The 56,278-nt window shown below is 69.0% G+C and carries 52 protein-coding genes and 1 tRNA gene (1 of these 53 running past the window's edge); 29 read left to right on the top strand and 24 right to left on the bottom strand.

The annotated features are described in order from the left end of the window. Nucleotides 1-175: 175 nt before the first annotated feature. Complete coding sequence (locus tag ASF18_RS10225; RefSeq protein ID WP_056351233.1) at nucleotides 176-1,357, bottom strand: hypothetical protein; 1,182 nt, start codon at nucleotides 1,355-1,357, stop codon at nucleotides 176-178. A gap of 209 nt (nucleotides 1,358-1,566) precedes the next feature. On the opposite strand from ASF18_RS10225, the gene ASF18_RS10220 reads away from it, so the two are divergent. From ASF18_RS10220 to hpnK, 5 genes are all read left to right on the top strand, one after another. Beyond that, complete coding sequence (locus tag ASF18_RS10220) at nucleotides 1,567-2,655, top strand: flippase-like domain-containing protein (protein ID WP_056222921.1); 1,089 nt, start codon at nucleotides 1,567-1,569, stop codon at nucleotides 2,653-2,655. Then, nucleotides 2,652-3,257, top strand: coding sequence for an ABC transporter substrate-binding protein (locus tag ASF18_RS10215; protein WP_348271394.1), 606 nt, complete (start codon nucleotides 2,652-2,654; stop codon nucleotides 3,255-3,257). The genes ASF18_RS10220 and ASF18_RS10215 overlap by 4 nt, the downstream gene beginning before the upstream one ends. Nucleotides 3,258-3,363: 106 nt before the next feature. Next, nucleotides 3,364-4,542 (top strand): bacteriohopanetetrol glucosamine biosynthesis glycosyltransferase HpnI, encoded by a 1,179-nt coding sequence (gene hpnI / locus ASF18_RS10210; RefSeq protein WP_056351263.1) that lies wholly within the window; start codon nucleotides 3,364-3,366, stop codon nucleotides 4,540-4,542. A gap of 57 nt (nucleotides 4,543-4,599) precedes the next feature. Continuing rightward, on the top strand, nucleotides 4,600-6,030 hold the full coding sequence (gene hpnJ, locus ASF18_RS10205; protein ID WP_055951775.1) for a hopanoid biosynthesis associated radical SAM protein HpnJ: 1,431 nt from the start codon (nucleotides 4,600-4,602) through the stop codon (nucleotides 6,028-6,030). 115 nt (nucleotides 6,031-6,145) lie between these two features. Beyond that, nucleotides 6,146-6,982, top strand: coding sequence for a hopanoid biosynthesis-associated protein HpnK (gene hpnK / locus ASF18_RS10200; protein WP_056351229.1), 837 nt, complete (start codon nucleotides 6,146-6,148; stop codon nucleotides 6,980-6,982). A 97-nt stretch (nucleotides 6,983-7,079) separates the two neighbouring features. Here hpnK and ASF18_RS10195 read toward each other — a convergent pair whose 3' ends face one another. After that, complete coding sequence (locus ASF18_RS10195) at nucleotides 7,080-9,752, bottom strand: MMPL family transporter (RefSeq protein WP_056351227.1); 2,673 nt, start codon at nucleotides 9,750-9,752, stop codon at nucleotides 7,080-7,082. Nucleotides 9,753-10,363: 611 nt separating this feature from the next. On the opposite strand from ASF18_RS10195, the gene hpnH reads away from it, so the two are divergent. Then, on the top strand, nucleotides 10,364-11,527 hold the full coding sequence (gene hpnH / locus ASF18_RS10190) for an adenosyl-hopene transferase HpnH (RefSeq protein WP_055951783.1): 1,164 nt from the start codon (nucleotides 10,364-10,366) through the stop codon (nucleotides 11,525-11,527). Nucleotides 11,528-11,642: 115 nt separating this feature from the next. On the opposite strand, the gene ASF18_RS10185 is transcribed toward hpnH, so the two are convergent. Further along, entirely contained in the window at nucleotides 11,643-12,062 is a 420-nt protein-coding gene (locus ASF18_RS10185; RefSeq protein WP_244472651.1) for a PilZ domain-containing protein, read from the bottom strand. A gap of 373 nt (nucleotides 12,063-12,435) precedes the next feature. On the opposite strand from ASF18_RS10185, the gene ykgO reads away from it, so the two are divergent. The 3 genes from ykgO to ASF18_RS10170 all read left to right on the top strand — a co-directional run bounded on the left by ykgO (nucleotide 12,436) and on the right by ASF18_RS10170 (nucleotide 14,231). Beyond that, on the top strand, nucleotides 12,436-12,561 hold the full coding sequence (gene ykgO, locus ASF18_RS10180; RefSeq protein ID WP_056222898.1) for a type B 50S ribosomal protein L36: 126 nt from the start codon (nucleotides 12,436-12,438) through the stop codon (nucleotides 12,559-12,561). Nucleotides 12,562-12,638: 77 nt separating this feature from the next. Beyond that, nucleotides 12,639-13,244: a tetratricopeptide repeat protein gene (locus ASF18_RS10175; RefSeq protein WP_056351223.1), complete on the top strand. Its 606-nt coding sequence runs from the start codon at nucleotides 12,639-12,641 to the stop codon at nucleotides 13,242-13,244. Between the two features lie 6 nt (nucleotides 13,245-13,250). Then, a complete protein-coding gene (locus ASF18_RS10170; protein ID WP_056351220.1) occupies nucleotides 13,251-14,231 on the top strand; it encodes an alpha/beta hydrolase in 981 nt (326 codons plus the stop codon). 39 nt (nucleotides 14,232-14,270) lie between these two features. On the opposite strand, the gene pyk is transcribed toward ASF18_RS10170, so the two are convergent. After that, nucleotides 14,271-15,707, bottom strand: a complete 1,437-nt coding sequence (gene pyk, locus ASF18_RS10165; RefSeq protein WP_056351261.1) for a pyruvate kinase — start codon at nucleotides 15,705-15,707, stop codon at nucleotides 14,271-14,273. 1,272 nt (nucleotides 15,708-16,979) lie between these two features. On the opposite strand from pyk, the gene ASF18_RS10160 reads away from it, so the two are divergent. After that, nucleotides 16,980-18,671 carry a methyl-accepting chemotaxis protein gene (locus tag ASF18_RS10160; RefSeq protein ID WP_056351217.1) on the top strand — a complete coding sequence of 564 codons (1,692 nt, stop codon included), beginning with the start codon at nucleotides 16,980-16,982 and terminating at the stop codon, nucleotides 18,669-18,671. 101 nt (nucleotides 18,672-18,772) lie between these two features. Here ASF18_RS10160 and ASF18_RS10155 read toward each other — a convergent pair whose 3' ends face one another. Both ASF18_RS10155 and ASF18_RS10150 read right to left on the bottom strand, forming a co-directional pair. Beyond that, nucleotides 18,773-19,228, bottom strand: coding sequence for a DUF1036 domain-containing protein (locus ASF18_RS10155; protein WP_056351214.1), 456 nt, complete (start codon nucleotides 19,226-19,228; stop codon nucleotides 18,773-18,775). 286 nt (nucleotides 19,229-19,514) lie between these two features. Continuing rightward, nucleotides 19,515-20,831: a glycerate kinase gene (locus ASF18_RS10150; RefSeq protein WP_056351213.1), complete on the bottom strand. Its 1,317-nt coding sequence runs from the start codon at nucleotides 20,829-20,831 to the stop codon at nucleotides 19,515-19,517. 242 nt (nucleotides 20,832-21,073) lie between these two features. Between ASF18_RS10150 and ASF18_RS10145 the strand changes: the two genes are divergently transcribed. From ASF18_RS10145 to ASF18_RS10110, 8 genes are all read left to right on the top strand, one after another. Continuing rightward, nucleotides 21,074-21,820 (top strand): N-formylglutamate amidohydrolase, encoded by a 747-nt coding sequence (locus ASF18_RS10145; RefSeq protein WP_056351211.1) that lies wholly within the window; start codon nucleotides 21,074-21,076, stop codon nucleotides 21,818-21,820. A 48-nt stretch (nucleotides 21,821-21,868) separates the two neighbouring features. Continuing rightward, nucleotides 21,869-22,177: a DUF1244 domain-containing protein gene (locus ASF18_RS10140; RefSeq protein ID WP_056351209.1), complete on the top strand. Its 309-nt coding sequence runs from the start codon at nucleotides 21,869-21,871 to the stop codon at nucleotides 22,175-22,177. Between the two features lie 103 nt (nucleotides 22,178-22,280). Further along, on the top strand, nucleotides 22,281-22,547 hold the full coding sequence (locus ASF18_RS10135) for a DUF2312 domain-containing protein (RefSeq protein WP_055951813.1): 267 nt from the start codon (nucleotides 22,281-22,283) through the stop codon (nucleotides 22,545-22,547). A 154-nt stretch (nucleotides 22,548-22,701) separates the two neighbouring features. After that, nucleotides 22,702-23,952: a glutamate carboxypeptidase gene (locus tag ASF18_RS10130; RefSeq protein ID WP_056351207.1), complete on the top strand. Its 1,251-nt coding sequence runs from the start codon at nucleotides 22,702-22,704 to the stop codon at nucleotides 23,950-23,952. Nucleotides 23,953-24,140: 188 nt separating this feature from the next. Then, nucleotides 24,141-24,539: a response regulator gene (locus tag ASF18_RS10125; protein ID WP_056351206.1), complete on the top strand. Its 399-nt coding sequence runs from the start codon at nucleotides 24,141-24,143 to the stop codon at nucleotides 24,537-24,539. A gap of 84 nt (nucleotides 24,540-24,623) precedes the next feature. Then, on the top strand, nucleotides 24,624-25,274 hold the full coding sequence (locus ASF18_RS24695) for a hypothetical protein (protein ID WP_056351203.1): 651 nt from the start codon (nucleotides 24,624-24,626) through the stop codon (nucleotides 25,272-25,274). A 430-nt stretch (nucleotides 25,275-25,704) separates the two neighbouring features. Next, complete coding sequence (locus tag ASF18_RS10115) at nucleotides 25,705-26,109, top strand: hypothetical protein (protein ID WP_056351201.1); 405 nt, start codon at nucleotides 25,705-25,707, stop codon at nucleotides 26,107-26,109. 57 nt (nucleotides 26,110-26,166) lie between these two features. Further along, nucleotides 26,167-27,759: an EAL domain-containing protein gene (locus ASF18_RS10110; protein ID WP_056351199.1), complete on the top strand. Its 1,593-nt coding sequence runs from the start codon at nucleotides 26,167-26,169 to the stop codon at nucleotides 27,757-27,759. Between the two features lie 22 nt (nucleotides 27,760-27,781). Here ASF18_RS10110 and ASF18_RS10105 read toward each other — a convergent pair whose 3' ends face one another. Next, nucleotides 27,782-28,867 (bottom strand): PAS domain-containing protein, encoded by a 1,086-nt coding sequence (locus ASF18_RS10105; RefSeq protein ID WP_156649758.1) that lies wholly within the window; start codon nucleotides 28,865-28,867, stop codon nucleotides 27,782-27,784. Between the two features lie 209 nt (nucleotides 28,868-29,076). On the opposite strand from ASF18_RS10105, the gene ASF18_RS10100 reads away from it, so the two are divergent. Together ASF18_RS10100 and ASF18_RS10095 are read left to right on the top strand one after the other, a co-directional pair. Next, on the top strand, nucleotides 29,077-30,195 hold the full coding sequence (locus tag ASF18_RS10100) for an HD domain-containing phosphohydrolase (protein WP_056351197.1): 1,119 nt from the start codon (nucleotides 29,077-29,079) through the stop codon (nucleotides 30,193-30,195). A gap of 100 nt (nucleotides 30,196-30,295) precedes the next feature. Then, nucleotides 30,296-31,039, top strand: coding sequence for a Crp/Fnr family transcriptional regulator (locus ASF18_RS10095; protein WP_056351195.1), 744 nt, complete (start codon nucleotides 30,296-30,298; stop codon nucleotides 31,037-31,039). 94 nt (nucleotides 31,040-31,133) lie between these two features. Here the strand turns inward: ASF18_RS10095 and ASF18_RS10090 are convergent, their stop codons facing one another. From ASF18_RS10090 to ASF18_RS10060, 5 genes are all read right to left on the bottom strand, one after another. Next, a complete protein-coding gene (locus ASF18_RS10090; RefSeq protein ID WP_056351193.1) occupies nucleotides 31,134-31,952 on the bottom strand; it encodes a universal stress protein in 819 nt (272 codons plus the stop codon). A gap of 159 nt (nucleotides 31,953-32,111) precedes the next feature. After that, nucleotides 32,112-32,444 carry a cytochrome c gene (locus ASF18_RS10085; RefSeq protein WP_056351191.1) on the bottom strand — a complete coding sequence of 111 codons (333 nt, stop codon included), beginning with the start codon at nucleotides 32,442-32,444 and terminating at the stop codon, nucleotides 32,112-32,114. Next, the gene (locus tag ASF18_RS10080) at nucleotides 32,444-33,259 is read right to left on the bottom strand and encodes a universal stress protein (RefSeq protein ID WP_056351189.1); all 816 of its coding nucleotides are present in this window, start codon (nucleotides 33,257-33,259) and stop codon (nucleotides 32,444-32,446) included. Before ASF18_RS10080 ends, ASF18_RS10085 begins: the two co-directional genes overlap by 1 nt. Nucleotides 33,260-34,200: 941 nt before the next feature. Then, the gene (locus ASF18_RS10065) at nucleotides 34,201-34,512 is read right to left on the bottom strand and encodes a hypothetical protein (protein ID WP_056222827.1); all 312 of its coding nucleotides are present in this window, start codon (nucleotides 34,510-34,512) and stop codon (nucleotides 34,201-34,203) included. A 203-nt stretch (nucleotides 34,513-34,715) separates the two neighbouring features. Then, entirely contained in the window at nucleotides 34,716-36,050 is a 1,335-nt protein-coding gene (locus tag ASF18_RS10060; protein WP_056351184.1) for an MFS transporter, read from the bottom strand. Nucleotides 36,051-36,394: 344 nt separating this feature from the next. On the opposite strand from ASF18_RS10060, the gene cyoA reads away from it, so the two are divergent. The 5 genes from cyoA to ASF18_RS10035 are packed head-to-tail and all read left to right on the top strand — an operon-like array spanning nucleotide 36,395 to nucleotide 41,463. Further along, nucleotides 36,395-37,591 carry a ubiquinol oxidase subunit II gene (gene cyoA / locus ASF18_RS10055; RefSeq protein WP_056274819.1) on the top strand — a complete coding sequence of 399 codons (1,197 nt, stop codon included), beginning with the start codon at nucleotides 36,395-36,397 and terminating at the stop codon, nucleotides 37,589-37,591. 60 nt (nucleotides 37,592-37,651) lie between these two features. After that, nucleotides 37,652-39,655, top strand: coding sequence for a cytochrome o ubiquinol oxidase subunit I (gene cyoB / locus ASF18_RS10050; protein WP_056222817.1), 2,004 nt, complete (start codon nucleotides 37,652-37,654; stop codon nucleotides 39,653-39,655). Nucleotides 39,656-39,683: 28 nt separating this feature from the next. Further along, nucleotides 39,684-40,328: a cytochrome o ubiquinol oxidase subunit III gene (gene cyoC, locus ASF18_RS10045; RefSeq protein WP_156389669.1), complete on the top strand. Its 645-nt coding sequence runs from the start codon at nucleotides 39,684-39,686 to the stop codon at nucleotides 40,326-40,328. Continuing rightward, nucleotides 40,325-40,708, top strand: a complete 384-nt coding sequence (gene cyoD, locus ASF18_RS10040; RefSeq protein ID WP_056351182.1) for a cytochrome o ubiquinol oxidase subunit IV — start codon at nucleotides 40,325-40,327, stop codon at nucleotides 40,706-40,708. The genes cyoC and cyoD overlap by 4 nt, the downstream gene beginning before the upstream one ends. After that, nucleotides 40,708-41,463, top strand: a complete 756-nt coding sequence (locus ASF18_RS10035) for an SURF1 family protein (protein ID WP_056351180.1) — start codon at nucleotides 40,708-40,710, stop codon at nucleotides 41,461-41,463. Before cyoD ends, ASF18_RS10035 begins: the two co-directional genes overlap by 1 nt. A 2-nt stretch (nucleotides 41,464-41,465) precedes the next feature. Here ASF18_RS10035 and ASF18_RS10030 read toward each other — a convergent pair whose 3' ends face one another. Next, complete coding sequence (locus tag ASF18_RS10030; protein ID WP_056274815.1) at nucleotides 41,466-42,104, bottom strand: alpha/beta hydrolase; 639 nt, start codon at nucleotides 42,102-42,104, stop codon at nucleotides 41,466-41,468. A 73-nt stretch (nucleotides 42,105-42,177) separates the two neighbouring features. Beyond that, nucleotides 42,178-43,107: a ring-cleaving dioxygenase gene (locus ASF18_RS10025; protein ID WP_056351178.1), complete on the bottom strand. Its 930-nt coding sequence runs from the start codon at nucleotides 43,105-43,107 to the stop codon at nucleotides 42,178-42,180. Nucleotides 43,108-43,231: 124 nt separating this feature from the next. Between ASF18_RS10025 and ASF18_RS10020 the strand changes: the two genes are divergently transcribed. Continuing rightward, on the top strand, nucleotides 43,232-44,161 hold the full coding sequence (locus tag ASF18_RS10020) for a LysR family transcriptional regulator (RefSeq protein WP_056351176.1): 930 nt from the start codon (nucleotides 43,232-43,234) through the stop codon (nucleotides 44,159-44,161). Between the two features lie 9 nt (nucleotides 44,162-44,170). Here ASF18_RS10020 and ASF18_RS10015 read toward each other — a convergent pair whose 3' ends face one another. Then, the gene (locus ASF18_RS10015) at nucleotides 44,171-44,398 is read right to left on the bottom strand and encodes a hypothetical protein (RefSeq protein ID WP_056274809.1); all 228 of its coding nucleotides are present in this window, start codon (nucleotides 44,396-44,398) and stop codon (nucleotides 44,171-44,173) included. Nucleotides 44,399-44,581: 183 nt separating this feature from the next. On the opposite strand from ASF18_RS10015, the gene ASF18_RS10010 reads away from it, so the two are divergent. Beyond that, on the top strand, nucleotides 44,582-45,109 hold the full coding sequence (locus ASF18_RS10010) for a DUF4142 domain-containing protein (protein WP_056351175.1): 528 nt from the start codon (nucleotides 44,582-44,584) through the stop codon (nucleotides 45,107-45,109). 55 nt (nucleotides 45,110-45,164) lie between these two features. On the opposite strand, the gene ASF18_RS10005 is transcribed toward ASF18_RS10010, so the two are convergent. From ASF18_RS10005 to ASF18_RS09985, 5 genes are all read right to left on the bottom strand, one after another. Next, entirely contained in the window at nucleotides 45,165-45,971 is an 807-nt protein-coding gene (locus ASF18_RS10005; RefSeq protein WP_056351172.1) for a transglutaminase family protein, read from the bottom strand. A gap of 73 nt (nucleotides 45,972-46,044) precedes the next feature. Beyond that, on the bottom strand, nucleotides 46,045-46,965 hold the full coding sequence (locus ASF18_RS10000; protein ID WP_056223026.1) for a transglutaminase family protein: 921 nt from the start codon (nucleotides 46,963-46,965) through the stop codon (nucleotides 46,045-46,047). Nucleotides 46,966-47,100: 135 nt separating this feature from the next. Continuing rightward, nucleotides 47,101-47,622, bottom strand: coding sequence for a response regulator (locus ASF18_RS09995; protein ID WP_056274808.1), 522 nt, complete (start codon nucleotides 47,620-47,622; stop codon nucleotides 47,101-47,103). A 200-nt stretch (nucleotides 47,623-47,822) separates the two neighbouring features. Beyond that, entirely contained in the window at nucleotides 47,823-49,016 is a 1,194-nt protein-coding gene (locus ASF18_RS09990) for a transglycosylase SLT domain-containing protein (RefSeq protein ID WP_056274806.1), read from the bottom strand. 210 nt (nucleotides 49,017-49,226) lie between these two features. Further along, nucleotides 49,227-49,303: transfer RNA gene (locus tag ASF18_RS09985), tRNA-His, on the bottom strand. A 212-nt stretch (nucleotides 49,304-49,515) separates the two neighbouring features. On the opposite strand from ASF18_RS09985, the gene ASF18_RS09980 reads away from it, so the two are divergent. Continuing rightward, entirely contained in the window at nucleotides 49,516-51,360 is a 1,845-nt protein-coding gene (locus ASF18_RS09980) for a chloride channel protein (RefSeq protein ID WP_056351170.1), read from the top strand. A gap of 31 nt (nucleotides 51,361-51,391) precedes the next feature. On the opposite strand, the gene ASF18_RS09975 is transcribed toward ASF18_RS09980, so the two are convergent. The 3 genes from ASF18_RS09975 to ASF18_RS09965 form a co-directional block, all read right to left on the bottom strand. Beyond that, nucleotides 51,392-51,592: a hypothetical protein gene (locus ASF18_RS09975; RefSeq protein WP_056351168.1), complete on the bottom strand. Its 201-nt coding sequence runs from the start codon at nucleotides 51,590-51,592 to the stop codon at nucleotides 51,392-51,394. 185 nt (nucleotides 51,593-51,777) lie between these two features. Beyond that, nucleotides 51,778-52,563: a YfdX family protein gene (locus tag ASF18_RS09970; protein ID WP_056351166.1), complete on the bottom strand. Its 786-nt coding sequence runs from the start codon at nucleotides 52,561-52,563 to the stop codon at nucleotides 51,778-51,780. A 265-nt stretch (nucleotides 52,564-52,828) separates the two neighbouring features. Continuing rightward, complete coding sequence (locus ASF18_RS09965) at nucleotides 52,829-54,196, bottom strand: MFS family transporter (RefSeq protein WP_277996208.1); 1,368 nt, start codon at nucleotides 54,194-54,196, stop codon at nucleotides 52,829-52,831. Nucleotides 54,197-54,484: 288 nt separating this feature from the next. Here ASF18_RS09965 and ASF18_RS09960 point away from each other — a divergent pair, with 288 nt between their 5' ends. Then, on the top strand, nucleotides 54,485-55,414 hold the full coding sequence (locus tag ASF18_RS09960; protein WP_056351163.1) for a DUF1236 domain-containing protein: 930 nt from the start codon (nucleotides 54,485-54,487) through the stop codon (nucleotides 55,412-55,414). A gap of 62 nt (nucleotides 55,415-55,476) precedes the next feature. Here ASF18_RS09960 and hrcA read toward each other — a convergent pair whose 3' ends face one another. Beyond that, nucleotides 55,477-56,278: the 3' portion of a heat-inducible transcriptional repressor HrcA gene (hrcA, locus tag ASF18_RS09955; protein ID WP_200917560.1), read on the bottom strand. It continues 254 nt past the right edge of the window; only the last 802 of its 1,056 coding nucleotides appear in the window; its start codon lies off the right edge, out of view — the gene reads right to left on this strand; it ends in the stop codon at nucleotides 55,477-55,479.

Here is a 56,278-nt window from a genome sequence, read left to right as displayed (position 1 = left end):
CGACCTCGTCTACGTCTCCAACGCCCCCTTCACCGAGGTCCAGAAGGTCCTCTCCGTCTTCTCAACCGTCACCGCACCGGTCTCGGCGGCGGCATCGGTCTACAGCGTCTCGCGCTGACACGAAAAAGGGGACGCTCGCTGCGCCCCCTCCCTTCGTTCGCCGACGTACCCGATCCTAGAAGTAGGACTTCAGCGTGCCGCGGCGGCGGACGTCCAGCGTGGCGCAGTGGAACGAACCACCGAACGGGCCGTAGGACAAGAACGGCGCCGGGATCGGATCGAACCCCCAATCCTTGAGCGCCTTGATCAGTGTCGGCTGGCTCGCGTCGACGACGATCTTCTTCTCGTCGAGCGCCAGGACGTTGATCGACGTCCAGGGCGAGCACATCGAGATCTTGCTCATGAAGCCCTCGACGGGGTCGGGCCGGGGCGCGATCAGCACGTCCCACTTCTTCAGGACGGCGGGCAGCTTCTCGACGTCGATGTAGTCCGGGTTGACCAGCACCTTGCCGGGCGCCAGCGGCATGAACGACGAGTCGATGTGCATCGGCTGCGGGCAGCGGCTCTCGATCTCATGGACCCGGAAGCCGGAGCCGAGGTGGCGGCGCAGCCACTCGATGCCCATCAGGTTGGTCACGTTGGAGCGCGTCACGAAGATGTCGCGGCCGCAGCGCACGAAATCGGCGGCGTCGAAGACCGGCTCGAACTCATTGACGGTGAACTGCATCGGTTCGCCGGCCTTCAGGTTCGGCACCCGGTAGTCGTAGTTGTAGAGTTCGTCCGTGAGCTGCGGCCGGGGCGCCGAGGTCCAGCGCGCGCCGTTCCGGAAGTACTCCTTGAACAGCGAGCGGTAGGCATCACCCTCGAAGTAGCGCGAGCGCCAGCACATCGGGCTCTCGATGATCTCGTCGCCGATCACGAGGTACGGATCGCGCGGGCAGGCGACGCAGAAGCCGCGGGAGGACCAGCGCGGCGCCTTGTACTTCCGCGAGAAGTCGAGCGAGTCGGGACGGCGGATCTTCACGCCCTCGCCGGCCAGGATCGAGATGAAGTTGTCGAGCTCCTTCTGCGCGAGCGTCTTCATGAACTTCGGGTACCGGAACCCGGACGCGAAGCGATAGAACGGCTGGGCCGCTCGCGGAAGGTTGAAGATGACCGTCAGGTGGTGTGTCGGAATGGTCGCACCGTCGAGACTTCCGACGATGACCTCCTCCAGCGGGTCCCACTCGTTCCAGGCCATGACCGGAGAGCTCGGCGCGGGATCGCGGGTCGCCCCGTAGGCGCTTCCGGCGTAGCGCTCCACCTGCGCGTCGTCGTGCACGACCTCACCGGTCGTGATGTGTGATTCGCGGTCCATCGAATTCCGTTCCCCTGTCCGCCCCGACGGCTGATTCTCGGGCCTTCCGCCCTGTGCCGCTTTGGTTCTGACTGTGTCTCCGGGGTGATAGACAACGGTTCCCAAAGCTGCAACTTCCGGAGACGTTCACCGTTTCCGACGGTTTTTTCCGGTCGGAAACACGGCGGATCTAAGCTGCGATTCGCTGTGCTGCTGGCCGAAAGGGGCCCATGAAACGTCTCACGACATTGGCCCTGATCGCCGGTCTCTGCACGGTCGTCGGCCTGTTCCTGTCCTCGGGACTGGAAGACGTCGCGGCTGCTGTGGTCAGCGCCGGTTGGGGTGCCCTGATCGTGGTCGTCGCACGCGCCGTCGCGGTGGCCTGGGCCGGCCTCGGCTGGTTCGTGATCTTTCCGGCAGCGGCGCGCCCGACGCTCTGGGACTGCATGACCCTGCGCTTCGTGCGTGAGGGCATCAACACGCTCCTCCCCGTGGCCCAGGTCGGCGGCGATTTCGTCGGTGCCCGGCTCCTGACCAAGCGCGGTGTGCCCGGCGGAATCGCGGGCGCCAGCATGTTCGTCGACCTGATGACCCAGGCGGTCACCCAGTTCCTGTTCACCGTCGCGGGCGTCCTGCTCCTGGTCTGGATCGCCGGCGATGGTCCGATCGTCCGGACGGTGGCGGGCGGTCTCGCCCTTGCGGCGCCCGCCCTCGGAGCTTTCTACCTGATCCAGCGCCGGAGCGGCCATCAGGTCATCCAGGCCCTGGTCAGCCGCTTCGCCGGCTCGCGCGAATGGCGGGCCCTCGGCGCCATCGACGTACTCTACGACAGCCTGAAGCGTCTCTACGGCAACCGCGGCCGCGTCGCCGGTGGCCTTGGCATCCATCTGATCGGCTGGTTCATCGGCACGGTCGAGGTCTATGTCGCCCTGCATTTCATGGGCTATCCGGTCAGCATCGTCGAGGCGGTGGTGATCGAGAGCCTCGCCCAGGCGGTTCGCGGCGCGGCCTTCGCGGTCCCGGGCGCCCTCGGCGCCCAGGAGGGCGGCCTCATCGCGCTCTGCGCCATCTTCGGCATCCCCGCTGAGGCGGCCCTAGCGCTGTCCCTGGTCAAGCGTCTCGCCGACCTTCTGGTGGGTGTTCCCGGCCTCTTCGCCTGGCATGCGCTGGAGGGCACCCAGGCCGTCGAGCCGGTGGCGGCGGAGGCGCGGGCCGAACCCGCCCTGCGGCACGACCTTCTCGTCCCGGTGCTCGCCAATGACTTCGGCAGCCGCGCTCGCGCCGAGGCCGATCTGGGAGATCTCAAGAAGTGCGCCTGAATCGCGTCGTTCTCGCAGCCCTCCTCTTCGGCCTGCTGCACCTGAGCCCGACCGCGCGCGCGGCGGACGATGCCGCGGTGGAGTCGATCAGCAAGATCTATACGACCTTCGAAGCGGCCCTGAAGGAGGCTCCGAAGGATGTCGGGGCGCGTGCGGCCAGCATTGGTCCCACCCTGAGCGAGACCTTCGATTTCCCGGCCATGATCCGCCTGGCCGCCGGTCCGAAGTGGAAGACCTTCACGCCGGAGCAGCAGGGCGCGCTGACCGAGGCCTTCGGCCGATACTTCACCGCGACCTATGCCACACGACTCGCGCAGGCGGCCGGCGGCAAGTTCACGGTGAAACCGCAGAGCGAAGCGCGGGGTGCCAACCGCGTCGTCCAGACCGAAGTCGCCAACAAGGACGGCGACACCTCCCAGGTCGATTTCCTGGTCGGTTCCGGCAACCGGGTGCAGGACGTTTATCTCAACGGGAACGTCAGCGAAGTGGCGAGCCTGCGCGGCAGTTTCGCCGAGCCGCTGAAGACCGGCGGTGCGGACGGCCTCCTCACATTCATGCGCGATCGCACCACGGGAATGCTCGCCGTCAAACCAGCGCCTTAGAGTCGGGTGAAACACGCCGGACTTTGTTCCTCTCCCCGCCTTCGACGATTCGCGCCGCTCGCTACCGCGGCACTCTCACGAGACCCGTGACCGAGCGATGCCCTTCATGGACCTGACCTGGCTCTCGCACTTTCTGCCGCTGATCGCCCTGGTCGGCTGCTTCTACGGCCTGACGGCGGCTGCCCTGGCCACGCGGTTCGCGCGGAAGCCCGAGCCGAAGCTCGGATCCACGGTCCCGACGGTCACGATCCTCAAGCCCCTCTGCGGGATCGAGCCGAACCTCTACGAGAATCTCGAGACGTTCTGCCAACAGGCCTATCCGGCGCCGGTCCAGATCGTGTTCGGTGTCCAGAACGCCGCCGATCCGGCGATCCCGGTGGTCCGCCGGTTGCAGGCCACCTATCCGGCGGCTCGCCTGGATCTTGTGATCGACGCCCGCCAACACGGTTCGAACCGCAAGGTCTCGAATCTGATCAACATGTCGGCCCGCATCGCCCATGACGTCGTCGTCCTCGCCGACAGCGACATGGTTGTGAAGCCGGATTACCTCGCCCGCATCGTCGCTGCGCTGGGCCAGCCGGGCGTCAACGGCGTCACCTGCCTCTATCACGGTGTACCGGCGCATCGGGGCATCTGGGCCCACCTCTCTGCGCTCGCCATCGATGTCCAGTTCCTGCCCAACGTGGTGATGGGGACGTCCCTCGGCCTTGCCAACCCGTGCTTCGGCTCGACCATCGCCTTCAGCACGAAGGCGCTGGCGGCGATCGGCGGCTTCGAGGCGTTTCGGGACGATCTCGCGGACGATTATGCCATCGGCGAGGCCCTGCGCGCGCAGGGCGGCCTCGTGGCGATCCCGAGCTTCAGCATCGGGCACACCTGCGTCGATACCGACCTGGCGAGCCTGTGGAGCCACGAACTGCGTTGGAACCGCACCATCCGAAACGTCGATCCGGCCGGATACGCCGGTTCGTTCGTCACGCACGCCTTTCCGCTGGCCCTGATCGGCGCGCTGATTCCCGGGGCTGGCACCACTGCCCTCGCGGTCGCCGCCTTCGCGCTCGCCTGCCGCATCGTCCTCTGCGTCCGGCTGGAACGTGCCTTCGGCCTCGCCGCGCACCCCTACTGGCTGTTGCCGATACGTGACATCCTCTCCTTCATGAACTTCACCTGGAGCTTCGTCTCAGGTGCGGTGACATGGAAGGGCCACGATTATCGCGTGGTTGCAGACGGTACCTTGATCCCGGAGACGACGCTCGGCCGCGATGCTGGTGCATCGTCGCTCTGACCTTCGCCTCGACCCTCGTTTCATCTTTCCCCTGATCTCGCTGAGGCCTTGAACCCCATGCGCACCCTCTTCCTGCAGGCCCCCACCTTCGACGGCTTCGATGGCGGCGCCGGCTCCCGCTACCAGGCCAAGCGCGAGATCAAGTCGTTCTGGTATCCGACCTGGCTCGCTCAGCCGGCCGCTCTGGTGCCGAACTCGAAGCTGATCGACGCCCCGCCGCACAACATCAAACTCGACGAAATCGTCGCGCAGGCGCACGATTTCGATCTCGTGGTGCTTCACACCTCGGTTCCGTCGTTCAAGTCGGATGTGAAGACCGTCGAGGCGCTGAAGGCCGCCAACCCGAAGCTCATCGCCGGCCTGATCGGCGCGAAGGTGGCGGTGGACGCCGCCGGCTCCATGGCGCAGGCCCCCTGCATCGATTTCTGTGCCCGCAACGAGTTCGACTTCACCGTCAAGGAAGTCGCCGACGGCACCCCGATGTCCGAGATCAAGGGCTTGTCCTATCGTGATGCCAATGGCGTCGTGGTCCATAACGAGGACCGCGAGATCATGACGGACATGGATCAGCTGCCGTTCGTGACGTCGGTCTACAAGCGCGACCTCGAGATGGAGAAGTACTTCATCGGTTACCTGAAGCACCCCTACATTTCGTTCTATTCGGGCCGTGGCTGCAAGTCGCGCTGCACCTTCTGCCTCTGGCCGCAGACGGTCGGCGGCCACACCTATCGGACCCGCTCGGTCGCGCACGTGATCGAAGAGATCAAGTACTGCCTGAAGGAATTCCCGCAGACGAAGGAGTTCTTTTTCGACGACGACACCTTCACGGACAACCTGCCCCGCGCCGAGGAGATCGCTCGCGAGCTCGGCAAGCTCGGCGTGACCTGGTCGTGCAACGCCAAGGCGAACGTGCCCCGCGAGACCCTGAAGGTCCTGAAGGATAACGGCCTGCGCCTGCTGCTGGTCGGCTACGAGTCCGGCAACCAGAAAATCCTGAACAACATCAAGAAGGGCATGCGCGTCGAGGTGGCCGAGAAGTTCACGAAGGACTGCCACGAACTCGGTATCGCCATCCACGGCACCTTCATCGTCGGCCTCCCGGGCGAGACGAAGGAGACGATCCAGGAGACGATTGCCTTCGCCAAGCGCATCAACCCGCACACGATCCAGGTCTCGCTGGCCGCGCCCTATCCCGGTACGTTCCTCTACAAGCAGGCCGTCGAGAACGGCTGGCTCGACGTCGAGAATGCTGAACTGGTGGATGAGAACGGCGTTCAGATCGCGCCGCTTCACTATCCGCACCTGTCGCATACGGAAATCTTCGCGGCCGTCGAGGAATTCTACAAGAAGTTCTACTTCCGTGCGCCGAAGATCGCCTCGATCGTCTCCGAGATGGTTCGGTCCCCCGACATGATGAAGCGTCGCCTGCGCGAGGGCGTGGAGTTCTACCGCTTCCTCAAGGAGCGTCAGACCAGCGCCGCCGCCTGAGCGCGACGCCAGTTCGATGTGAGACGGCCGGGCTGGAAAGCCCGGCCGTTTCGCGTTTCGGGGTTCAGGTCCCCAGCCGCGGACGGGGATCTCGTCCGCCAACCGGAGCCGCTGTATGAAGCGATTGGTTGTCACGGCCGATGACTTCGGCCTCAGCCTTCAGGTCAATGAGGCGGTGGAGCAGGCCCACCGTAACGGTATCCTCACTGCCGCGAGTCTGATGGTCTCGGCGCCGGCCGCCGCTGATGCAGTGGAACGGGCCAAGCGCCTGCCGTCCCTGCGGGTCGGTCTGCATCTCGTGATGGTGGAGGCTTGGCCGACCTTGCCGCCGGCCGAACTGCCGGATCTCGTCGGGCCGGACGGGCAGATTCGCAGCGATATGGGCCGGCTGGGTCTGGATCTCGCGCTGAAGGCATCGGCGCGCCGACAGCTCGCTGCCGAGATCGAGGCGCAGTTCCGCGCCTATGCGGCGACGGGCCTGTCCCTCGACCACGTGAACGCCCACAAGCACTTCCACGTGCACCCGCTGATCGCCGGGCTCGTCCTGGCGGCCGGCGCTCGGCACGGCATGCGGGCGATCCGCGTCCCGCGGGAGACCCGGTCGGTCCTGCGGGCGGCCGAGCCGGGGACGCAGGCGAAGGCGGCCCTGGACACGGCACCCTGGGCCGCGCTCCTCGCGGTCCGCGCACGCCAGGCCGGCCTCCTGATCCCCGATCGGACGCTTGGTCTCGCTTGGTCGGGAGCAATGACGCCGGCCCGCGTGGCGGGCCTTCTGACACATCTGCCGGACGGTCTTACCGAACTTTATACCCACCCGGCGACCGGGGGCGGGTTCCCGGGCGAGGCTCCGGGTTATGCCTACGCGGCCGAGCGCGACGCGCTCATCGCTCCGGAAAGTTCGGCGGCCGTCGCCGGGATCCCGCGTGGCGGGTTCTCGGACTTTCTGACCTGAGGGTTCGAACGGCCCGTCGCCGATCGCGCTTCCGGATCGGAAAACGGGCGCGGATTCGATCCGCGCCCGTTTTTCGTTTTGCTTTGAGAGTAGCGGCCTACTTCGCGGGTACGGCTTCCGCCGTCTGAGCCCGTACGGTCGGCGGCAGGGCTGCGTCGCCTTCGGGGCGCTTCGGATCGGGGTGCTTGGGCGGTGGGCCAAGGAAGGCCGGAACCACGAAGAACGCGGCTACCAGGGTGAAGAACAGCGACAGGGCAAGGAGCTTGCCCATGCTGGCCGTGCCCGGATGGCTGGAAAGCACCAGCGAGCCGAAGGCGGTGCCGGTGGTCAGGGCCGAGAAGAAGATCGCCCGCGTCAGGCTGGAGGCCAGCATGTCGGTGACGCCGGCCCGCCAGGCGATGACGTAGTAGATGTGGAAGGCCACGCCGACGGCGAGCATCAACGGCATCGCAATGATGTTGGCGAAGTTCAGCGGCATTCCGACGATGTGCAGCGCCATCAGCGTCCACAGGGTCGCCAGCACCAGGGGCCCGAGGGTCATCGCCACGTCCCACGGCTTCCGGAGCGCCACCGACAGGATGATGAAGATCAGAACCAGGGCGGTGATCGCGGCCTGCAGGAACGCGCCGAGGATGGTGTAGCTCGACGAGGTCGTCGCGACGGGAGCCCCGGTCGCGTGCGGCGCGACGCTCTGGACCTCCTTGGCGAAGTTCCGCAGGACGCGGTTGTCGTTGGCGTCACCGCTCGGATGGACCTCGATCCGCGAGCGTCCGTCGGCGGCGACCCACTCGGCCTTGAGCTTCGGCGGCAGGTTGTCCAGCGTAACTTTCTCGGGGTTCAGGAGTCCGGAGAGGCGGGTCAGCAGCGTCTTCAGGTCGGTGGTGAGCGCGACGCTGGCGGCCTCGCGGGTGCCGACCGGTGCGGCGGCGAGCTTGTCGAGGTCGGTGGCGAGGTCGCCCGCCGCCTTCGCGCCTGGTGCATCGGAACCTGACGCGATGCCCCGCAGGGCCGTGACCGCCTCCTTGATCGCCTTGACGTTGTCCGCATCCGTGGGCGGCGGCGGCTTGCGGCCCGGATTCAGCACGGGACCAAGGAGCTGCGCCGTCTCGGCGATGGTCGCGAGCTTCTGGTCCTGATCCGGCGGCACGAAGGTGTTGATGTCGATCACCTTGGCCACCGACTTCAGCTTCGTGAGCTTGTCGGCCAGGGCCGGGACAGCCTCAACGGAGGGCGCCATCACGTCGATGATGTTCGGGCTGGTCGCCGGATCCTTGATCAGGTCGAGATAGGTCGAGATCGACTCCACCTTCGGGCTGCGCAGGTGCATCGGGTTGGAGTCGAAAGGCAGCTTGAAGAGAAGCGGAGTGCCCGCCAGCGTGATCACGCCGACGCCGATCAGGATCGGCTTGCGGTTGCGGATGATCCACGGGTCGACGCCGGCGAGCCAGGTGGTCTCGACGGCCTCGCGCTCGCCCTTCGGCTTGAACACCGCGATGAGCGCGGGCAGCAGCGTGAGGGCGAACAGATAGGCCACGATCATGCCGACACCGGCGATGAGGCCGAGCTCGGAGACACCGCGGAACGCGGTGGGCAGGAACGCGAAGAAGCCGGCGATCAGGGAGATCGCCGCCAGGGTCAGCGACCAGCCGACTCCGTGCGCCGCGGCCCGCATGGCCGAGAGGAGGTCGGGCTGCTCGAAGCGGTCGGCACGGTAGCGGACCGCGAACTGGATGCCGAAATCGATGCCGAGGCCGACGAAGAGCGCCGCGAACGCCACCGAGATCGGGTTCAATTCGCCCACCATCAGCAGGCCGAGGCCGGCGGTGACGATGAGGCCCGCAAAGGTGGTGATCAGCACGGCGCCGATCAGTGGCGCGGAGCGCAGGGCGAGCCAGAGGAACAGGACGATCGCCCCGACCGTGACGCTATAGTTCAGGAGCGCATCTTCGGAGAGGGTGGCGAATTCGTCATCCGCCACCGCCACGGGCCCGGTCAGCCGCATGCGCGGCGCACCGGCGAATTCAGGACCACCCAGGGTGTTGATCTTGAGATCGGAAGCGACCTTGCGCACCACCTCGGTGGCGTTCGCGCCGGGCTGCAGAGCGTTGTAGTCCAGCACCGGCTGGATCATCACGAACTTGCGCAGATCGGTGCTCTGCGTCTGCCCGTTCGACAGGAGCATCTGCCAGGACATCCGCGCCGGCTCGCCGGCCAGCACCTTGCGCACGGTCGCATCGATCTGCGTCATCGGCCGCTCGAGATCCTCGAGCTTGGCATCGCCGCTCTTGATACCGCGTGCGCCGAGACCCAGCACCCGCATGATACCGCGCAGGGACGGATCGGCGGCCAGCGGACCCAGCAGACCCTGCTGCTGCACGAGCTGCTCGGTGGTCTTGGTCAGCTCCTCCTGCGACATCAGGAGGAAGCCGTTCTTCTCGTAAAAGGCACCGCCGTCCGGACGGTAGACCGACTCGATCATGTCCTTGTGGCTGACGAGGGCCGCCGAGAACTCGGCCGCCGCTTCCTCCGCCTCCTCGGGCGTCTTGCCGTCGATGACCGCGACGAGGGTGCCCGTGCGTTGCGGAAAGGCCTTCTCGTAGTTGATCTCGTCCTGTCGCCAAGGCACATCCTTGTCGATCAACCGCTCGACGTCGGTATTGATCTTGAAGAGGTGAGCCGCCACACCGGCACTTGCCACGGTGACGAGTGCGACGAGAGCTATGACCAACCAGCGACGCTGGACGGAAAACGCGACGAGCCGTTCGATCACGAGTATCCTACCTGCCTGAGCGATCCGATTGCCGCCCGGCCGCGCCACATGCGGGCGCCGAGGCCAGTACGGCCACGGGACGGGAATCGATCTGTCTTGTGACGCCGGTTATCACCTGTTGGTGCAAAACCCGAATCCGGCGCGCGATCGGCCGGAGAGCGACGGTCCTCGGATCATCGAACGAATCGCATTGCTCACACGAATTTGCTTCACCGTGGCGCTCACCTAGCGAGCAAATGTCTGTAATGCAACGCGAACGGATCGATCAGTCTCCGGTTCGTCCAGGCGTGCGCTTTCGCACCGCACTTCTCCACGACCCAAGCTTTGTTGGATCGGAGAAGCGGTGACGAACAGCCAAGCTGCGGCCCAGGCATGCAGCCAAGGACTAGGAATAAGCGCTTCCGGCGGAGCTATATGCCGCCGGAGCGTTCCGGCTGACCGAAGGATCCGGGTCACCGTCTGTGGCCGGATTGTTGCAGCACCCGGAGAACTTGCGCGAACGGCATCCATTTGGAGCCTTTCGGATTGGTTCCAGTCTAGCTCGCTGGAATTTGGCCTTTTTTCACGCTAAGCAGCCCGATACATCGGGGCCAACAACAAGGAGCCGCGTCTTGGGCATCCCTATCCGGTACGTCGCGAAGATTGGCGGCTACATCCTGAAGCAGCACCTCACCGGTCGCAAGCGCTACCCGCTCGTGATGATGATGGAGCCGCTGTTCCGCTGCAATCTTGCCTGCGCCGGCTGCGGGAAGATCGATTACCCCGACGAAATCCTGAACAAGCGGCTGCCGGTCGCCGACGCGCTGGAATCCGTGCGCGAGTGCGGTGCACCCGTGGTGGTGATCGCCGGCGGCGAGCCGCTGCTGCACAAGGATCTGCCCCAGATCGTCGAGGGCATCATCGCGCAGAAGAAGTTCGCCATCGTCTGCACGAACGCGCTTCTGCTCGAGAAGAAGATCAAGGAGTACAAGCCCAGCCCGTACTTTACTTGGTCGATCCATCTCGATGGCGACAAGGAGATGCACGACCAGTCGGTGTGTCAGCGCGGCGTCTACGACAAGGCGGTGGCTGCGATCGCGAAGGCCAAGGAGATGGGCTTCCGCGTCACCATCAACTGCACCTTCTTCAACAACTCGTCCGCCGACAAGATCGCCGATTTCTTCGACAGCGTGACGAAAATGGGCATCGACGGCATCACCGTCTCGCCGGGCTATGCTTACGAGCGGGCGCCCGATCAGAAGCACTTCCTGAACCGCAAGGCGACGAAGGAGCTCTTCCGCGGCGTGTTCCGGCACGGCAAGGAGAAGGGTCGCGAGAAGTGGACCTTCCAGCAGTCGGGCCTGTTCCTGGACTTCCTGGCCGGCAACCAGACCTACCACTGCACGCCCTGGGGCAACCCGACCCGCACCGTGTTCGGCTGGCAGAAGCCCTGCTACCTCCTCGGCGAGGGCTACGCGGCGACCTTCAAGGAGCTGATGGAGGAGACCGACTGGGACTCCTACGGCACTGGCAACTACGAGAAGTGCGCCGACTGCATGGTCCATTCGGGCTATGAGGCCTCTTCGGTCGTCGACTCCGTGAAGAAGCCCTGGAAGCCCCTGGTGCACGCCCTCCGCGGCATCAAGACCGAGGGCGAGATGGCCCCCGAGGTCAGCCTGGAGAACCAGCGTCCGGCCGAGTTCGTGTTCTCGCGCAACGTCGCCCAGAAGCTGTCCGAGATCAAAGCCTCGGGTGTCGACACCAAGCGCGAAGCCCGCAACCGCAGCGCCGCCTGACCCAGGTTCGGCGCGGTCATCCGCGGACAGCGAAAGCCCCGCTCTGCTTCGGCAGGGCGGGGTTTTTCGTTGTTGCCCGGGTGCTGGCTGCGCGGGGAATCTCGCGTCAAGTGCCTTAAAAGGCCGAGATGCCGCGCTTCCGGGACGGGACGCCGATTCCGCCGCTGGCGATCTCCTCCGGGGTGGGGATGTCTGTCTGTGCCGCCGGCACAGGCACGGCCGCTGTCGTGACGGATGTGGGTTGCGGCAGCTTGCCCACGCGCTCGATGCGCACGCCGACATAGTCGCCGCGCCGCCAGGCGATCCGGACGAGGCAGAGGAAGTCGCGCCCGATGATCCGGAGCATGAAGACGGGCGGGAGCGCCTGGCTCGCACCGACGCAGATTCGCGCGCCCGATTTCGAGACGTCCTTCACGCTGCACGGAATCTCGGTGCCGTCCCGAAACCGGATCGTCGCGATCCAATTCGTCGGGCTTCGCTCCTCGCGCCGCGGGATCGGCGCCGCTGATTCGGGTTGCTCCATGCGGGTCGTCACGGGGTTCCGTCTTTGCGCACCGTGCGCGTCGGCGCATGCTAGCAGCGGAAGTCTTTACAGACGGATATCGCCTCCGCACGCTCCGCTTGGCGATGAGTCGGCGGCGCGTCGAAGGCGGTCACGGCGGGGGAGGGCGGCGACGGTGCGCGGAGCGCAACCCGACCATGATCAAGCCTCCACTCGGCCTGAACGGCCCATTCCCGCAAAGCTTCGATCCGAATAGGGCGGGACGCCTTGCCTTGCCGGCGCGAATCCTGATAAGGCAACCGCCTTTCCGCGATGCATCGACACATCGCCGAGGCCGCCGTCAGGTGCCTCGTTCCCGAGACCCTATGGACAGGCGGCGGGCTCGTTCCCGACCGACGTGAGACCGATGAAGATTCGCAACTCCCTCAAGTCCCTCCGTGGCCGTCACCGCGACAACCAGATCGTGCGTCGTAAGGGCCGCGTCTACGTCATCAACAAGACCCAGAAGCGCTTCAAGGCCCGCCAGGGCTGAGGCCACGGGGTGCTTGGCCGCCAGACGCGGCAAGCGCGCACGTTGACGTCGCGATCCGGGGCGAGGAAGCTCCGACCATGTCGCGACCCTCTCCGCATCGATCCTGCCTGAAAGCCGCGCTCGTCGCGGCTTTCTGCGTTTTCCTCGCTGCCCCCGCCGGAGCCCGGCCGACGCCGGAGGCGCCGCCGCCGAAGAAGGCGCAGCCGCTGACCCTCGACGACCTCTACGCACGCCTGAAGGCGGCGGGCGACGAGGCCGAGGCGAAGGGCATCGCGCGGCTGATCGAGCAGCGCCTGGGCCGATCCGGCAGCGCCACGGCCGACCTACTCACCGAGCGGGCGCGGCAGGCGATGTCCAGTCAGGATCTCCCCCTGGCGATCGAGCTGATGGACCGGGCGACGACCCTGGAGCCCGGATGGTCGGAGGGCTGGAACCGGCGCGCGACGGTGTTCTGGATGCTGTCGGACCCCTCCGCGGCGATCGCGGACCTGCAGCGCACCCTCGTGCTGGAGCCGCGTCACTACGAAGCCTGGGCGGCCCTGGGGCGGATCTACCAGACCCTCGACGACAAGCGCCGCGCCCTGGAGGCCTTCCGCCGGGCGGCGGCGCTGTATCCCCGGATGGACCGGCTGCAACAGGCCATCGACCGGCTGTCGCCGGACGTCGACGGCCGCGACCTGTAGCCGATCATGCTCCTGCTCAAGCTGATCGCCGGCCTCCTGGCTGGCGGCGTCGTCCTCGCGCTCGTCGCCGCGGGCGTCACCCTGCTGATCGCGGCGCGGATCGACGCGCGCTATCCGCCGGCCGGACCGTTCGCCTCGGTGACCGGCGGGCGCATTGGCACGATCCAGGCCGGTCCGAACCCGTCCGCCCGGGGTACGGTCGTCCTGCTGCACGGGGCCTCGGCCAACGCGGCCGACCCGATGGCGGATCTCGGCCGCCGCCTCGCCGCGGAGGGATTCCGCGTCGTCGCCCTCGACCGGCCGGGCTTCGGCTGGAGCGACCGCCTGACCGGCGGCGCCATGGCGACGCCGAAGGCCCAGGCCGCGGCGATCGCCGAGGCCCTGGCGAACCTCGGTGTCGGGCCCTCCCTCATCGTCGGCCATTCCTGGGCCGGTGCCCTGGCGACCGCGCTCGCCCTGGATCATCCCGATCGGGTCGCGGGCCTCGTCCTCCTCGCGCCGGCGGTGATGCCGCTGCCCGCGCTCGGACCGATCCCCTGGTATTACCGGCTGGCCCTGGTCCCGCCGGTGACCTGGCTCCTCAGCCGGACGGTGGCGACGCCGATCGGGCTCTACTACCTGGCGCCGGCGGGCCGGTCGGTGTTCCGGCCCCAGGAGGCGCCAGCCGGCTACCTGGAAGCGAGCCGGGCCGCGCTGGTCCTGCGTCCGGCCACGATGCTCGCCAACGTCCAGGACCTGATGGCGCTGCCGGAGGCCCTGACGCGCCAGAGCGCCGCCTACGACCGGATCACCGCGCCGACCGTCATCATCACGGGCGACCGCGACGGCATCGTCCCGGCGGACCGGCACGCCAGGCCGCTGGCGCACCTGATCCCGGTCGCCCGGCTCGTGGTCCTGCCCGGCATCGGCCACATGGTCCACGTCGTCGCCACGCAGGCCGTGGTCGACGAGGTCGTGCGCCTCGCCGAATCGGCGCCCGCTCCCTAAGGCGCATCGGGCCCGGAGCCCGGCGCGCCCCCGGCCGGGTCAGGCCTTCGCCGCGTGCTCGCGGGTGACGAAGGCGATGCGCACGAGGTTCGTCGCGCCGGGCGTCCCGAACGGCACGCCGGCCACCACGATGATCCGGCCGCCGATCTCGGCGAAGTTTTCGCGCACGGCGAACTTCGCCGCCCGGAACGCCATGTCGTCCACGTCGCTCGCATCCTTGGTGACGATGGGGTGCGTGCCCCAGCACAGGGCGAGGCGGCGCGCCGTCTCACGCTTGGGCGTCAGCGCGATGATGGTCGCGTTGGGCCGGGAGCGGGCGAGGCGCAGGGCGGTGGAGCCGGAATGCGTCCAGGCCATGATGGCCGTGAGGTTCAGGGCGTCGACCATCTGGTGCGCCGCCGCCGCGATGGCGTCGGAGGCGGTGGCGTCGGGCTCGGAGCGCTGGGCCGTGAGGATGGTCCAGTAGAGGGCATCCCGCTCCACCTGCTCGGCGATCCGGCTCATCATCGAGATGGCCTCGATCGGGAAGGCGCCGGAGGCGCTCTCGGCCGAGAGCATCACCGCATCCGCGCCCTCATAGACGGCGGTGGCGACGTCGGAGACCTCGGCGCGGGTCGGCACCGGGGCGGTGATCATCGATTCGAGCATCTGGGTCGCGACCACGACCGGCTTGCCCATGCGGCGCGAGGCGCGGGTGATGCGCTTCTGCACGCCGGGCACCTGCTCGAGCGGCATCTCGACGCCGAGATCGCCGCGGGCCACCATCAGGCCGTCGGAGATCTCGATGATCTCCTCCAGGCGGGTCAGGGCCTGCGGCTTCTCGATCTTGGCCATCACCAGCGCCCGGCCGGCCGCGACCTTCTTCACCTCGGCCACGTCCTCGGGACGCTGCACGAAGGAGACGGCGATCCAGTCGGCGCCTGCCGCGAGGCCGGCTTCGAGGTCGCCCCGGTCCTTCTCGGTCATGGCGGCGACGGGAATCACCGTGTCGGGCAGGGAGACGCCCTTGCGATTCGAGATGCGGCCGCCGATCTCGACGCGGGTCACGGCACGGCCCTCGGACACCTCGGTCACGGTCAGCCGCAGCTTGCCGTCATCGATGATGACGACGTGGCCGGGCTCCAGGGCCGAGAGGATCTCCGGATGGGGCAGGTAGACCCGCGAGACGTCGCCGGGCGTCGGGTCGCTGTCGAGCACGAAGGTGGCGCCGTTCTGCAGGATGGCGGCGCCCTCGGCGAAGGCGGCCACGCGCAGCTTCGGCCCCTGGAGGTCGACGAGGATCGCGATCGGATGCTTGAGCTCGCGCTCGATCGTGCGGATGACCTCGATCTTCTCGGGCAGCTTCTCGCGGGGCAGGTGGCTCATGTTCAGACGGAAGACGTCCGCGCCGGCGCGAAACAGCTTCTCGATCATCTCCGGCGTGTCGGAGGCCGGGCCCAGGGTCGCGATGATCTTCGTGCGGCGTGAACGTTTCACTGTGGTCTCCATCCCCAATACCAGCCTCGCCGGTTTCGGACGACCGGCGTTGAGCGAAGGGCCACAAGCACCGATGGGGCCGGCGCGTCAAGAACGCCGGACCGTGCCGGCGCCCGACGGACGCCGTCGCACTGCGCTGCCTGCATGTGCGCGCGGCCCCGCCGCCGGTTCCGGCGCGGGGGATCCATGGCGGGAGACGCGGGACGCCGCGAAACCACGGGAACAGAACGAAAGCCGGTTCCCCGGCGTCCCTAGGCCCGGCCCCGGAGGCCCGAACCCGTCACGTCACGGCGTCTGTCTACGGCGCTGGCGACTCGGCTTGTGGCGGCCCCCCTCCGGTGCCCCGATCCCTTGCGGGATCGACGGCCCCGGCGGCCGGCTGATCATGGCCCAAGGCCCCGGACCCGCCTCGTAGTGGGCGGGCCGTCCGTTGTCTGGGGATGCCCCAGACGCCGGGCCGCCGAAACGGCCCTCCATCCGGAACACCTTGCGTCGCGCGGTGCCGCCCGGGGCGATGGCGAAACCGGGCCATCGACGCGGGCGCCGTCTCCTCCTCCCAAACCCGCCGACCCGGTCCGCCAGCGGGCCTCCCATCGGGGGAGGCGAGTGCGGTCAAGAGAACATGAAATAGGAATATTGTCAACAAAATTCCCAATCGCCGCGCGGTGCCGAACCCGGCCTGACCCGCCGTGGTCTGCGGGCGGGGGTCCGGCGGGTCGTCGTCCTGTCCGACTGGGCCAGGATCATCCAAGCCTCGATTCGCCGGCGGTCGGGACGCCCCAGCAAGGGACGTCTCCGGTCTCGCCGAGATTGGCGCATCCATCGCGTCTGGAATTCCGCGTGTCCCACTCGCGGCGCGATACCGTCCTGGGCCAATGCCTCGCCGTCGTTCGATGGGAATTTCCCGTCTCCCCGAAATCCGCCTGACGATCAGGGAATCGCCGGCGAGCGTATCGAGATCGACGATGGGCATCCGGCTGGAGTGACCGGCTCGGCCGATCCCGCTGGATCGCAGAACGGAGGCTGGCGCGCACGGACCTCGTGTGGCGACGCGCGATCCGTTTCAAGCGAGATACCGATCTCGATTTGGGTTCTACCCTTTAGGCCTGCGTCGTTACCGATCGATATCCGGCCGAGCTCCTCTTGTTTGCATCCAAGTGGCTCGGAGTTATTTAAGTCTCACAAATAACCGGTGCGCCGCCGTGGTATCAGAAGATTTTAAGAACTAACGGTGTAACGAATTAAGGAATGAACTGCTTGCGAGACTGTGTGATGCTCCAATTATCGAACGTCAAGATCCTGCCGAAGTTCATGACGGCGATCGCGCTCATTGGCTTTATCGTGGGTGGATGCGTCTGGTACGCACAATCGCGCATGAGCCAGATCGACGATGCCTACAGCCTGTTCCTCGTTCGGGAGGCCCGCGCCAGCGCAACGGTTCGACGGGTGAACCGTTCGGCCTTCGAGCTGAACTACTGGATCTACCGCATCATCGCCGAGACCGAGCCCGGCCAACTCAAGACCGCCAATGAGGGCTTCGAATCGTCACGCCGTGACATCAAGGCCGCCGTGGTGATGTTGCACGAACAAGCCCCCACGTTTGCCAGACGGATCGATGCCCTGACCGCACGCATCGATGACTTCACGAACCGGGTCACCGACGTGCGGCGTCTGGCGACGGCCGGACAGAAGGCTCAGGCGATCGCCCTCGTCCACGCGGACATCGATCCGAGCTTCACGGGCATGGTGGCGGGAAACATGACGCTCGCCGACGACATCCAGGCCTATGTGGAAAAAGGGTCGGATGATCTCACCGTCCAGACCAATGCAACCCGCTACAATCTGATCGGACTCAGCGCCCTGGGAATGCTGGTGGGGCTCGCCGCCGCGATCCTCATCTCCGTCTTCGCCATCACGCAGCCTCTCCAGCGCCTAGTTGCCGTGTTGCAGCGCATGGCCAGGGGTGACATCGACGCCGAGATCCGGGAAGCCGCGCGCCGCGACGAGATCGGCGCCGTGGGGAAAGCCGTGGAGGGCATCAAGGCGATGGTCACCCGCAAGGCCGCCGAGGAGGCCGACTTGAAGCGGCTTGCCGACGAAGCTGCCGCCGCCGAGCGCAAGCGCACCATGATCGAACTCGCCGACGCCTTCGAGCGCGCCGTTGGCGGCATCGTCGGCCTGGTCTCCAGCTCGGCCACCGAGTTGCAGGTCACCGCCCGGCAGATGACCGCCACCGCACAGGAGACCGCTTCGCAGTCCACCACCGTGGCTGCCGCCGCCGAGGAGGCCGCCGCCAACGTCAGCACCGTGGCGTCAGCCGCCGAGGAACTCGGCTCGTCGGTGCTGGAAATCGGCCGGCAGGTCTCGGGCTCGGCGCAGCTCGCCCAGTCGGCGGTGGGTGAGGCCGACCAGACCGTGCACCTCGTCCAGGCCCTCAGCCAGACCGCCACCCGGATCGGCGACATGATCGGGATGATCTCCGGGATCGCCGGGCAGACCAACCTGCTGGCGCTCAACGCCACCATCGAGGCGGCGCGGGCCGGCGAGGCGGGGCGGGGCTTCGCGGTGGTGGCCTCCGAGGTCAAGGCGTTGGCCGAGCAGACCGCCAAGGCGACCGAGGAGATCGCCCGCCAGATCAGCGAGGTCCAGGGCGTGACCGCTCAGACCGTGACGGCCATCGGCGGCATCACCGGCCGCATTCGCGAGATCGACAGCGTCGCCACCTCGATCGCCGCGGCGGTGGAGCAGCAAGGGGCGGCGACGCAGGAGATCGTCCGCAACGTCGCCCAGGCCTCGGTCGGCACCAGCGAGGTGACGGGCAACATCGCGGGCATGGCGCAGGCGTCGGAGGAGACCGGAGCTGCGGCCAGCCAGGTGCTGATGGCCGCCTCGGAACTGTCGCGCCAGTCCGAGCATCTCAACGCCGAAGTCGTCCGGTTCCTCGTCACCGTGCGCGCGGCTTGACCCGACGCGATCGGCTGCAATGCCCACGGGCGACGCCGATGGGCACCGCGACGGCGGTTCGCCCCGATGCCCATCGGCCGGGCACGGCGCAGGGCCAACTCTCAGGGCGTCGGCGCCACCGGCTGGTTCGGGTCGGTGAGCTGGATCGTCCAGCTCTTCTGCTCGCCGGTATCGACCTCGTAGAAGCCGTTGCGGTCGAGGCCGCGGGCGAGGCAGTCCTCGACGCCGCGGATCGTGAACTCGCGGTCCTTGGTGCACATCAGCGAGCGGCCGTTCCACTCGCCGCCGCGCGTGTAGTCCACCGCGTAGACGTAGTAGAACCGCGCCGCGAGGGAGCCCTTCAGGAGCGTCTCGCAGACCTTCGGCGCCACGTCCCACCAGCCCTCCGTCACCCAGCCCTGCGGATCGCGGTAGCCCAGCGCGATGCCGACCTTGCTGGCGGTCTGGTTGCACATGCGCAGGTCGGCCCGGGCGGGCACCGGGAGCAGCGTGACGGCCAGGAGGGACGCGCCCGCGAAGGCCCGCTGCGCGCTGCCGACGCGCCGGGAGCGGTCCATCGGAGCTCGGGCATCGAGCCGAACAGGGCTCCCGCTCCGGTCAGGCGAGACGTTCGGCGCGGTGGGATCCATTTCCGACGAGCGCCGGTCCAGGCACGGATTCGTCCCTCTCCCCTCGGCGGGGGAGGGTGCCTGCGGGGCAGGCGGGAAAGAGGGCGCCCCCTCCGAGTCAGGCGCTCCCCTCACCCGACCCGCTTCGCGGGCCACCCTCTCCCGCGAAGGGGAGAGGGGAACGCGCGCGGGTCGGGACTGGAAACGCGTGCGTCCCATCAGGCGCGCGAACGCCCTAGCCGACGAGGATGATGCGGCAATCGTTGACATTGGTGCGTGTCGGACCCGGCTGAACGAGGTCGCCGATGGTGGCGAAGAACTTCGTCGAATCGTTGTCGGCCAGCATCGCGGCGGGATCGAGCCCGGCGGCGCGGGCGCGCGCCAGCGTGGTCGGGTCGACCAGGCCGCCGGCCGGGTCGGTAGCCTCGCCACGGCCGCCGTCGGTGCCGTCGGTGTCGGCGGCGATGCCGAGGATGCCGGGCGCGCCCTCCAGCGCGAGCGCCAGCGCCAGGGCGTATTCCTGGTTCGGGCCGCCATGGCCCTCGCCGCGGATCGTCACCGTGAGCTCGCCGCCCGAGATGAGCGCGACCTTGCGGCCGGCGCCCGCGAGGTCGAGGGCCATGCGGGCATGCTCGGCGGCGACCTCGCGGGCCTCGCCCTCGAGGTCGGGCCCGAGCATCACGGGCTCGTAGCCGGCCGCGGCGGCAGCGGCGGCGGCCGCCTCCAGGGCGTCGATGGGCCGGGCGATGATGCGGTACTCGGCCCGGGCGAAGGCGGGGTCGCCGGCCTTCGGGGTCTCGTTGGCGGGATCGCTCAGCAGCGCCTTGGCGGTCTCCGGCAGGGGGATGCCGCGGCGCTCGCAGATCGCGCGGGCATCGGCCAGGGTCGTCGGATCCGGCACGGTGGGGCCGGAGGCGATCACCGCCGGGTCGTCGTGGGGCACGTCGGAGACCGCCAGCGTCAGGATCGAGCGGGCGTTGCGCGCCATCATGGCGAGGCGGCCGCCCTTGATCCGCGAGAGGTGCTTGCGCACGCAGTTGATCTCGTTGATCGGCGCACCGGAGCGCAGCAGGGCCTTGGTGATGGCCTGCTTCTCCGTGAGGGTCAGCTCCCCGGCCGGGGCGATCCAGTTGGCCGAGCCGCCGCCGGAGAGCAGCACCAGCACGTCGTCGTCCGGCCCCGCATCGGCGGCGATCTTCAGGGTGTCGATGGTGGCGTCGATGCCGGCCTGGTCCGGCACCGGATGCCCGGCCTCGACCATGCGGATCATCGGCGCCTCCTCGCCGTAGCCGTGGCGGGCGACCGCCAGGCCGACGATGCGGCTCGGATCGACGCCGTGCTCCTCCCGGTAGAACCGGCTCGCCACCGCCGCCATGCTGCCGCCGGCCTTGCCGGCCCCCAGGATGATGAGGCGGCCCTGTCCGGGCGCCGGCAGGTGCGGCACGAGGCAGCGCGCCGGGTGGGCGGCGGCGATGGCCTCGTCGAGGCAGTGGAGGAGGAGGGCGCGGCGGGCGTCGGTCGAGGCGGTCTCGGTCGAGGGGGAGTCGGTCATGGCGTTTCCGTATTCCGGTGGTCGATCGCGAAGGCGGCCCGGTGGTTCTCCTCCGGAGTGTTGTGCCCCCGGCATGGTGCCGGATTGTTGCCGTCGCGGCGCGATCCGCGATACGTGCTGTGCCCGACGCTCGCCGCCTCGGCAAGCCGCGCGTGCGCGGGCATCCCCCGCGATGCGGCCGGAGCCTTGCGTCCCGCCTGGTACAACGATGCCGCCCGCGCTCAACCGGACCGTGCCTCCCCATGCAGACACCGCATCCCGTCGAGACCCTTCCGGGCGATCCCGCCCGGGGCCTGCTCCTGATCTGCGACCACGCCTCCAACCACGTCCCCGAGGATTTGGACCAGCTCGGGGTGCCGGAGCATGAATTCGCCCGCCACATCGCCTACGACATCGGCGCCGCCGCGGTGACGCGCGCCTTGGCGGCGGCCCTCGGGGTGCCGGCGATCCTGACCCGGTTCTCGCGCCTGATCATCGATCCGAACCGGGGCCGGGCCGACCCGACCCTGGTGATGCGCCTCTCCGACGGGGCGGTGGTGCCGGGCAATGCCCGCATCGACGAGGTCGGCAAGGCCGAGCGCATCCGGCGCTTCTACGAACCGTTCGACGCGGCGATCGACGCCGGGCTCGCCGAGGCCGAGGCCACCGGCACGCGCCCGGCCATCGTCACCATCCACAGCTTCACGCCCTACTGGCGCGGGGTGCCGCGGCCCTGGGAGGTCGGCATCCTGTGGGACCGGGACGACCGCATGAGCGCACCCTTGATCGCGGGCCTGCGGGCCGATCCGGCCGGGCTGACGGTGGGCGACAACGAGCCCTATGGCGGGGGCCTGCCCGGCGACACCATCGACCGCCACGCCATGGCGCGCGGCCTGCCGAACGCGCTGGTGGAGATCCGCCAGGACCTCATCGCCGCGGAGGCGGGACAGGCCGCGTGGGCGGAGCGATTCGCGCGCCTCCTCCGGCCGATGCTGCCGATCCGCGCTTGACGGAAGGCTTGCGCGCGCCGACCTCAGGTGGAGATTGGGAGACCCAGCATGACCGAGATCGACGACGCCACCCGCACCGAGCTCGAGGCCGCCGTGTTCCGGCGCCTCGTCGCCCACCTGCAGACCCGCACGGACGTGCAGAACATCGACCTGATGACCATGGCCGGGTTCTGCCGCAACTGCCTCTCGAACTGGCTCAAGGACGCCGCCGACGCCAAGGACCTGCCGATGACCAAGGACGAGAGCCGCGAGGCCGTCTACGGCATGCCCTTCGCCGAGTGGAAGCGCCTCCACCAGTCCGAGGCGACGCCCGAGCAGCAGGCGGCCTTCGCGAAGGCTGCGGCGGAGCCACACTGAGGCCGCAGCGGGGCCGCACTAAGGTCCCGGTAAGCTTGACGGCTTATCGAGGCGGTTCCGGCGCAGCCTCCCGCGCTTCGCAGATCAGGGACTTGAGACGACCATGGCCGCATCCGCCGCACCCGCCGTCGACGCTTCCTCCGTCGCCGCCGACCAGCTGAAGAGCTTCATCGAGCGCATCGAGCGCCTCGAGGAGGAGAAGGCCGGCCTCGCCTCCGACATCAAGGATGTCTACGCCGAGGCCAAGGGCACCGGCTTCGACACCAAGGCCCTGCGCAGGATCATCTCCCTGCGCAAGAAGGACCATGCCGAGCGCCAGGAAGAGGAAGCCATCCTCGAGCTGTACATGCAGGCCCTCGGGATGGTCTGACCCCCGCCTTCGACTCCGGCGCGGGCCGCGGGGCGGACGTTCCGATCCGGCCTCGCCCGGCGGCGGTCCCGTCCGGGGCGGCGAATTGCGGCCCGGGCGTTTTCGGAGCATTGCGAGGGCCATGCCCTCCGATGCTCCGACGCCAAGGATCGCCATGCGCACGAATGCCGGTCTCGCCCTCGCGCTCTTCCTCGCCTCGGCGCCCGTCCCGGCCAAGGCCGCACCGAACGAGGCCGTGCTCGCCGCGGCGAAGGCGCAGGCGGGCCCCTATCGCGAGACCCTGAAGGGTCTGGTTGACGTCGATACCGGCACCGGCGACGTTCCCGGCCTGTCCACCGTCGAGGCGATCCTGACGGCGCGCCTGAAGGCCTTGGGGCTCACGGTCGGCACCCGGGCCGCCCCCGCCTTCGGCGGCAACACTCTCATCGGCACGCGCGCGGGCAAGGGCACGCGCAGGATCATGATGCTGGTCCACTACGACACCGTCTTCGGCACCGGGGACGCGTCCAAGCGCCCCTACACCGAGCGGGACGGCCGGGCCTATGGACCCGGGGTGGCCGACGCGAAAGGCGGCGTCGCCATGATCCTGCACGTCCTGGCCGCCCTGGAGGCGCTGCACTTCGACGGCTACGGCACCCTCACGGTGGTGCTGAACCCCGACGAGGAGCGCGGCTCGCGCGGGTCGCGCGACGCGATCGCCGAAATCGCCCGCGACCAGGACGTGGTCCTGTCCTTCGAGCCCTCCTTCGCCGAGGCCGGCGTCGATGCGGTCACGGTGGCAACCAAGGGAATCAACTACGCCAGCCTGACGGTGAAGGGCCGCGCCTCCCACGCGGGCGGCGCGCCGGAGGCCGGCCGCAACGCGGTGGTCGAGCTCGCCCACCAGATCCTGCAGCTGCAGGACCTCGGCGATCCGGGCAAGGGCACCAGCCTGCACTGGACCGTGGTCCAGGGCGGCACCAAGCCGAACATCATCCCCGAGGCGGCCCGGGCGGAGGGCGACATGCGCTACTTCGCGCCGAGCGAGTACGAGCGGGTGCTGACCCAGGCCCGCCGGATCATCGGGACGCACCGCGTTCCCGACACGCAGGTGAGCTTCGACCTTGCCAAGGGCCGCCCGCCGCTGCCCCAGAACCCCGCGACGCAGGCGCTGGGCGAACGGGCGCGGGCGATCTACGGCGAACTCGGCTCCGCGCTCGCCCTCGCCGAGATCGGTGGGGGCACAGATGCGGGCTACGCCTTTCAGCCCGACAGTCCGGCAAGGCCCGCCCTCCTCGAATCCCTGGGCATCGTCGGCGGCCACTATCACAGCGCGGACGAGTTCGCCGTGCTCGCCAGCATCACGCCGCGCCTCTACCTGGCGACCCGCCTGGTGATGGAGGTGTCGCGCGATCCGGCCCCCTGAGCCGGCTGCGTCCCCCGATCCGCCGCATGCCGTGACGGCTCCCCCGGGGAGGGCGCCGAGCGGATGGCCGGGAGGTGCCGGACGGTCCGGGCGCGCTCGGGCGAGGCCCGGACCGCCCCTTGCGGCAGATCAAGGCGCGCCGCCGACAGGCGCCGTCAGATGCCCGTGAAACAAGAACGGGCGCGACCATGCCGAAGCACACGGGACCGGTGCTCGTCGTCGATGACGATGCGGCCGTCCGCCACTCCCTCCAGTTCATCCTGGAACTCGAAGGCTACGCCGTCCGCCTCTACGCGGATGGCGCCGACCTCTTCGGCGACGCCGCCCTGCCGTCCGCCGGGTGCCTGCTGGTCGATTACTGCATGCCCGGCATGGACGGCGTCCAACTCGTCGGGCGCCTGCGGGACCGCGCCGTCGATCTTCCGGCGATCCTGATCACCGGCTGCCCGACGGACGACCTACAGCGCCGGGCCAAGGCCGCCGGCTTCCGCCGTGTGGTCGACAAGCCGTTCGAGGACGGCTCCCTCTTGGACGGGATCCACGAGGCCCTCGCGGCATCGTCCCCAGGGCGGGGAGCGCGTCCGTAAAGCCCCTTGAGCGAAGACTTGGAATTTTGCCGTCCCTCCCGTGAGCCCAGTCAGGGAATCACGACCCGTTGTCCGGAGGTGTCCATGCAGACCGCTCTCGCCGCCATCGGCCTCACGCCCGTCTTCGTTCCGCAGGAAACCGATTCCATCGTTCCGGCAGCGACGCGCGATGCGGTGCACGGCATGCGCCGCACCGTCGCCGCCGACGCGGAGATCTTCGCCGAAGGCGACCGGGCGACGACCTTCCACAAGGTCGTCTCCGGGGTCGTGCGAACCGACAAGCTCCTTTCGGACGGGCGCCGGCAGAATTTCGGCTGGGCGACGGATCACCTCCTCGCCCTCTCGGAGCGGGTCTGCGGCGGCCGCCTCGTCTCCGTGCTGGAGGGGGGATACGACCTCGGCGGCCTGTCGCGCGGAGTCCAAGTCCATGTGGCGGCCCTGCTGGAAGCGGGGAGCGTTCGAACCCGGGGCCTTACCGAGGACGCACCGGACCTTTCGGACCCGTACCGGATGGATGGGTCGGGGCCGTTTCAGGCCCCGGCTCCCGTCGCTTACCCGGACGGTCGGGCCGGTCTGTACGGGGACCCGGCGTCGTCGGGTCTCGAGCCCCCGCGGAGCGGACCGGCCGTCACGGCGATTCCGGTCCTTGTACGCCGCCAGGCGCCTCGGCCGGAACCGGGTCTGCTTCGCGGAACGCGCCCCCTGACCGAAAGGGCAGCGCCTCCGACAGCCTGAGCGCCTCATGAACGATTTCCCGGCATCTCGGCCGCAGCGCGGGCACCGATCCAGGAATGCTCTGTTTTTCTTCGGAAACGCCTCGGTCGGGAAGCCGAGTTTGGATGATCGCGTTCAGACTCCCTTAGGAGGCGCAAAAAGATAATCATCGGATGTAAACGTGATTCAAGATCGCATTGAGGCGATGATTTGATGAGATGAGATCCCGTTGTCGGAGCCGAGATACCGCGCTCGCAGTCTTCCCGGTATCGGAGATCTTGCCGCGAAAACCTGGTCTGCGCGGCATGCGGCTTTCGCGATCCCCGGCGATACGCTTCGGCGATGAGACGGAACCCGACCCGGAGCGACATTCGAAACCGCCCCGGCACCGCGAAGGCCCGGTCCCGCCGTGCCATTTCCCCGATCATTCACCGCGCACAGCGAATTCGACATGGCCCAGATCCTCGCATTTCCGCCAACCACGACGTCGGACGGGCTCTCTCGTCTGAAGGCGCAGCTGGAGCACGACTTCGCGGCCGGCGTGGATCTCGGATCGCGGCGCGCCCAGATCGCGGCGCTCTCCGTTTCCCTCGCCCACCTGCTCGGGGCGCTGGAGCGGACGACCGGCGAAGTCTTCCGCGACGGGCCCGAACCGGATCCCGATGCCCTCCGGACACGCAACGCCGTGGCGAACCTGATCGCCTGCGTGAAGGATCTGATCGCCACGATCGACGGGCTGTTCCTGCGCAACCGCGCCCTCTCCGAGACCCCACGCGCTCCGGTCGGTCACAACGACGACCCCGGCGCGGTCGCGCGTTCCGGCCGGTGCCGGGTCAGCCCGTCTCTCCCTGCCTGAAATGCGCGGCCTCCTGCGCGGGGCGCTTCGACACCCGGATCCTGCTTCGCGAGAGAGATGATGACGAAAACGTCGGTGCGCCATTCCTGGGGGCAGGGCGAGGTCTACGAGAGCCTTTGCCTTCTCTCCATCGGGACGAGTTTCTGGATGATCTGCGTGTCCCTCGGCTTGTTCGACACGCTGACCACCTTCGTCCTCGCGCACAACCTGCTCGAGTTCCTGATGCTGGCGACCTTCATGGGCGCCGCCCTCATGGGGGCCTTCGTGCGGAAATCGATCATCCTGCGACGGACGATGGCCGAGCGCGACGCCGCGGCCTCCCAGGCCGAACAGGTCGCCCGCCATGACGCCCTCACGGGGCTCGCCAATCGCAGGCTCTTCCTCGAAACCCTCGGATGCTGGCAGACGAAGCCCGAGCCGGGACCACCCTCGGCCGTGCTCCTGATCGACCTCGATCGCTTCAAGCCGGTGAACGACCTCTACGGACACGCGGCCGGCAACGCCGTCCTGTGCGCCGTCGCCGACCGGCTGCGTGCCGTCCTGCCGCGTCACGGCATGGCCGCCCGCATGGGCGGCGACGAATTTTCCATGCTGCTTCGGCTGGAGGGCGGCAGCGAGGGCCTGCTCCGCCTGGCCGAACGGGTGATCGCCAGCCTCTCGGCGCCCGTTTTATGGAACGGCAACGAGCTGAAGGTCGGCGCCACGGTGGGCATCGCCTTCGTGACGGGCGAACTCGCCGATGCCGATGCCGTGCTGCACGCCGCCGACCTCGCCATGTACCAGGGCAAGAAGGACGGCCGCGGCGTCGTCCGGGTCTTCAAGAGCGCCATGGACGAGGAGTTGCGGGCCCGCGCGCAACTCGAGACGGAATTGCGGGCCGCCATCGAGAACGGCGAGATCGAGCCCTTCTACCAGCCCGTCGTATCCTTGCCCGGCCGCAAGCTGATCGGCGTGGAGGTGCTGGCGCGCTGGCGGCACCCGATCCGGGGCCTGCTCGCTCCATCGGAGTTCATTTCGGTGGCCGAGGAAACCGGTTCGATCGCGGATCTCTGCTACAGCCTGATCCGCCGCGCCTGCCTCGACGCCCGGGAATGGCCGGCCGAGCTGACCCTGGCGGTGAACATCGCCCCGCAGCAATTCCTCGACGCCTGGATGGCCGAGCGCATCCTGGCGATCCTGACCGAGACCGGGTTTCCGCCGCACCGGCTGGAGGTCGAGATCACGGAATCGGCCCTGATCCAGGATCTGGACGGAACGCGCAGAACCCTGACCTCGCTGCAGAATCTCGGTGTCCGGGTCGCTCTCGACGATTTCGGGACCGGGTATTCGAGCCTGTATCACCTGCGGGAACTGAAGTTCGACAAGCTGAAGATCGACCGCAGCTACGTCGACAGCGTCACGATGAGCGCCGAGCGCGCCAAGCTCGTCGACGCCATCATCAAGCTCGGCGCCAGCCTCGGCCTGGTCACCACGGCGGAGGGGATCGAGACGGAGGACAGTTCCAGCTGGCTCTCGGACCAGGGCTGCGCTTTCGGACAGGGCTACCTGTTCGGCAAGCCGATGCCGAAGGACGAGATCGACCGCGTGATCGCCCATCCCGCCTGCGATCCGGCGGATTGCGCCACCCCGCGGTCGACGCAAGCCGCCTGACGTTCCGGGGGCGAGGCCGGCCTCAGGCCTCCCGGAGACCGGGCTTCGCGCCCGGCTCGAAGGTGAACGCGACCCCGGCCTGCTCCAGAACGCGCCGGACGGCCTGAAGCGTCTCCGATCGCGGCCGGACGCCGGAGGCCGCATCCTCCAACCGCATGATCGTCGAGACGGAGACCTCCGAGCGGCGGGCCAATTCGTCCTTCGACATGCCGACCATGCCCCTTGCCCCGCGGATCTGGGCCGGGGTGATCACCGGACCCGCGCCCGGGCCGGTCTCGGCCGGCTTGTCCGGCATCCGCGGGGCGCCGAAGCGGTTCTGCCCCGGCACCGTGAGGCAGACGCCGACCCATTCGCGGATCGAGCCGTCCCGGTTCAGGACGGGAACGCCCCGCGAGTTGAACCAGCGGAAGACGCCGTCCGCGCAGAGCACGCGGAAGTCGGTGTTGTAGGGCGCCACGTGCGAGACGGCGGTGCGCCACGCGGCGGCCGTGCGCTCGCGGTCCTCCGGGTGAATGGCGTCGAGCCAGCCCTGACCCTGCATGGCCCCGTGGCTCTGGCCGGTCAGGGTCTGCCAGAGGGGCATTTCCAGCGCTTCCCCGTCGGGGCTGACGATCCACACCACCGCCGCCGTCGCGGTGATGAGGGCGTTGTAGCGGTCGAAGCGCTGCTCGACCGCCTTGCGGGTGTCGTGGCGCGCCGTGACGTCGAAGACCACGCCCAGTCCCTGATGGGGCTCGCCCTGCGGCCCGAGGAGCACCTCGGCGCGGTGGTGGATCCAGCGCTGCGTCCGGTCCGGCCGGATGATGCGGAATTCGCGGCTGATCGGCTGCCCGCTGCGCAGGACCGCGATCTGGTCGCCGTGCACCGCCCGGTCCTCCGGGTGGATCATGTCGAGGGCGAAGCCGAAGGTGAACTCGGTCGAGGGATCGAGTCCGAGAATGCGATAGAGGCCGATCGAGGCGTCGAGCCTGTCCCTGCGCAGGTCCGCCGACCAGAAGCCGACCTCGCCCGCATCCTCGATCATCTTCAGGAAGTGGCGCGAAGACATGCCCCGAAAGCCGCCGTGTCCGGCGGCAGCGTTGCTGCGCATCAGGGATCGGGTCGGCATCGGTCTTTCCACGCGGCTCCGAACGAGCCCTCAAATGCGAGGATATCGAGCATGGTGCCGGGAAACCATTCGCCAGAAGTCCAATACCGGTCACGCGACCGGGACCGCATCCCGTCGATACCCCGGCGATTCCGGGCTGCCTTTCACGACTCTTTGAGAGCAGCCGTCTAAGGTTCGACCAGATCGAATTCGGGAACGACGAGGAATTCGTGAGATCCGTTGTCCTGCTCACCAACTCGCCAGCGCGAAGTCAGAGACTGAACGACCTCAGCTTCGGTCGTTGGCAGATCATCGTCGTCGATGTACTCGATCCGGACTTGGCACCGACGGCGATCGATCCCGCGTCCGTGGCGGCCGTAATCAGCGACGTGCCCCTCGCAAATTCCGTCGAGGTGGGCTCGGTCCGCCGGTACCTGACACGGTTCGGCGCCGGCGATCGCCCCTACTTCTGCATCCTGCACGAGGAATCGCCGCGCGCCCATGCCCAGGCCCATGCCCTCGGCGCGAGCCGGGTCATCTCGGCCCGCGATCCCTTCGAACGGATCGCGGCCCTCCTGGCCGAGATCGTCCCGTCCCCCAAGCCGGTCGCCGAGCCTGCCCCCGCGTCGGCGGTCGTGACGGCCGCGGCGGGGGCCGCGCAATCCCTGACGCGCCTGTTCGATCTCGGCCGGGCGGGCCAGGCGCCGAACCCGGCGCTTCTCACGGAGGGCGCAACCCTCGTCCTCGGCGCCCTCGACCAGGCCGACATCCGGGGCTGGCTCGACGTCGTCTGGCGCTTCGACAACGCGACCCACCAGCACTGCCTGCTCGTGGCCGGTCTGGCAGCTGGGTTCGGGCGCCATCTCGGCCTGAAGATGGCCGATTGCCGGGCACTGACGGAAGCCGCCCTCTTGCACGACCTCGGCAAGGCGCAGATCCCGCACGCGATCCTGAACAAGCCGGGGCGCCTGGATCCTGCCGAGCAGGCCGTGATGCGGACCCACCCCGACCTGGGACACGCGATGCTGCTGGAGCAGGGCGGTTTCCCCGAGATCATGCTCGCCGTGGTCCGCTCGCACCACGAGGCCCTCGACGGATCGGGCTATCCCGACGGGCTCGAAGGGCCGGACATCCCGGATCTCGTCCGGCTGGTGACCATCTGCGACATCTACGGCGCCCTGATCGAACGACGCCCCTACAAGGCGCCCCTCGACCCCGGCGAGGCCTACGGCATCCTCGCCGGCATGGTCGGCAAAGTCGACAGGGACCTCGTCAGAGCCTTCGGGGCCCTGGCGACGGCATCGGGTCCGGGGCATCCCGTGCCGGTCCGGCGCTCCGATGCGGCGTGATCGGCGTGACCATCGTCGGCCGCTTTTCCCCCGGCGCCGGGGATGCATGAGACCGGGGCGACCGATCGCCCCGAAACCCCGAACCCTCGAAGGCTGCGGCGTGAACGGTCCCTTTCTGACGAAGCTCGAGCACAGCGGCCACACCGATGCGGCGGATCGCGCGGCCATCGCGTCGATCGTCGCGCATCATCGCGTCGTGGCCGCCCGCCAGGACCTCTCGGCCGAGCCGGGGCGCAGCACGGTGCTCGTCCTGCTCCAGGGCGTGATGTGCCGGTATCGGGTCATGGACGGCCGCTCCCGGCGGATCGCATCGTTCGTCCTGCCGGGGGATCTGTGCCGGCTCCCCGAGGCGCCGCCGAAGATCTCGGATTGGAACATCGGGGCCTTGAGCCGATGCGCGGTCGGGGAGATCCCGATCGAAGCCCTGACGGCCCTGGCCCGGGAACGGCCGAACATCAACCGCGTCCTCTGGTGGATGACGCTGAATGAGCTCGCGCGGGCCCGGGAATGGCTCGTCACGGGCACCATGCCGGCGCCGCAGCGAACCGCCCACCTGTTCTGCGAACTCCACGCCTGCCTGCAGGCCGCGGGGCTGGCGGAGGGCGGCGCGTTCCGCCTGGAGATCGGACAGGCCGCCCTCGCGGATGCGGTCGGGCTGTCCACCGTCCACCTGAACCGCACCTTGCGGATCCTGCGCGAGGCGGGACTCGCGTGCCTGTCGCGCGGCCGGGTGGAAATCCCCGATCTCGCGCAACTGCGCGCGTTCGCCACCTTCGATGGTGCCTATCTCGGCCTGAACGGGTCGGTCGCCCGCACTAGGGGCGCGCTCCACCTCGCGACCTGAGGCCGGCGGGTCGGTTCCGCGTCCGGCATCCCCACGGAGGGCGAGACGGGTCCCGCCCGGGCTCGGTCGGGGCGGGTGGCGGCCCGTCCCGAGGTCAGTGGGAGAGCAGGCAGCAGACGGTGGCCCGCGCCAGCAGATCGCGGGTGACCCCGCCGAAGAACCACTCGCGCAGGCGGCTGTAGCCGTAGGCTCCGGTCACGATGAGATCCGCCCCGAAGGCTCCGGCCGCGCCCTCGAGGGTTTCGGCCACGGACCAACCCGCGGGCGCCATCGCCTCCGCGGTCGCCGGCACGTCGTGCAGGGCAAGGTAGGCGGCAACGTCCTCGATCTCGGAACGGTCGCGGGTCTCGGCCACCCGCACCACCTGGACGGCGTCCGCACGACGCAGGAGGGGCAGGGCGTCCGACAGGGCCCGGCGGGTCTGGAGCGTGTTCTTCCAGCCGACCACGATCCGGCGCGCGGCGAGGTGCTCGAGACCCGGCGGGACGGCGAGGACCGGGCGACCGAGGCCCATGAGCACGTCGCCGACCGGGACCGCCATGCCGGGCGACACGCCCGCCTCCTCCCCGTCGCGCCCGACCACGACGAGGTCGGCGGCGCGGGATTGCTGCTCCAGGAAGGGCACCGGGGCGGCGAGGTCGGAGCGCCAGGCGACCCGGTCGTTCAGGCAGGATGCCTGCCGGAAGACCCGCTCCGCGCTCGCGAGCCGATCGAGGGCGGCCTGGCGGATCTCCTCGATGGCCATGCCCGCCGGCACGATGCTCTCCCCGAACCCCTGCGGATATTCCGGCAGGCAGCCGGCCGCGCCGATCAGGCGGGCGCCGAAGCGGTGGGCGAGTTCCGCCGCCAGGCGGACCCGCGCCGCGGCGTGACGCCCGTCATCCACCGCGACCATGAGGCTTGCATAGGACATGGGATCCGCTCCTGGGCTCGACCGCGAGAGGCCGTCAGGGTGCGGCCCGCGGCGAGGCCCGGCCTTGATCTGTCTCAACCGCATGCTGGTCCCGGCCCGGGCTGTCGCCGGACGAGCCACGGACGGGACCGATCGTTCGCACGCGAGACCTTCTCGGCGTCAGCGCTCCAGGGACTTCAGGTAGGCGATCAGGGCCGCGGCCTCGTCAGGATCGAATCGGAATTCCGGCATGCTCGGGTGACCCGTGCGGATTCCCTCGGCCAGGGCCTCGCCGAGATTCTCGACGGGGTAGCGGGTGTGGAGCTCGCGGAAGGGCGGTGCGATGCGCAGCGGGCTCGCTCCAGTTCGCTCGACAGCATGGCAGCGGGCGCAGTCGGTGCGTGCGATCGTGGCGCCCCGCTGTACCGCCCGGTCCCAGGCCAGCGCGGGGCCGGTGAGGGCGAGGGAGGCCAGCAGGAGGTGCCCGGCGGCGGAGGGGGCTGTCCGGCGCATCAGTGGCTCATCAGGCAGCAGAGGGTGGTCGCCTGCAGGACGTCGCGGGTGGCCCCGCCGAAGATCCACTCGCGCAACCGCGTATGCCCGTAGGCGCCCATCACGATGAGGTCGGCGTCGGCGCGCCGCGCGAACTGCAGGACCGCCTCCGCGGCCTCGGCGCCGGGGCTCGGGAGGAGATGGGTGGTCACTGCGGCTCCATGCCCGGACAGGTAGGCGGCCACGTCCTCCGCACCCTCCTCGTGGGCACCGAGCCCCGCCACCACGAGGTGGACGGCCTCGGCCCGGCTGAGGAACGGCAGGGCGTCCTGCACCGCCCGGCGGGATTCCCGCGTGTCCTTCCAGGCCACCACGATCCGTTTCGCCGTCAGGCGCTCGACGCCCGGCGGCGCCACGAGCACCGGGCGGCCGACCGCCATCAGGAGGGCGCCCGCGGCGATGCCCATGAGACCGGGATCGCCGTCGACGGGCCCGTGACGACCCACCACGACCATGTCGGCGGCGCGCGCCTGGGTCGTGAGATAGGCCGTGGGTTCGGCGAGCGCCGCCCGCCAGGCCGTGCGGATTCCGCGGCCAGCCTCGCGCAGGAACACCGCCCGGGCTTCCGCGAGCTGCTCCCGCGCACGCCGGTCCTCGATCTCGTAGATGCGTTCGGATTCGCGGATGTCGCTGACGGCGATGAGGGCGGGCACCTGCCGCGCGGCGACACCGGTCAGGGTCGCGTCGAAGCGCTCGGCCAGGCTCGCGGAGAGCTGGACCCGATCCGCGGCGGCCGCGCCGAGGTCCAGCGACACCATGACGTTCGAAATCTTCATCTCTGCCTCCCGTGGTCCGGCCGTCCGGACCGGACGGGACATCGTGGGGCGCGCCCTCCGCCCGGTCCTTGATCCATCGCAAGGGGTGGGGTGTGGCGTGGTGGTGCCGGCCTGTTCGCGACCCCTAATCGCGCAGGCGCCTCGCCAAGGGGACCGGACCGGGACCGAACCCGTCGGCGGCCACCGACCGAACGACCCGGAGCAGGGCGGCGACGTCCATCGGACGGTCCGTCCCTGCGTCCGGCTGCGGCGCTGCCGGCTCGGCCGGCCCCTGGCCCCGCGGCCCGGCGTGCCCTTGGCCGTCGACGGTCGTCCGCCGCCGCCGGGACAGCCGCGCCCGCAACCAGCGCGGCAGGGGGCGTCCGGACCGGCCCCGCGATCCCCAGACTCGCTCGTCGTCGACAGCCATGCGGCGTCTCCCGTATCCTCTCGATCGTCGGTGCCGCCCCGCGCCGTCCGCTTCGGGGCCGCGGCCCCCTTCGCCTTCACGTCGGACGGGCCAGCACGAGCCGGAGCGGCGTGGGGGTCACGACCACGGAAAGGAGCGCAAGACCGAGCGCCTGGAGGCTGCCGATGCTCCGGTGGCGGCCGATGCTCCGGTGGCGAAAGAGGTCCGCGACGATCGGATCCGCCGACGGTCGCGCTCCGAGGATGTGCGGCACGCCCGTCGCTTGGACCGACCGGACGGAAGCGGATCGCAAGACGATCGTCACCGGAGCCTCCTGTTCCCGTTTGCGGTCGCGATGATGACCGCGGGGCCGGCGCGCACCTTGCGGTGGATCAATGTGACGCCGCGGGGACTCCGGACCCTCCGCTTCCGGTCGCGGCGGCGCGACGGGCCGCGGCACTGAGGCGAAGACGTGGCGGGCGTCCGCCCGGGGCGGGCCGACGCGACAGGACCTCCCAGGCCCTCCACGAAGGACGGCCGCGCCGCCGCCGCCTCAGCGCAGGATGCGGGGTGCCGGCGTTCCGGCCGATGGGTCGGGCCCATCCGCATCGCACAGGCCGGCCCAGAGCTTCCACTCGGTCCAGGCCTGCTCCAGGGCCGCCACGGCCGCGTCCCGCGAGGACACGGTCGCGCCTCGCCGGAACGGAGACGCCCCGATGTCGAGGTGCAGGCCCCAGGTCCATTGCGCGGCGGGCGGGGGATCGTCGCGGATGCAATCCACCCGCCCGACGATCAGCGCCCCGCTCGTGATGACGTAGGTCTCGCGCGGGTGGTCCTCGAGGCGGGTGTAGATGAGCTGCGCCACGATGCGGTGTGCCTCCGTCCCCCTCGGGCGTCGTGCCGCCGACGGCCTCGCCCCGGCATCCTACCGCAGAGACCGCGCGCGCGAAGCGGCCGGTTTTCCATCCGAAACGGCCCTGCGGGGGCGGGTCGGTCGCTCGGACACGAAAAAAGCCCCGGCGGCGCAGCGGCCGTCCGGGGCTCGATCCTTGACGGGCGGCGCGGCCTTCAGAGGCGGGCGGTCTCGCGGCGGTTGAAGGCGAGGGCGCAGAGCGTCGCGACCGCGCCGGAGAGCAGGTAGACGCCGACCCAGGACAGGCCGAAGCGGCTGGAGACACTGAGCGCCACCAGAGGCGCGAAGCCCGCGCCGATCAGCCAGGCGAGGTCCGAGGTGAGGGCGGCGCCGGTGTAGCGGAAGCGGGTGCCGAGATTGGCGGTCACAGAGCCCGAGGTCTGGCCGTAGGAGAGGCCGAGCAGGCCGAATCCGATCAGCACATAGATGGTCTGGCCGAGCTCGCTGTCACCGAAGATGATGGGCGCGGCGATGCTGGCCAGGGCGAACAGACCGATCAGGCCGGCCGCCACCCCCACCAAGGTCCGCCGGCCGATGCGGTCGGCCAGGACGCCGGAGAGCACGATGGTGCCGGCGGCCAGGAAGGCGCCCGAGCACTGCACCAGCAGGAACTCGCCCGCCGAGCGGCCGGTGAAGAGGTGGATCCAGCTGATCGGGAACACCGTCACGAGATGGAACAGGGCGAAGCTCGCCAGCGGCACCACGGCGCCGATGAGCACGAACCGGCCGTGCGTGCGCAGGAGCTCCAGCACCGGGGTCGGCTCCAGCTCCTGCATCTGCAGCATCCGCGAGAATTCCTCGGTGGCCACGAGCCGCAGGCGGGCGAAGAGCGCCACGACGTTGATCGCGAAGGCCACGAAGAACGGGTAGCGCCAGCCCCAGTCGAGGAAGTCGGCGTTGGAGACGTTGCCGAGGAAGAACGCGAACAGGGCGCTCGCCAGCATGAAGCCGACCGGCGCGCCGAGCTGCGGGATCATCGCGTACCAGCCGCGCTGCTTCTCAGGGGCGTTCAGCGCCAGCAGGGAGGCAAGTCCGTCCCAGGCGCCGCCCAGGGCGAGGCCCTGGCCGAAGCGCAGGGCGGCCAGGATCCAGATCGAGAGCGCGCCGAGCTGGTGGTAGTTCGGCAGGAAGCCGATCGCCATCGTCGAACCGCCGAGCAGGAACAGCGCGATCGTCAGCTTCGCCGCGCGCCCGTGACGCCGGTCGATCTCCATGAAGATCACCGAGCCGATCGGGCGGGCGATGAAGGCCAGGGCGAACAGCGCGAAGGCGTAGAGCGTGCCGGTCAGCGGATCGGCGAAGGGAAAGAACACGCCGGGGAAGATCAGAACCGAGGCGATGCCGTAGACGAAGAAGTCGAAATACTCCGCGGCGCGCCCGATTACGACGCCGATGGCGATCTCGCCCGGCGCCACATTGTGATCGCTCGACGCCTCGTGCGCGTCGCGCTCCAGCGATGAGGAGGAGGGCAATGCGGAGTCTGCGCTCATCAAGGAAACCGTGCTCGCTTCATGCGTTCGAGGCCGAATCAGGCGCGGGGCGGCGCGTGAGGCCCTGGGATGGGACACGTGTACGCCCTGCCATTTGTCTGCGTCAAAGCGCAGCGTGACGCGCCCCGGGACAAAGAGCGCGGTGTTTTGGCGCGATCCGTGAAATCGTGGCAGGGTCCATAGCGTGCTTTGTCCTGCATCGGCTATGCCCGCAGCGCTGATCAGACGCGCCGCATGCGACTTGTCAGATTGATGCAATGCAGCGAATTGAGACCCGACGATAACGCCTTCGGTCAATCGGGGCCGTTGGACGTCGCTCATCCGAGATGGTGCCAGACGAGTCCATGCCGGTCAAAACCCTTCGTACGCTCGCGCTCCTCCCGCTGTTCGGACTCCTGTCCGGCTGCAACATGGTCCTGATGCAGCCCTCCGGCGACATCGCAACGCGCCAGCGCGACCTGATCCTGGCCTCCACCGGCCTGATGCTGCTCATCATCATCCCGGTCATCGCCTTCACGCTGCTGTTCGCGTGGCGCTACCGGGTCTCGAACACCAAGGCCGAATACGATCCCGACTGGCACCACTCGACGCAGCTCGAAGTGCTGATCTGGTCGGCGCCGCTGGTCATCGTCATCGCCCTCGGGGCCCTGACCTGGATCAGCACCCACACCCTCGATCCCTACCGTCCCCTGAGCCGCCTCGACGCAGACCGGCCGCTGCCGGCGGGGGTCAAGCCGCTGACGGTCGAGGTCGTCGCACTCGACTGGAAATGGTTGTTCTTCTACCCAGATCAGGGCATCGCCACCGTCAATGAACTGGCGGCTCCGGTCGATGTGCCGATCTCCTTCAAGATCACCTCCGCCACCGTCATGAACTCGTTCTTCATCCCCGCGCTCGCCGGGCAGATCTACGCCATGGCCGGCATGGAGACGAAGCTCCACGCGGTGATCAACAAGGCCGGCACCTACGAGGGCCTCTCGGCCAATTACAGCGGCTCCGGCTTCTCGCGGATGAACTTCAAGTTCCATGGCCTCGACCAGGCCGGGTTCGACCAGTGGGTCGCCAAGGTGAAGGCCGAGGGCAAGCCCCTCGACCGCCAGGGCTACCTCGCCCTGGAGAAGCCGAGCGAGCGCGAGCCGGTGCGCTACTTCTCCACCGTGGAGAACGGCCTCTACGGCGCGGTGCTCAACATGTGCGCCGTGCCGGGCAAGATGTGCATGAACGAGATGATGCACATCGACGCCATGGGCGGGGCGGGCAAGGAGAGCCACGCCAATCGCGAGCGGCTGGAATACGACAACCGCTACGCCGAGCAGGGCATCGAGGCGCCGGGCGCCACGGTCGGCGGCTCCGGCCGCGAATCCCATAGCCGGGAGCAGCCCGAGGGCATGAAGCCCAAGAGCATCGCACCGGAGGTGAAGCCGGACTCGGCACCGGAGCATTCCGGGCACGACCACGGCGGTCACCATGGCGGCCCGGCCGGTGACGGCAAGGATTCCAAGGGCTCGGACTCCGTCGCGCCCGGTCAACTGAATCGATAATCGCGGACGCTTCGGTCGCCCGCACCCCCATTCGGCACACTCCTCTCACGAGTAGGTCCCATGTTCTCCAATCCGGATCTCCAGAAGCTCCTGTTCGGGCGGTTGACGCTCGACGCCGTGCCGCTTCATGAGCCGATCCTCCTCATCACCTTCGCGATGGTCGGCCTCGGCGGCGTCGCGGTGCTCGGTGCGCTTACCTATTTCCGCCTCTGGGGACCCCTCTGGCGCGACTGGTTCACCTCCGTCGATCACAAGAAGATCGGCATCATGTACATCGTGCTCGCGCTGGTCATGCTCCTGCGCGGCTTCGCCGACGCGCTGATGATGCGCGCCCAGCAGGCGATGGCCTTCGGGCCGAACGAGGGCTACCTGCCGCCGCACCACTACGACCAGATCTTCACCGCCCATGGCGTGATCATGATCTTCTTCGTGGCGATGCCGCTGGTCACGGGCCTGATGAACTTCGTCGTGCCGCTGCAGATCGGCGCCCGCGACGTGGCCTTCCCGTTCCTCAACAACTTCAGCTTCTGGATGACGGTGAGCGGCGCCGTGACCGTGATGGCCTCGCTGTTCGTCGGCGAGTTCGCCCGCACCGGCTGGCTGGCCTATCCGCCTCTCTCGGGGCCCGCCATGAGCCCGGGGGTCGGCGTCGACTACTACATCTGGGCGCTCCAGATCGCCGGCATCGGGACCCTGCTGTCGGGCATCAACCTCATCGCCACCATCGTGAAGATGCGGGCCCCCGGCATGACCATGATGAAGATGCCGGTCTTCACCTGGACCGCGCTCTGCACCAACATCCTCATCGTCGCCGCCTTCCCCATCCTCACGGCCGTTCTCGCGCTGCTGTCGCTCGACCGCTACGTCGGCACGCACTTCTTCTCGAACGACCTCGGCGGCAACCCGATGATGTACGTGAACCTGGTTTGGATCTGGGGTCACCCGGAGGTGTACATCCTCATCCTGCCGGCCTTCGGCGTGTTCTCGGAGATCGTCTCGACCTTCTCGAGCAAGCGCCTCTTCGGCTACGCCTCGATGGTCTACGCCACCGTCGTCATCACGATCCTGTCCTACCTCGTGTGGCTGCACCACTTCTTCACGATGGGCTCGGGCGCCAGCGTGAACTCGTTCTTCGGCATCACGACGATGATCATCTCGATCCCGACGGGTGCGAAGATCTTCAACTGGCTCTTCACCATGTACAAGGGCCGCATCCGGTTCGAGGTGCCGATGCTCTGGACGGTCGGCTTCATGGTGACGTTCGTCATCGGCGGCATGACCGGCGTCCTGCTCGCCGTGCCCCCGGCCGACTTCGTGCTGCACAACTCGCTGTTCCTGATCGCCCACTTCCACAACGTCATCATCGGCGGCGTGCTGTTCGGCATGCTGGCCGGCATCACCTACTGGTTCCCGAAGGCCTTCGGCTTCAAGCTCGACGACTTCTGGGGCAAGGTGTCGTTCTGGTTCTGGCTGACCGGGTTCTGGGTCGCCTTCATGCCGCTCTATGTCCTCGGCCTGATGGGCGTCACCCGCCGCGTCCAGCACTTCGACGACCCGTCCCTGCAGATCTGGTTCATCATTGCGGCCTTCGGCGCCGTGCTGATCCTCTGCGGCATCGCCTCCTTCGCGATCACCCTGGTCGTCAGCGTCCTGCGCCGCGAGCAGCTGCGCGACACGACCGGCGACCCGTGGGGCGGCCGGACCCTGGAATGGGCGACCTCCTCGCCGCCGCCGGACTACAACTTCGCTTTCACGCCCGTGATCCACGATCACGACGCGTGGTGGGACATGAAGAAGCGCGGTTACGCCCGGCCGCTTCAGGGGTTCAAGGCCATCCACATGCCGAAGAACACCGCGGCCGGCATCATCCTCGGCGTGCTGAGCATCGTCTTCTCCTTCGCGATGATCTGGTACATCTGGTGGCTTGCGGCCTTCAGCTTCGCCGCGATCGCGGTCGTCGCGATCGGCCACACCTTCAACTACAACCGCGACTTCTACATCCCGGCCGACGAGGTCGTCCGGACGGAAGGCCAGCGGACGTCCCTGCTGGCGGAGCGTGTCTGAGATCATGGCAACCCAGTCTTCCGCTGCCATGAACTTCGAGCCCGGCCGAAGCCCGTCGGTGACGATTCCCCAGGTCGATCCGACGGCCTTCTACGACGCCAAGGGCGAGCATCACCCGGAAGGGAGCACGATGCTCGGCTTCTGGCTCTACCTGATGAGCGACTGCCTCATCTTCGCGGCGCTGTTCGCCACCTATGCGGTGGTGGGCCGGAACTACGCCGCGGGGCCCTCGCCGAAGGATCTGTTCGACCTGCCGCTGGTGGCGTTGAACACCTCGATGCTGCTGTTCTCCTCCATCACCTACGGCTTCGCCATGCTGGAGATGGAGAAGGGCGACCTCAGCCGCGTGCAGATCTGGCTGGCGATCACCGGCCTGTTCGGCCTCGCCTTCGTGGGGCTGGAGCTCTACGAGTTCCACCACCTGATCCACGAGGGCGCGACGCCCCAGCGCAGCGCCTTCCTGTCGGCCTTCTTCACCCTGGTCGGCACCCACGGCCTGCACGTCAGCCTCGGCATCGTCTGGCTGGTGACGCTGATGGCGCAGGTGCACAAGCGCGGGCTGGTGCCCGAGAACAAGCGTCGGCTGCTCTGCCTCAGCATGTTCTGGCACTTCCTCGACGTGATCTGGATCGGCGTCTTCACCTTCGTGTACCTGATGGGAGTCCTGCAATGAGCGCCGCGTCGAAGGCAGGACACGACGATCACGGGCACGGACACGGGCATGCCGACGGCGGCAGCCACGGGACCTTCAAGGACTACATGACCGGCTTCGTGCTGTCGGTCATCCTGACGGCGATCCCGTTCGTCCTGGTGATGGGCAACGTACTCGGCAACGACCGCATCACCGGCATCGTCATCATGGGCTTCGCGGTAGCGCAGATCGTGGTGCACATGATCTACTTCCTCCACATGAACACGAAGTCCGAGGGCGGCTGGACCATCCTGGCTCTGATCTTCACCCTGACGCTGGTGATCATCACGCTCGCGGGCTCCTTGTGGGTAATGTACCACCTCAACACGAACATGATGCCGCAGCACATGCACATGGGCTGATGGCCAGCCCACGACCGGGGGCGCGGCGCTCCACCTTCGCGCTCGCGGCCCTCGCCGTCACGGGGCTGATCCTCGTGGCGGCCCTCGCGGCTCTGGGAACCTGGCAGGTCCAGCGCCGGACCTGGAAGCACGATCTGATCGCCCGGGTCGAGGCCCGGGTCCATGCCGATCCGGTCGCGGCGCCGGGCCCCGGAACCTGGGACGGGCTGACGGCGGATGCCGACGCCTATCGCCGGGTGCGGACGAGCGGGCACTTTCGCAACGACCGCGAGACTCTCGTCCAGGCCGTCACCGATCTCGGCGCCGGTTTCTGGGTGCTGACGCCCGTGGAGCGCAGCGACGGTACCGCGATCCTGGTCAATCGCGGCTTCGTCCCCGCGGACCGCCGAGACCCGGCCGCGCGGGCGGCCGGACAGATCGCCGGCGAGACCACCGTCACCGGGCTCCTGCGCCTGAGTGAACCGGGCGGGGCCTTCCTCCGCAGCAATGCCCCCGAGGCCGGGCGCTGGTACTCGCGCGACGTCGCCGCCATCGCGGCGGCGCGGGGGCTCGCCGACGCCGCCCCGTACTTCATCGATGCCGACGCCACCCCGAATCGCGGCGGCTGGCCGGTAGGCGGGCTGACGATCGTGCGGTTTCCGGACAACCACCTCGTCTACGCGATCACCTGGTACGTCCTCGCCCTGATGGTCCTGGGCGCGGTCGGCTACACCCTCCTCGATGCCCGCCGCGGCGCGGGGCGGGCATCGGCCTGAGGTCAGGCCGCGGCGAGGCGCTGCAGCCAGGCGCCCGCCCGCACGACGTCGGCCTGCGAAAGGCCGTGCCCGACGGGCAGGGTCTCGTGCGTGACGGTGGCGCCGGCAGCCCGCAGGCGTTCGGCGAGCGACCCCACATTGGCCGCAGGCACGATCGGGTCGGCGGCGCCCGAGAGCATCAGCACCGGCCGGCCGGCGAGATCGGCCGGCGGCGTCTCCCGCAGGGGTACCATCGGGCGCAGGAGCACCGCGCCGGCGAGCACCTCCGGGTGCAGGAGCAGCAGGGCCGCGGCGATGTTCGCCCCATTCGAGAACCCGACCGCCACCGGCGCGGCGAGGCCGTAGGCTGTCCGCGCCGCGGCGACGAAGCCGGCGAGGTCGGCGGCGCGCCGGCGGAGATCGGCCTCGTCGAACACGCCCTCCGCGAGTCGGCGGAAGAAGCGCGGCATGCCGTTCTCCAGCACCGCGCCGCGGGGGGAGAGCAGGGCGGTGCCGGGCAGCAGGGTCCGCCCGAGGGGCAGGAGGTCGGTCTCGTCGCCGCCCGTCCCGTGCAGGAGGAGGAGCGGCGGCAGCCCGGCCTCGGTGGCGGGCACGAAGCGATGGGTGAAGCGCTGGGCTCCGCCCCAGGATGGTTCGGTCATGGCAACCTCGCGACGATCGGTTGGAGCGCGCCCGCTCCGGACGGAGCGAGCGCTTGTCTTCGGCCGGTTTCGTTCAGGCCACTTCGGGCAGGTGCCCCTCGATCTGGGCCCGGTGGGGTTCGAGGAAGGCCGGCAGCTTGAGGTCGCTGCCCAGGGTCTCCACCGGCTCGTCGACGACGAAGCCCGGGACGTCGGTGGCGATCTCGAACAGCACCCCGCCCGGCTCGCGGAAGTAGACCGAGCGGAAGTACTGCCGGTCGCGCTGCTCGGTGACCCCGAGCCCGTAGGTGCGGGTCAGCGTCTCCACCATCCGCGCCTGCTCCGCGTCGTCCGCCGCCCGGAAGGCGATGTGGTGCACGGAGCCCGCGCCCTGGCGGCCGCGGAGGAACTCGCCCACCGCCCGCAGGGTGACGAAGCCGCCCTCTGGGGCGCCGCTGGCGTAGCGGGTCGCCGCGCCCTCGCGTCCGGCCTCATGGAAGCCGAACACCTCGGTCAGGATCGCCGCCGTGCCCTCCGCCTCCTTCAGGAGCAGGGTGACGCCGTGGAAGCCGCGGATCGCGTGCTCCGCCGGGATCTCGGCACCCGTCCAGGGCGCGTCGGTCTCCGCCGCCTCGGTGCCGACCAGGGCCAGCATCAGGCCGTCGGGATCGCGGAAGCGCAGGGTCGGCTCGCCCAGCACCGGGGCCAGGGCCTCGTGGGCGACGCCCTTCTCGATGAAGCGGTGGGTCCACCAGCCGATCGCGGCCCGCGGGACCCGGAAGGCGGTCTCCTGGGTCTCGCCGATCCCGACCCGGCCGGGGGCCGCGTGCGCGATCGGGAAAAAGGTCAGGATCGTGCCGGGGCGGCCGGTCTCATCGCCGTAATAGAGGTGGTAGGTGCCCGGATCGTCGAAGTTGACGGTCTTCTTGACCAGTCGGAGGCCGAGCACCCGGGTGTAGAAGTCGACGTTGCGGGGCGCGGCGCCGGAAAACGCGGTGACGTGGTGGATGCCGTTCTGGGACATGGGACGATCTCCTGGGGGCCGCACCGCGCCGGGACCGGCCGTGCTGCGATGACCGGAAGATGCGCCTTGCCACCGCGTTCGAAAATGGAAACGATGGAAACGCATCGTTTCTGAAAGACCATCGATGAAGCTTCCCGATTTCGAAGCCTGGGCCATCTTCGCCAAGGTGGTCGAGACCGGATCCTTCGGCCGTACGGCCGCTGAGCTGGGCATCACCACGGGTACGGTTTCCAAGGCAGTGACCCGCCTGGAAGTGCGGATCGGGGCGCGCCTGTTCCACCGCACCTCGCGCAAGCTCGCTCTCACGGAGGCCGGCGCCTCGGCCCGGGAGGCCGCCGCGCGCATCCTCGCCGAGGGCGAGGCGGCCGAGACCCGGGCGCAGGACGCGGCGGCGCAGCCGCGCGGGAAGGTCCGGCTCGCTGCGCCAATGTCGTTCGGGGTGCTGCACGTGGCGCCGCTCCTGCCGGATTTCCTCGCGGCACATCCGGGCCTGAGCATCGACCTGCATCTGGGCGACGATCTGATCGACCTCGTCGGCGGCGGCTTCGACTGCGGCCTGCGCATCGCCGCGCTGACGGATTCCTCGCTCCGGGCCCGGCGGCTCTGCGCAATTCACCGCTCGCTCGTCGCCACGCCGGCATACCTCGCCCGGCACGGATGGCCGGCCCATCCGCACGATCTCGCGGGCCATGCCTGCCTCGGCTACGCCTACCTGCCGAGCCCGGATCGCTGGCGCTTCCTGGGGACCGGCGGCGCGGAGGCCACGGTGGTGCCGGATGGCCCCCTGCGGGCGAACAATGCCGATGCCCTCGCGCCCGCCCTGCGTGCCGGCCTGGGCCTCGCGGTCCAGCCGGACTTCATGGTGTGGGAGGACCTGCGCGACGGGCGCCTGGTCCGGGCCCTGCCGGGCTGGACGCCGCCGCGGATCGACCTCCACCTTGTCACCCCGCCGGGCGATCCGCGCCCGGCCCGGGTCACCGCCCTGATCGCCTATCTGGCCCACGCCCTCTCGGCCGCGCCCTGGGCGGCCGGGACCGGCACCGTCCCGGCGTGAGCCGCCGGCTCAGGCCTCGGCGATCTCCAGGGTCAGGCCGCGTCCGCGCAGCACCTTGTCGAGGCGCTGGCGCATTTCGGGGCAGAGATGGTCCACGCGCAGGTGCAGGGTGTCGCCCTGCGGCGTCCCGGTGACCCACAGGCGGTAGCGCAGGCCTTCGTCCCGGAGCTGCTCCAGCAGGCGCTCGGAGGCGATTCGGTTGGCCTCGTTGTTCATCGCGATGAGGCGTGCATCCATCTCGGTCTCTCCTGCTTGCAGAAGGGCAACGCGCGACGCGGCCTTTTTCGTCCCTGCGACCTGACTTCGTGGTGAAGCGAAGCGTGTTCGGGCGCCCGAAAGGGGACGGCTGATCTCCCGCTCAACCGGAACACGGGGCCGATGCCGAGGTTCACGGGCATGAGATCGCTGGAGGAGGGTGTGATGACACGCAGGGCCATGATCGCCGTGGCGGTGCTGCTCGCGGGACCGGCCGCGGCGCAATCGGTGAGCGAGAAGACGGGGGTGAATGCGCTGATCGGGGTGAGCCCCTCCACCGCCGATTTCGTGACCCAGGCCGGGGTCAGCGACCTCTTCGAGATCCAGACCAGCCGGCTCGCGGCCGAGCGCAGCGACGCGCCGACCAAGGCCTACGCCCAGAAGATGATCGCCGATCACGAGAAGACCACGGGCGAGCTGAAGGCCATGGTCCAGGGTGGGAAGGTCCAGGCCACCCTCCCGACGGCCCTCGACAGCACGCATCAGGGCAAGCTCGACACCCTGAAGGGCCTGCAGGGCGACGCCTTCACGAAGCAGTATCACAGCGATCAGGTGAAGGCGCACAAGGATGCGGTCGACCTGTTCCAGCGCTACGCGAAGGGCGGCGACAACCCGGACCTGAAGGCCTGGGCGGCCAAGACCGAGCCGGCCCTCGCGCATCACCTCAAGATGGCGCAGGATCTCGATAGGTAAGTCCCGTCCCCCCGGCGAGCGGTACGGCGGAGACCCGTCCCGACCCGCCGCAGGATCAGAAGACCTCGTCCGTGTGGACGTCGAAGCGGGCGAGGTGCGCGTAACCGAAGTTCGTGGTGATCGCCACGTCTGTCGCGTCGCGCCCGCGGGCCATGACGATCCGGCCGATGCGCGGCGTGTTGTGGCGCGCGTCGAAGGTGTACCAGGTCCCGTCGAGATAGACTTCGAACCAGGCCGAGAAATCCATCGGGTCGGGCACCGGCGGGATGCCGATGTCGCCGAGGTAGCCGGTGCAGTAACGCGCCGGAATGTTCATGCAGCGGCAGAACGCGACGGCGAGATGCGCGAAATCGCGGCAGACGCCCTGGCGCTGCATGAAGCCGTCCCAGGCCGTCCGGGTGGCATCGGCGCACATGTAGTCGAAGCGGATGCGATCGTGCACGTAGTCGCAGATCGCCTGTACCCGGCCCCAGCCGAGGGGCGTGCCGCCGAACAGCGACCAGGCCGTCTCGGACAGCTTGTCGGTGTCGCAGTAGCGGCTGCCCAGGAGATAGACGAGCACGTCGTTGGGCAGGTTCTGCACCTCGATCTGCTGGGCGTTGGGCGCATAGGCGTCGGGCTGGCCGGAATCCTGGACCACGAAATCGGCCGAGATCGTCAGGCGGCCGGGGGGCGTGACGATGCGGGTGCAGATGTTGTCGAAGACGTCGCGATAGTCCTGGGACGGGATCGGCGGATCGAACTGGATGACGTGGGGGGTCAGGACGTCCGGCATCCGTGAGGGGTGCACGCTCAACGCGAGGATCATCGGCGTTGGCTGAACCGATTCGAAGGCGATGTCGAACCCAGTCCTGATCTTCATATCCACCACCTGATCCTGTCGAGAAACACACGCTCTTCACTTGCGACCGGGCGGCGGTTACCGCGCCGGTGCGTCAACGCGCCAGATCCGGATCCGTCGCCCGAGGCCCCCCGGCCCCCGGCTCGACTTCCTGGACATCGACGCTCACCGTCATGCCCAGATCGTCCGCCGGAAACCCGAAGAACGACCCGTGCAGCGGGACTGCCTGGCGCGGGTCTCGCGCCACCGCGACCCGGATCAGATCCCGGTTTCCGACGATGCCGTTCGTCGGATCGAACTCGATCCAGCCCGCGCCGGGCAGGTAGACCTGCACCCAAGCATGAGTCGAGCCACCGCCCACGTGCCGGTCGCGATCCCCGCGTGGGTTGTAGAGGTAGCCCGAGACGAAGCGGGCCGCCATGCCGAGGGCCCGCACGGCCTCGATCATCAACACCGCGAAATCGCGGCAGCTTCCGCGCTTCAGGCGCAGCGTCGTCACCGGATCCTGCACGCCCTTCTCGGAGCGGGCCAGATACGCGAAGTTGCGCCGGACGCTGCGGGTCATCTCGGCCAGAAGGTCCTGGGTCCCGATCCGTCCGGCGGGGGGCACGAAGCTGCGGGCCCAGGCGTCGACCTCGTTGCGCGGATCGGCGTATTGCCGCTCCATCGAGCGGCTGAGATCCGGGATGTCGTCGGCTCCGTAGCCGAACGGGTAGAACGCCGCATGGGCGGCGATGGGGAAGACCGGCGCCGATTCCGGCGTGTGGTCGAGGGTGATCGCGCATTCGAAGGTGAGCTGCGCGGCCCGCCCCGTGAAGGTGGCCACGGCCACGCAGTTGCCGAAGACGTCGTGAAGCCAGCGCAGGCCGCTCGGCTCCGGCGTGATCTTCAGGGTCGCCGAGATCAGGCGCTGGTCGTAGCTGTCGCGAGGCCGGAACAGGATGCGGTGTTCACCGAAGGCCACCGGCTGCCGGTAACGGTAGGTGGTGCGGTGACGGACGGACAGGATGGGCAAGGCGAGGGGCTCCACCGCGCCGGATCGGCGTGGTCTGGTCGGCGCGGACGCTGGGTTCGGCGATGCAAGTCGTGCGCCGGAGCGACCCGCCGCGGGAGCGGCGGAAACGCCTCTCGGCGGGGCGAACCGACAGGGTCAGGGCACGATGGGCTGGGGCACGGTGGTGGCGATTTCCGCCTCACTCAGGAGATCGAACGGGCGCCACGGCTTCGGAATGAACACTGCCTGCTCCGGCAGGGTTCCGGGTCGTTCGGCCCGCCGGCCCGAGGTGACCACCATGCGGGCCGCCGGCCAGAGCAGGGCGACCGCGGAGGCGAGCTGGACCCCGTCCATCGCGCCGGCCAGGCTGACATCGGCGAAGACCAGGGCGACGTCGCCGCCGCGCTCGCGCATGATGGTGAGCGCGGCCTCCGCGCTGTCGCAGCCGATGGCGGTCAGGTCGGTGTCGCTCAGGAGCGCCTCGGCCAGCGCCCGCGTGGCGGCGTCGTCCTCGACCACGAGGGCGAGCTTGGATGGGCGGGGCTTGGCCGGATTGGGCTTGGCCACCGGTTCCGGTTCGACCTTGCGCACGAGGATCGCGAGGTGTTCCGGCACGCCCTCGGCGATCAGGTCGTCGTAGAAGGCGGCGAGGGCCTGGCCGATCCGGTCGAGCGACATCCCGGGACTCAGCGTGTCCGCGAGCGATGTCCGGCTGACGGCGGACGTGTCGTCCGCGTTCGTACCTTTCGGGTCCGGCAAGCAGGGCCTCCGCGGTGTGTGTCTCGAGGCGAGCCGGAACGGCTCGCCGACATTAAAGCCGGGAGATCACGGTCAGTTGCGGGAAATCATCCCGGACGCTGTCCGCCTTGTGCGTTTCATCAGTCCGCCGTCGCGTCGGCATAGGCCAGGATTCCGGCCATGGAGCGCACGTCGCGGTAGCGTTCGCCGCGGGTGCTCATCATCGCTTCGAACTTCTCGTGCACCTGCGCCACCGACAGGCTGACGGCCTTCCGGCGCCCGCGCTGGGCGGCGAAGAAGATCGTCTTGTTGGCCCGGGCCGGGCCGGGCAGCATCTGCGCGGCGGCGGCCTTCGGCGTGTCGACCACGGTGGCGAGGAAGTCCTCGGCGTCGTCCGGGCCGAGGAAGTGGGCGAGGTAGACCTCGCCCAGGGTGAGTTCGCGGCCGATGCGGAGCGCGATGCGGGCGGCGTCGCGCTTCAGCATCTCGCCGGCCATCAGCGCGGACAGGTAGGGGTCGCGGCGCATCTCGAGAATGCGGGTCCGGTCGGCCGGATCGAGGACGGTGGGGCGTCCGTTGTCGCCCGCGACCACGAGGGCGGCATCCGTGGCGAGGCCGTATTTCGGCCCGAAGTCGCGCACCACGCCGAGCCAGGTCCGCTCGATGAACTGGAACAGGCCGGTCGCGGAGGACGTCTGGGCCTGGACCTCGGTCTTGAAGCTCGATTCCTTGTCGGCCACCGCCATCAGTAGGACGGGGTCGGTTTCCACCGCCTGCGCGGCGCGGACGATCTTCTGCACGAGGTGGCGCCGGATCTTCATCGGCCCGAATTCGAGGACCTCGTTCGGGTCGCCGACCGAGCTCTCCGTCAGGAGGTAGTCGTAGGAGACGCGGTCCACCGCATTGGAGCCGAGCTCGGTGTCGAGGTCATGGACCGGGGCGAAGGCGGAAGCGGCGGTGATCACCGCGCGGGGCGCGCTCGCCTGTGCGGAGGTCTGCAGGATGACCGGGACCGGCTGGATGCGCGGACGCGGCATGGTGATCTCGGTCATCGCCTGGGCCGACTGCACCACGCCGGTGTCCGGCCCGACGCCGTAGACCAGGACTCCGCCGAGGCCACCCGCCAGCAGCACCATGGAGAGCACGGAGCGGGTCAGGGCGGGGCGGCTGCCGTGATCGCGGCCGATGCGGCCGCCGAGGGTGAGGGCATCCGATGACGACGGAGCGGCGCCGAGGCCGGAGCGCGGTGCGAGCGAGCCCTTGACGGGCGCCCCCTTGGCGATGGGGCCCTTGGCGAAGACGGTCCGTGACGATCCGACGTTTCGACCCTGCATCTGCGCGACCCAACCCCGTTCCCAAGCGACGGATTGAGATTAGCTTGACAGATGTGGCGACAACACGGCCCAGTTTGGGGCAATCCCGTGGCAAGATTGGCACGGTGTCCAGAGCGTTTTCGCACATCGCAGCCGGACGGGGCGGGACGCGAAACGCCGAACGCGGCCATGCCGGAGCACGACCGCCAAACAAATCTCATCGAGAAGGAATGGTACCACTGCCCCGGCTCGAACGGGGGACCTCTTGATCCACAATCAAGCGCTCTAACCAACTGAGCTACAGCGGCACTGCGGGCGATCTATCCCGACCCGCGCCGCATTTCAAGCCGCCTTTGGCCGATCGTCGGCAAAAGTGTGGACCATTCTCCCGTCGAGCCCGAGGCGTCGTGCGGGCGACGGCGCCGAGCGGTCGACGCCGGGGCCGCCGACGGGCTAAGCAGGGCGCGGGTCCATCTCCCTGCGCGCGTTCCTCCCGGCGCACGCTCCCGTTCACCGGTCGATGCCACCGCACGCCATCCACTCCCGACCGCCGCTCGCCCAGCGGGTGCTCGTGCAAGCGCCCGGCCAGCTGCGCGCCCTCGTGCGCGGCAGCGAGATCGGCCTGATCGTCCTGGCCGCCCTGATCGGCTGCTGCGGCGGCGTCGCGGTGGCCGGAATGAACCGCGCGACGCAGGCCCTGCGGGAGCTGCTCTACGGTCTGCCGCCGGGCTTGCGCCTGAGCGCGGCCACCGATCTCCCGCCCCTCGTGGTTCTCCTGGCGCCGGCCTTCGGCGGCGTCCTGCTCGCGCTCTTCACCCTGGCCCTGCGCTGGCAGCGACGGCCCCGGCGCCCGGTGGTCGACCCGATCGAGGCGAACGCGCTGCATGGCGGACGGATGTCGATCCGCGATTCCACCATCGTGGTGATCCAGAACACCATCTCCAACGGCAGCGGCATCTCGGTGGGAATGGAGGCGGCCTACACGCAGTTCTGCGCCGGACTGGCCTCGCGCCTCGGCCTCGCCTTCGAGCTGCGCCGGGCCGATCAGCGGACCCTCGTCGGCTGCGGCGCGGCGGCGGCCATCGCGGCGGCCTTCGGGGCGCCGCTGACGGGGGCGTTCTACGCCTTCGAGCTCATCATCGGCACCTATTCCATCGCCACGCTGACCCCGGTCGTGGTCGCCGCCCTCTGCGGCAGTGTCGTCGCCCGCGCCCTGGTGGCCCAGACCTCCCTCGTGACGGTGGAACGGGCCGATGCCGTGACCACGACGGTCCTGACCACCCTCGACACGGTTCCGAGCCTCGCCCTCGGACTGATCTGCGCCGGCCTCGGCATCCTCATCATGCGCGGTGTGACCCTGGTGGAAGCCGGCTTTCGCGCCACCCGCCTGCCGACCCTCTGCGTGCCGATCCTCGGCGGCCTCTGCGTCGGCGGGCTGGCGCTCATCGCCTCGCCGCAGGTCCTCTCCGGCGGACACGGGGCGCTGCACCTGCACCTCGACGCCCACGGCACCACCCTCGGCCTCTCGGCCCTGATCGTGCTGTTCGTCGCCAAGGCGACGGCCTCGGCGGTCTCCATCGGGTCGGGATTCCGCGGCGGCCTCTTCTTCGCCTCGCTCTTCCTCGGCGCGATCGTGGGCGAGATCTTCGCTGCCGGCATGCCGATGATCCTGCCCGGCTTCGTCGCGTTCGGGCTGACCCCGCTCGCCTACGCGGTGATCGGCATGAGTGCGCTCGCCGTGGCGGTGATCGGCGGACCGCTGACCATGACGTTCCTCGCCCTCGAACTCACGGGCAGCTTTCCGATCGCCGGCCTGGTGCTCGTGGCGGTGATCGCCTCGTCGCTGACCGTGCGGAAGACCTTCGGCTACTCCTTCGCGACCTGGCGCTTCCACCTGCGCGGCGAGAGCATCCGCAGCGCGCACGATGTCGGCTGGATCCGGACCCTCACGGTCGGCAAGCTGATGCGCCGCGAGGTGCCGACGGCCGCCCTCGACCAAAGTCTCGCTAATTTCCTGCGCAAGCACCCTCTGGGCTCGCCCTCCCGGGTGGTGATGGTGGACGGGCAGGGGCGCTACGCCGGCATCATCCTCGTGCCGGAAGCCCACGCGGCCCTGCTGGAGGCGGAGGCGGAGGCGCCGGGTCTCCCCGGACTCCTGCGCCACACCCACGACGTCCTCACCGCCGACATGAACGCCAAGATCGCCACGGCGATCTTCGACCGGACGGAAAGCGAGGCCCTGGCGGTGGTGGAGGACCTGAAGAGCCGCAAGGTGATCGGCCTCCTCACCGAGAGCCACACCCTCAAGCGCTACAGCGAGGAACTGGACCGGCAGCGCCGGGCGGTGCTGGGGGAGACGAGCTGAGTCGCTGGCCGGGCGGAAAAGCGCCGCGCGGTCACAAACGCCCCGTGGCCCGGCGCCAGCCGGCATAGCCGAAGGCGAAGAGGCTGGCCCCGCCCATCATCAGGAGGCTCCAGCCCCAGTCGCTCGGCACCTGCCCGTCGACCGGATGACCGGCGAGGCCGGCGGCCAGCACGAGGCCGAAACCGGTGACGACGGCGGAGAGCAGAAGCCCGAGGCTGATCCCGATACTCATCACGAAACGCCTCCCACGCAGGAGATCCGGGCGCCGCGGCGCGGCCGCGCAAGGGCCGACGCCGGGTCCTGGGCGGGACGCGGCGCCGGCAGGGTCGGATCAGGGGATCACTTGATCAGAGGGTCCCTTCGTCGAGGGCCGCTTCATCAGGGGTCACTCGAGTGAAGGGTCACTCGAGCGAAGGATCACTTGGGGACGGCGGTCGAACCCGTCGTCGCCGCGGATGCCGGCGCCTTCTGCGGGGTTCCGAGCACGTTCACCACGTCGAAGCGCACGCCGTCCTCCACCTTCTTCAGGAGGGCGTTGCCCTCGTAATACTTGCCTTGTCCGATCAGGCTCGCCGCCTGATCGACATCGGTGGTCGTCTGGTTCAGCGGCACGACGGCCAGGACGAAGTTCATGTCGACGCCGGCGAGCTTGAGCTGGTCGATGGCCGACTTGCGGTCACCCTTCTCGAGGCTCTTGTTCGCGGTCGCCACGGCGGCCGCCTTGGTCGGCGTGGCGACGAAATCCTCGCCGAGCGTCAGCTGGCCGTCGACGGGCAGCCAGGCCGTGGGCTGCGTGGATGCCTTCGCCTCCGCGGTCTTGGCGTCGGCCGCCTTCGCATCGGCAGCCTTCGCATCGGAAGCCTTCGCCATCGCGGCGTGCTTGTCGGGGCTCCGCAGGTCCGCTTCCGCCTTGGTGTAGATCGCCTCGTCCGTCTTGGCCTTGGCGAGCGACGCCTGCGCCTTGCCGATCAGGGTCTTGGCGAGGGTCGGATCGGCGTCGAAGATGGCGATGCGGGCGAGGTGCAGGTCGCGGAAGGCCTGGGCGCCGTCCTTCGACAGCTTGCCCACGTCTCTGTCCGCCGCCTGCTGCGCGGCCGTCACCGGCGGAGCCGTCGCGGGCTTCACCGCATCGTTGGCCAGTGCCACACCGCTGAGGAGCGAGGTTGCGGCAAGGAAAGCGGCAACTGTTCTTGTCTTATTCATCACACTGCCTCCGAAGAAGAGCCGCGCCTGGATCGTGGATCGAACTGATCTCCCTGCGCCGGCGATCTCTTCTGAAGCAAATGTGGTCTTGGCCAATCGAGATGTCATCTTAAAGTTTGGTCAGGTTCAGTTCATCAAATATTCGTTGACAGCAGCCCAGACGCGGAGGTGCATCAAGCCGTTTCCGAGTCGGATGCCGGCGGCACAAAAAAGCACGCGGTGATCGCTCACCGCGTGCCGGTCGTTCGCCCGAGGAGGAAACGGCTCAGGCGGCCGAGAGGCGGGACTTGCGCGTCAGCGCTTCCTCGACGGTGCCGTCGCCGTCGAGGTAGCCGTGACGCTTCGGGTTCGGCATGATCAGCGAGCCGATGAAGGCGACGCCGAGCATGACGGTCACGTACCAGAAGAACGTGCTCTCGGAGCCGACCTGCTTCAGGTAGAGCGCGACCATCTCGGCGGTGCCGCCGAACAGCGAATTGGCGATGGCGTAGGAGAGGCCGACGCCCAGGGCCCGCACCTGCGTCGGGAACAGCTCTGCTTTCACGATGCCGCTGATGCCGGTGTAGAAACTGATCACGATCAGGCCGACCATGATCAGCGCGAAGGACAGGACCGCGTTCTGCGTGGACCCGATGGCGGTCATCAGCGGCACCACCATCAGGGTCCCGAGGCCGCTGTAGAGCAGCATGTTGGCCTTGCGCCCGATTCGGTCCGACAGCCAGCCGAAGAACGGCTGGATGATCATGTAGACGAACAGGGCGGCGGTGGAGATCTGCGAGGCCGTGACCTTGTCGATATGCGCCGTGTTAAAGAGGTACTTCGGCATGTAGGTGGTGAAGGTGTAGAAGCTCAACGAGCCGCCGGCGGTGTAGGCCAGCACCACGCAGAAGGCGCGCCAGTGCTTGAACAGGGCCGCGAAGGTGCCGGAATCCTTCTTGGCCATGTCTTCCTTGGTCGCCGTCTCGGCCAGCGACGAACGCAGGTAGAGCGCGACCACCGCCGCGATGGCGCCGATGACGAACGGGATGCGCCAGCCCCAGGCCGTCAGTTCCTGCGCGGTGAGGAAGCTCTGGAGGATGATCAGCACCAGCGAGGCGAGGAGCTGGCCGCCGATCAGGGTGACGTACTGGAAGGAGGCGAAGAAGCCGCGACGGCCCTTCACGGCGATCTCGCTCATGTAGGTGGCGCTGGTGCCGTACTCACCGCCCACCGACAGGCCCTGGATCATCCGGGCGAGCAGCAGCAGGGCCGGCGCGAGCTGCCCGACCGTGGCGTAGGTCGGCAGCACCGCGATCATCAGCGACCCGGCGCACATCATCAGCACCGAGATCAGCATCGAGGTCTTGCGGCCGAGGCGGTCGGCGATGCGGCCGAACAGCCAGCCGCCGATCGGGCGCATAAAGAAGCCCACCGCGAACACGGCGGCCGATTGCAGGAGCTGACTGGTGCTGTCGCCGGCGGGAAAGAAGACCGGCGCGAAGTAGAGCGCGAAGAACGCGTAGCAGTAGAAATCGAACCATTCGACGAGATTGCCCGACGAGGAGGCGACGATCGCCTTGATCCGGCGTCGGTTGTCCGCGGCGTCCTCCGCCTTGGTCGGAATGGTCCCGGCCCCACCTGTCATACGTCTCATCCCTGTGCTCTGAACAATGCCGTTCCGCGGCTTGCTTGACGGGGACGTTATCGCCTCGAACGCGATTTCCAAAGGGCGATCAGCGGGTTGTCGGACACGGCCAAGATGACGATGAAACCACGCTGTGGAAGACGTGCTCCTGAGCTTGGCTGTAACGAGTCAATAGGCTGATCGCGATCAGCAGCAAGATCAGCGCAAGAAATCCGGGAACGGTTTCTCGAAGATCCTCGTTGCGGACGGCATCGACGTCGAGCGGCGTCCGACAACAACGAGAGTGGAAACGATCCCATGAGCAAGCTCTTTCGGAGCACGGTGACGGCGGCGGCCCTGGTGATCGGCGCAGCGAGCGCGTTCGCGCAGGGCGGGCCGGGCGGCGGCGCTGGTGGCGGGGCAGGCGGTGCCGGGGGCGGCGCGGGCGGTGCCGGAGGTGGCGGCGCCGGCATGGGCGCGGGCGGCGGCGCCGGTGGCGCGGGTCCGGGTGCGGGTGGTGCCGGCGGAATGCGCGGTGGCGCCGGTGGCGGTGCGGGCGGTGGCGCCGGCATGCGGGGTGGCGAAGCCGGCGGTGCGGCTGGCGGCGCGGGCATGCGCGGCGGCGCCGGCGGTGCGGAGACCGGGGCCGGTCCGGCCGGTGGTGCCCAGCGCGGCGAGGCCGGTGGCCGTGGCGCCGAGGGTGGCGCAGGGCGGCAGGACGGTCGTCCGGGTCAGGCGACCGGAGAGCGCGGTGGCCGCGAAGACGGTGGCGCCGCGGCACGAGACGGCCGGGGCGACCGGGACGGCAAGGGAGATCGCGACGGCAAGGCGGACCGCGACGGCAAGGGCGATCGGGGCGGCAAGGCTGATCGCGATGGCCGCGAGGAGCGCGGTGGACGGGCCGACCGCGATGAGCGCGGCGGTCGCGACGGCCGCGTCGAGCGCGAGGGCCGGGGTGGTCGCGGCGATCGCGGCGCCGTCCGCGGCGCCTATGGCCGCCTGGGGGCGCCGCAGCGCACCGAGTTCCGCCAGAGCGTGTTCCGCCGGGGCATCCCACGCCTCGCCGCCGGCGCCTTCGCGCTCACCGTCGGCACGGCCATCGCCCGCAGCTACACCCTCTACGACCTGCCGCCGGACATCGTCCGGATCGCGCCGGAATACGAGGATTACCGCTACGTGCTGGTGGACGACGACATCGTCATCGTCGATCCCGACACCTACGAGATCGTCGACGTGATCCGCGGCTGACCCGAGCGATCGGAACCGCGTCGGGGGCGGGGCTTCAGGCTCCGCCCCTTCGCGTTTTCCGCTCAGCGCTTGCGGTCGAGGAGGCCGGAGACCACCCGTGCGGTGTAGTCGACCATCGGCACGATGCGGGCATAGTTCAGGCGCGTCGGGCCGATGACCCCCACCACGCCGACGATCTTCTGCGACCCGTCGCGGAATGGAGCCGCGATCATCGACGAGCCGGAGAGCGAGAAGAGCTTGTTCTCCGAGCCGATGAAGATGCGCACGCCCTCGCCGCCCTCGGCCCGGGACAGAAGTTCGATAACGTCCTTCTGGGTCTCGAGGTCGTTGAACAGCAGGCGGATGCGGTCGAGATCCTCGGCGGCCCGCAGGTCGTCCAGGAGATTGGCCTGACCGCGCACGATGAGCTGCCGGGCATCCGAGGGGCCGACGCTGACGGCGAGGCCGGCATCCACGAGGCGCTCGGTGATCACGTCGAGTTCGCGCTTCATCGCTTGCCGGCCCGACTCGATCTCGGCGCGGAGCGTCCCCAGGGTCCGGCCCTGGAGCCGGGCGTTCAGGTAGTTCGAGGCCTCCTGGAGAGCCCCCGCCGGCAGGCCCGCCGGCAGGTCGAGAAGGCGGTTCTCCACCGAGCCGTCGTCGGAGACCAGGACGACCAGCGCCCGGGTCGGGTCGAGGCGGACGAACTCGATATGCTTCAGGTGGACGTTGGTCTTGGTGGTGAGCACCACGCCGGCCCCGCGGGAGATCCCTGAGAGCAGCATCGAGGCCTCGGCCAGGGCGGAATCGAAGGTATGGCCCGAGGCGGCCGCGCGCATCTGCGCCTCGATCCGCTCCTGCTCCTCACGCCCGACATCGCCGAGC

It is taken from the genome of Methylobacterium sp. Leaf89, from assembly GCF_001422215.1.
Lineage (GTDB): Bacteria > Pseudomonadota > Alphaproteobacteria > Rhizobiales > Beijerinckiaceae > Methylobacterium.
Note: the sequence above shows the minus strand (reverse complement) of the source record. Positions and strands in the feature narration are given on the sequence as shown.

Coding starts and splice junctions, on each gene's coding strand:
- ASF18_RS10225 (WP_056351233.1), bottom strand. CDS start 1,357: ATGGACCGCGAATCACACATCACGACCGGTGAGGTCGTGCACGACGAC.
- ASF18_RS10220 (WP_056222921.1), top strand. CDS start 1,567: ATGAAACGTCTCACGACATTGGCCCTGATCGCCGGTCTCTGCACGGTC.
- hpnI (WP_056351263.1), top strand. CDS start 3,364: ATGGACCTGACCTGGCTCTCGCACTTTCTGCCGCTGATCGCCCTGGTC.
- hpnJ (WP_055951775.1), top strand. CDS start 4,600: ATGCGCACCCTCTTCCTGCAGGCCCCCACCTTCGACGGCTTCGATGGC.
- hpnK (WP_056351229.1), top strand. CDS start 6,146: ATGAAGCGATTGGTTGTCACGGCCGATGACTTCGGCCTCAGCCTTCAG.
- ykgO (WP_056222898.1), top strand. CDS start 12,436: ATGAAGATTCGCAACTCCCTCAAGTCCCTCCGTGGCCGTCACCGCGAC.
- ASF18_RS10175 (WP_056351223.1), top strand. CDS start 12,639: ATGTCGCGACCCTCTCCGCATCGATCCTGCCTGAAAGCCGCGCTCGTC.
- ASF18_RS10170 (WP_056351220.1), top strand. CDS start 13,251: ATGCTCCTGCTCAAGCTGATCGCCGGCCTCCTGGCTGGCGGCGTCGTC.
- ASF18_RS10160 (WP_056351217.1), top strand. CDS start 16,980: ATGCTCCAATTATCGAACGTCAAGATCCTGCCGAAGTTCATGACGGCG.
- ASF18_RS10155 (WP_056351214.1), bottom strand. CDS start 19,228: ATGGACCGCTCCCGGCGCGTCGGCAGCGCGCAGCGGGCCTTCGCGGGC.
- ASF18_RS10150 (WP_056351213.1), bottom strand. CDS start 20,831: ATGACCGACTCCCCCTCGACCGAGACCGCCTCGACCGACGCCCGCCGC.
- ASF18_RS10145 (WP_056351211.1), top strand. CDS start 21,074: ATGCAGACACCGCATCCCGTCGAGACCCTTCCGGGCGATCCCGCCCGG.
- ASF18_RS10140 (WP_056351209.1), top strand. CDS start 21,869: ATGACCGAGATCGACGACGCCACCCGCACCGAGCTCGAGGCCGCCGTG.
- ASF18_RS10135 (WP_055951813.1), top strand. CDS start 22,281: ATGGCCGCATCCGCCGCACCCGCCGTCGACGCTTCCTCCGTCGCCGCC.
- ASF18_RS10130 (WP_056351207.1), top strand. CDS start 22,702: ATGCGCACGAATGCCGGTCTCGCCCTCGCGCTCTTCCTCGCCTCGGCG.
- ASF18_RS10125 (WP_056351206.1), top strand. CDS start 24,141: ATGCCGAAGCACACGGGACCGGTGCTCGTCGTCGATGACGATGCGGCC.
- ASF18_RS24695 (WP_056351203.1), top strand. CDS start 24,624: ATGCAGACCGCTCTCGCCGCCATCGGCCTCACGCCCGTCTTCGTTCCG.
- ASF18_RS10115 (WP_056351201.1), top strand. CDS start 25,705: ATGGCCCAGATCCTCGCATTTCCGCCAACCACGACGTCGGACGGGCTC.
- ASF18_RS10110 (WP_056351199.1), top strand. CDS start 26,167: ATGATGACGAAAACGTCGGTGCGCCATTCCTGGGGGCAGGGCGAGGTC.
- ASF18_RS10105 (WP_156649758.1), bottom strand. CDS start 28,867: ATGCCGACCCGATCCCTGATGCGCAGCAACGCTGCCGCCGGACACGGC.
- ASF18_RS10090 (WP_056351193.1), bottom strand. CDS start 31,952: ATGTCCTATGCAAGCCTCATGGTCGCGGTGGATGACGGGCGTCACGCC.
- ASF18_RS10085 (WP_056351191.1), bottom strand. CDS start 32,444: ATGCGCCGGACAGCCCCCTCCGCCGCCGGGCACCTCCTGCTGGCCTCC.
- ASF18_RS10080 (WP_056351189.1), bottom strand. CDS start 33,259: ATGAAGATTTCGAACGTCATGGTGTCGCTGGACCTCGGCGCGGCCGCC.
- ASF18_RS10060 (WP_056351184.1), bottom strand. CDS start 36,050: ATGAGCGCAGACTCCGCATTGCCCTCCTCCTCATCGCTGGAGCGCGAC.
- cyoA (WP_056274819.1), top strand. CDS start 36,395: ATGCCGGTCAAAACCCTTCGTACGCTCGCGCTCCTCCCGCTGTTCGGA.
- cyoB (WP_056222817.1), top strand. CDS start 37,652: ATGTTCTCCAATCCGGATCTCCAGAAGCTCCTGTTCGGGCGGTTGACG.
- cyoC (WP_156389669.1), top strand. CDS start 39,684: ATGAACTTCGAGCCCGGCCGAAGCCCGTCGGTGACGATTCCCCAGGTC.
- cyoD (WP_056351182.1), top strand. CDS start 40,325: ATGAGCGCCGCGTCGAAGGCAGGACACGACGATCACGGGCACGGACAC.
- ASF18_RS10035 (WP_056351180.1), top strand. CDS start 40,708: ATGGCCAGCCCACGACCGGGGGCGCGGCGCTCCACCTTCGCGCTCGCG.
- ASF18_RS10030 (WP_056274815.1), bottom strand. CDS start 42,104: ATGACCGAACCATCCTGGGGCGGAGCCCAGCGCTTCACCCATCGCTTC.
- ASF18_RS10025 (WP_056351178.1), bottom strand. CDS start 43,107: ATGTCCCAGAACGGCATCCACCACGTCACCGCGTTTTCCGGCGCCGCG.
- ASF18_RS10020 (WP_056351176.1), top strand. CDS start 43,232: ATGAAGCTTCCCGATTTCGAAGCCTGGGCCATCTTCGCCAAGGTGGTC.
- ASF18_RS10015 (WP_056274809.1), bottom strand. CDS start 44,398: ATGGATGCACGCCTCATCGCGATGAACAACGAGGCCAACCGAATCGCC.
- ASF18_RS10010 (WP_056351175.1), top strand. CDS start 44,582: ATGACACGCAGGGCCATGATCGCCGTGGCGGTGCTGCTCGCGGGACCG.
- ASF18_RS10005 (WP_056351172.1), bottom strand. CDS start 45,971: ATGAAGATCAGGACTGGGTTCGACATCGCCTTCGAATCGGTTCAGCCA.
- ASF18_RS09995 (WP_056274808.1), bottom strand. CDS start 47,622: ATGTCGCTCGACCGGATCGGCCAGGCCCTCGCCGCCTTCTACGACGAC.
- ASF18_RS09990 (WP_056274806.1), bottom strand. CDS start 49,016: ATGCAGGGTCGAAACGTCGGATCGTCACGGACCGTCTTCGCCAAGGGC.
- ASF18_RS09980 (WP_056351170.1), top strand. CDS start 49,516: ATGCCACCGCACGCCATCCACTCCCGACCGCCGCTCGCCCAGCGGGTG.
- ASF18_RS09975 (WP_056351168.1), bottom strand. CDS start 51,592: ATGAGTATCGGGATCAGCCTCGGGCTTCTGCTCTCCGCCGTCGTCACC.
- ASF18_RS09970 (WP_056351166.1), bottom strand. CDS start 52,563: ATGAATAAGACAAGAACAGTTGCCGCTTTCCTTGCCGCAACCTCGCTC.
- ASF18_RS09965 (WP_277996208.1), bottom strand. CDS start 54,196: ATGAGACGTATGACAGGTGGGGCCGGGACCATTCCGACCAAGGCGGAG.
- ASF18_RS09960 (WP_056351163.1), top strand. CDS start 54,485: ATGAGCAAGCTCTTTCGGAGCACGGTGACGGCGGCGGCCCTGGTGATC.